Here is a 57,671-nt window from a genome sequence, read left to right as displayed (position 1 = left end):
ACTATCATCTGACTCGTGAGGGCGGCCACAGTCACCGCCGTATTCTTCATGCTGCGGATGCCACGGGTAAAGAAGTACAAACCACACTACAGCAACTGGCCAAGCAGCATCCCAATATTAATGTGCTGGAGCGCTATAACGCGGTAGATTTGATTACCACGCGCAAGCTAGGCCATTCTGGCAATCGCGTGCTCGGCGCTTATGTATGGAATCGTGCCCAAGAGCGCGTCGAAACGATTCAAGCACGCTTCGTGGCTTTATCCACCGGCGGTTCATCTAAAGTTTATCAATATACCTCAAATCCAGATGTATCATCGGGCGATGGCATTGCCATGGCTTGGCGCGCGGGCTGCCGTGTCGCCAATATGGAGTTTAACCAGTTCCACCCTACCTGTTTATATCATGCTGAGGCGCGTAACTTTCTACTGACTGAAGCATTGAGAGGTGAAGGAGCTTACCTACTGCGCCCTGACGGCAGCCGCTTTATGCCAGAGTATGACGAACGCGCGGAATTGGCACCACGCGATATCGTTGCACGCGCTATAGATCATCAGATGAAAAAACTCGGGGCAGACTGTGTCTATCTAGATATCTCCCACAAAGATAGTGATTTCATTAAGAAGCATTTTCCAACGATCTATCAACGTTGTTTAACCTTGGGCATCGACATTACCCAACAGCCGATTCCCGTAGTACCAGCGGCACACTATACCTGTGGCGGAGTGATGACCGATTTACACGGTCAGACCGATCTCAATGGGCTGTACGCGATAGGTGAAGTGGCTTACACCGGTTTGCACGGCGCCAATCGTTTAGCAAGTAATTCGTTACTGGAATGTTTAGTCTTCGCCAGAGCGGCGGCGGAAGATATTGAATCTCAACTAAGCAAAAAGTTGCCATGGGTAGCCATCCCGGCTTGGGATGAAAGCCAAGTGACTAACTCAGATGAAGAAGTGGTGATTGCCCACAACTGGCATGAACTTAGACTATTTATGTGGGACTATGTCGGTATCGTGCGATCCAATAAACGACTAGAGCGAGCGCTACGGCGTGTGACCATGTTACAGCAAGAAATTGATGAGTATTACAGTAACTTCCGCGTAAGTAACAACTTACTTGAGTTGCGTAATTTGGTGCAGGTGGCCGAATTGATTATTCGCTGCGCCATGTCGCGCCACGAAAGCCGCGGGTTGCATTACAACATCGACTATCCACAGCAACTCGCACATCCTAAGCCATCCATACTTCAACCTGATTGAGGCAATGAGCGCTGATTGATAATCAAGCGGCACAAGCTGCGGTAATCATCGTCGGCCAACATATCCGCAAAGCAAAATAGCGGAGTGTCACGGCCGTTGCGCTCTAAAAAGCACACAATCAGCCAAGGCGATATCCAACTGCGTTCTCCGAGTTGCCACACCTGTTCATCACCGGCCAAAACACGGCCGTACTCATCAAGTGTGAAGCTGAACTGCCAACGATGTACGTGCAAATACTGGCGCACCAACGCGAGTGCGCTAACGGTCAGCAAGAAATATTTCACGGCGGGATAAAACCGTAGATCGACATCAGGCCACAGCGCAAATGTCGCTAATATGACAACAGCCAGCGTCAAGAAACTTAAGCGCTGGCTGACCGAGCTTTTGAGATAGAAACTATGGTGCTGCACGTCCACGAACCCGCGTCACCATCGCGGCTAGTTCAGCATCGGCACACTGTTTATGCCCCATAAACCACGCAAATAATTCAGGATCTTCACATTCTAACAGACGCACAAAGGTCGCTTTATCTTCGTTAGAGAGCGATTGGTATTGGTTTTCAACAAACGGCTGAAATAGGACATCCAGCTCTAACATACCGCGACGGCAAGCCCATCTCACACGAGCAAAGTTCATCGGTTCGGTCATTTAGCCACTCCATTTATAAATGCTGGCTCAAGTTTACTCGCTGAGACAGGCAGTGTCGATTCGCCTAATGGCTCAAGCGGCAGAATCGTGACCGAGGAACAATGATTCAAAATCACTGCTCAACAGCATTTTGACCGCAGGATGTTGGATCATGCGTTCAGCAAAAATCAGGTGATATTCCTCTAACACATCGGCAGTGGTGCCAAGCAAAGTCATGCCTCGGCCCAAAATGCCGTCAGCATATACCGCAGGAGCAACGATAATGCCGCGCCCAGCAAATCCGAACTCGCGCATCATCGCCGCATCATCAAATTCACCGGCAATGGATACGGTAAGATCTAACTCGGCAAACCAACGATAGAGCTGCTGTCCTAAGGAAGATTTTTTACTTGGAATGAGTAACGGTGCCTCACTCAAACACGCGGGAAATGGCTGTTGCAACGGCCCTAAATGAAAGAAGGCGACTTCACTTTCGCCCAGCTTTTTGGAGAGAATTTCGGTGTACTTTAACGAGTCACCCGCACAATCAGATAAAATAACATCGAGTTTATGCTCACGTAAGCGTGCCATCAGATCTTCATGGGTCGCTTCATAACAGGCAATGTGCATATTGCTATCTGGCGCCATCACCGACATCAACACTTTGCCAGCCAACGCTTTCGACAACGCATCCGCCACTCCCACCTCAAATAATACGCGATCATCTTTGCGATAATTGAGCACATCAAGCATCTCGTAGGACAAAGCAAACATCTTATCGGCATAGCGAAAAATCAGTTCGCCTAATTCGGTGGGCTCGAGTTTACGGCCATTACGTTTGAATACCGCGCCGTTGAGACGATCTTCAAAAGCGCGGATCTGCCCTGTAATGGTTTGTGGTGTCAGGCACAGAGTTTCGGCGGCTTTGGTCACGGAACCTTTCTTATTCACCATCCAAAAATAATAAAGATGGTTATAATTCAAGTGCGACATGCCGCCTCCTCTATTAGTTCATACGTTGGCAGTTCAGCAAGGCAAATACGCCTTCCTGCAACTCATCAGCGTTGCCGATATTACCCGATTCAAAACCTTCGACAAGCGCCAGCACTAAATTATCGCGATCAGGCAAACGATCGAGACAATACTGACGGTTAGCTTCTTGATAACGTTTACCACCGCGAAATTTCAATGCTCTCGAGCTGTAGTCATCACTTTCCAACCGCGCGCCAACGGCTTGTGGTTTGTACATCAAAGCGCCGTCAACAATACCTTCAAGGTACGCCGTACAAGCTGGAGCTTGGTGATCCGCTTTACATAGTTCGACTTGTGAAGCCTGCGCGACGGGGACCATCGCGACTACCAGTGACATGCCTATCAACCATCGTTTCATACTCGCTCTCCTGCTGCTGGTAAGGATTTAGATAACCATAAATAACCCACAACTGCGGCAACCAATGACCCCATCAAAATACCTAAACGCGCTAGGTCGCCATAAATCACGCCACCATGTTCAAACGCTAATGAGGCGATAAACATCGACATGGTAAAACCGATACCACACATTACCGCCACAGGGGCGATATGGCGCCAACCAATACCTTCTGGCAGCTCAGCTAAACGCAACTTCACGGCAATAAAACTGAAAATCATCACGCCCAGCGGTTTACCTAGTAACAAACCTAATGCAATGCCTAGAGGCACTGGCGACAGGATGCTTTCCGCTGATACGCCAACGAGCGATACCCCCGCATTGGCAAAGGCAAAGATAGGTAAGATGAGGAAGTTACTCCATGGATGTAAGCTGTGTTCCAAGTGCTCTGATGGTGAGTCACCATTCTTACCTCGCAACGGAATCGCAAAGGCGATAATCACCCCCGCCAAGGTTGCGTGGACACCAGATTTCAATACAGCGACCCACAAAATCAGGCCAACAAAACCGTACGCACCTAACGAGGTCACCCCTTTACGATTTAAGGCAACCAACGCCACAACAGCTAGCGCAGCTACAACTAAACTCGTCAGCGACAGATCTGAGCTGTAGAACAACGCGATGATTACGATAACGCCTAAGTCATCAATGATGGCTAACGCTAACAAAAACACTTTCAACGCTACCGGTACCCGGCTACCCAACAGGGCCATGATACCCAGCGCAAAAGCGATGTCAGTCGCAGCTGGGATGGCCCAACCGCCAATGGTCACATCGTCGTTATAGTTGAAAGCAACGTAGATCAGCGCTGGCACTAACATGCCGCCTAACGCCGCAAAGGTGGGCAATGAGGCTTTAGACACGCTTGATAGCGCGCCTTCTAATAACTCACGCTTAACTTCTAAACCGATCAGCAGAAAAAACAGCGCCATCAATCCATCGTTGATCCACAACAACAGTGGTTTATCGATATTTAATGCACCGATTCTGATTTGTAATGGGGTATCAAGAAAGCCCTGATAAAGGCCAAATAACGGGGTATTGGCAAAAACCATAGCCAAGAACACGGCTACTAACAGTAAAATGCCCCCAGCCGACTCTTGGCTGAGAAAATTGCGAATCACTTTTTCCATTCTTATTTCGCTCCAAAAACTACTTATCAGGTAAGTATAGTCGCGAAACAGAAACAGTAAAAATCGAAAGAATTTGCAGGTTAACTCGGAATTTCCGAATCAACCTGTATAAAAGCGCGGAAATTTAGATAGCCACTGGGGCTTTAATATGTGGATGAGGATCATAACCGGAGAGTTCAAAATCCTCGAAACGATAATCAAAAATCGATTCAGGTTTGCGTAGAATCGTCATCGTTGGCAAGGCGCGAGGTTCACGAGTCAACTGCAGTGCGGTTTGTTCTAGATGATTTGAGTAAAGGTGGGTATCGCCCCCTGTCCATACAAATTCACCGAGTTCCAAGTCACATTGCTGCGCCACCATCATAGTCAACAAGGCATAACTAGCGATATTAAAAGGCAGGCCGAGGAAAATATCACAGCTACGTTGATACAACTGACATGATAGTTTGCCATCGGCAACATAGAACTGGAAAAACGCATGGCAAGGTGCCAACGCCATGTTGTTCAGCTCAGCAACATTCCACGCAGAAACAATCAATCGACGCGAATCCGGTTGTTGTTTGATCTGCTCAATTACTTGTGAAATCTGATCAATGTGCTGACCATCGGGCGTTGGCCAACTACGCCACTGCGCACCGTAGACTGGGCCTAAATCGCCGTTATCATCAGCCCACTCATCCCAAATAGACACATTATTTTCTTTAAGATACGCGATGTTGGTATCGCCCTGCAGAAACCACAGCAGTTCATGAATAATGGAACGCAGATGACATTTCTTAGTGGTTACCAGAGGAAAGCCTTGGCTCAAATCAAAACGCATTTGATAACCAAAAACTGAGCGAGTGCCCGTACCGGTACGGTCGGTCTTCTCCGTGCCGTTATCGAGTACGTGCTGCATTAAATCAAGATACTGTCGCATTTATTGCTTTCCTTTTACCGACGAAGTCGCGGCAACTTGTTTACTATGTCTAAAAATTAAATAAAGGCCGAATAATACCATAGGAATCGACAACAACTGCCCCATGGTTAAACCGCCCCAATAGAAGCCCATCTGCGCATCAGGTTGACGCACCGCTTCGGCCACACAGCGGAAAAGACCGTAGCCGAGGAGGAACATGCCGGATACGGCTCCGGGCTTTTGCGTGCGTTTACTAAACCAATATAACAGCAGGAAGAGTGCAACCCCTTCCAAAGCAAATTGATATAACTGCGACGGATGACGTGGCAGCGGGCCGCCACTAGGGAACACCATGCCCCAAGGCACATCAGTGACGCGGCCCCACAGTTCACCGTTAATGAAGTTACCGATACGCCCTGCACCTAAACCAATGGGTACCACTGGGGCTACAATATCGGACACCGCCCAAAAGCTGCGTTTCTGTTTAACAGCAATAAATAACATTGCCAAAATAACGCCCACTAGCCCGCCATGGAACGACATGCCGCCTTCGGTGATTTTGAATAGGTACAGCGGATCTGCCAGAAAATAATCGAAGTGATACACCAGCACATAGCCAATGCGGCCACCAACGATGACCCCTAAAAAACTGTAAAACAGTAAATCAGAGACCTGCTCTCGCGACCACACCCCATTACTGCGGTCAGCTTTACGGTTGAGCAACACCATCGCAGCGACAAAGCCGATAAGGTACATAAAACCGTACCATCGCAGCGCTGGCTCAAAGGAGTGTCCAAAGATCTCAAATGGACCGAATGACACCATGATTGGGTCAAAATTAGGAAACTGCAATGCCATAATTTATTGATATTCCGAGAATAAAGTAACTAATTTGTTAGCCTATGATGAGTTTTAGGCCAACCACTAATAACAGTGCAGCAAAGATTTTCTTTAACACTGCGGTTGGCCAAGTGCTGGCAGCTTTAGCCCCCAACGGAGCGACCAACATTGATGTGGCAATAATGCCAGCAAGGGCTGGTAGATAGATGTAACCGAATGAGCCTGTCGGCATCCCTTGCACATTCCAGCCGGCAATAACATACCCTAAACTGCCCCATAGCGCGATCAACACGCCATTGGCTGATGAAAATCCCACCGCCTTTTTCATCTCTAAGCCACACAGACAAAGAAACGGCACCATCAAGGTGCCACCACCGATCCCCATGAGCGCTGATAACACAGCAATCACCGCTGATGCCACAAAAAGCACCGGGAAAGGAGGTAACGAGCGCTGCTTAGCTGATGGTTTATACGGATACGCCATGTTGATTGACATAAGGATCACAAACACCGCGAACCCTTTTTTGAGGTCTTCACCAGCAATAAGTTCCGCGATAAAGCCTGAGCACAATGCGCCGACAACGGTTCCGGGCAACATGGGCAAGAACAAGCCCCAATCGATATTACCGCGCTGATGATGTGCTCTAGCAGACGCAAAAGAGGTCAAAATAATCGCCGCTAACGAGGTAGCAATTGCCACATGCGGGATGCTTTGTGGCGGCACGCCAGCCCAAGGAAGGATATAAAGTAACGCAGGTACTGCAATTAACCCGCCGCCGATGCCCAACAATCCAGCAGAAAAACCAACAACGGCACCTAAAACGGCGCACACAACAAATAACGATAATAATTCCATGGGTAGCGGGCCCTTATTGCGGGCATCCTCTCAAGGGGTAAGGTTAATTCAATACTGCGGCAAGATCTTTCCGAGCCAGATACTCACGCAAAAGATCTCTCACATCTTGTCCACTGCGCTTGGTTAAAGCAACGTCCAGCAGGGCTTTAAGTTCCGTTAAACTAACACGTCTTAGCAGATAATTGATACGCGCCAAACTGCCTTGGTTCATACTTAAATGGCGGTATCCCATTGCCGCGAGTAATAACGCGCCAGCAGGTTCACCCGCCATTTCGCCACAGACGCTAGTCGCTAATCCATAAGTCACACACTGCTCGTGTGCGGTCTTGAGCGACCGCAGCACCCCTGGATGATAACTATCAAATAACGAAGTCACCCGCGGATTATTGCGATCCACCGCTAGCAGATATTGGGTTAAGTCGTTGCTCCCAACAGAAATGAAATCGACGCGCTTGGCGACTTCTTCCAGTTGGAACAGAATGGCTGGCACTTCCAACATAATGCCAACTCTTGGACGACTGAGATTAGGATTCACATCAGCTTTCAACTCTTGATAGGCCTGCTCAAAATATTCCAACGCATGATCTATCTCTTCGAGGTTACTCACCATAGGCAACAGCACGCTGAGCTGTTCACCGTCACCGTTAGCCTGCAACATGGCGCGGATCTGCACTAGAAATAGCTCTGGATGGTCAAGCGACAAACGAATACCGCGCCAGCCTAAAAATGGATTTTCTTCTTTAATCGGGAAATAAGGCAACGGCTTATCACCACCGACATCAAGCGAACGCATGGTGACTGGTCTGCCATTGGCCGCATTAAACACTTGTTTGTATACCGCAATCTGCTCCGATTCACTCGGAAAACGTTGTTGTAACATAAACGGAATTTCAGTGCGGTATAGACCAATGCCATCCGAGCCTTCTGCAATTTCAGACTCAAGACCGCTAAGCAAACCCGCATTGAGATACAGCTTGATGCGTTGACCATCCAGCGTTTCTGCCGGCAGATGTAGTTCTTGCACATATTGACGTTGCAGCGCTTTTTCTGCGTTCATCAATAAACGGAATTCGCTGATCACTGACGGCGATGGTGACACCATTAAACTGCCGCGAGTCGCGTTAAGCACCAGCAACTTACGATTTAGATTGGCAGCCAGTACCTGTTGCACCCCTGTCAGCGCAGGGATGCCCATGGCGCGCGCTAAAATGGCAGCGTGGGAGTTTACCCCACCCAATTCCGTCACTATGCCCACCAGCTTGCCACGTGGGAACTCAGCTAGCAGGGTAGTATCAGCCTCTTTCGCCACCAAAATCACTGGCCGTTCGGAGTCCAGTTCAAGGCGCTCAGGCTCAACTAACTGCCGCAACACCTTGGTGCCCAACTCACGAATGTCGCTAGCACGCTGCTTAATATAAGCATCTTGCATCGACTGAAACTGCTCAATATAGCGCTTAGATACGCGACTCACTGCGGCTTCAGCCACCCAACCAGCGGCAACCTCACGCAGATACTCACCACCAAGGCTTTCATCTTCCAGCAGGGATTGCAATGCAGCAAAAATCCCAACAACTTCTTGATCTTGTTCTCGATCAAATCGCTGCGCTAAGTTGGCAAGATTATTTCGACAACGCTCAATAGCTTGGGTCAGGCGCTCCGTTTCCGCTTTAACATCACGGCAAAGAATGTCGGGCTGCTCCAGCGAAATATCACCACCCAGCACTAACGCATTAGCAATCGCAATACCATTTGACGCTGGTGTACCGCTAAACAACACCTGTTGACGTCGATGCTGCACTACCGCCTTTTGCTTGAGACCGCGTACCGCCATGGCTAGTTGCGCCGCTAGTGTCATCAAAAAGGCTTCTTCACCTTCACTGAATTGGCGAGCACTGGCTTGCTGCACCACAATAACGCCGAGCAGTTGCTTTTGATAAATGATAGGCACGGCCAAAAAGGCGCGATATTCCTCTTCGGCAGCTTCAGGAAATAGCTTGAAACGCGCATGCTGACGGGCATCAGCTAAGTTAATTGCCTCTTCACGTTCAGCAACTAAACCCACCAGCCCCTCAGACAACGGCATTCTGACATGACCGACAGACTCTGGCTTTAAACCATCAGTCGCCGACAATACCAATTCATGTTCATCAAGGATGTAGATAGAGCAGCACTCAGTCTGCATCGCTAGCTTAATTTGACCAACGAGCAACTCCAGTGCGGCATCCAAATCTTTGGCACCAGCAACCGCTTGGGTGATATCCCTGAGTAAATTTAACAACGGTTCCCCCTGAAATCCTCTCTCGCTTATCGAGATTGACGACTACGGCTGCGTCTTCTCGGCTCGCGTTGCTGCATAGCTAACGCTGTTACAGCAAATTCCTTCATGACCTTACGGTACACATCTCGTTTGAAAGACACGACTTGCCGAACAGGGTACCAATAACTGACCCAGCGCCAATCATCAAATTCAGGATGACCACATGCACTGAGATTTACCGCATTATCGTTTGACTTGAGTTGCAGTAAAAACCATTTTTGTTTCTGACCGATACAAACCGGTTTACTGTCTTGTCTAACAAGGCGCTTTGGCAACTTATAACGTAGCCAAGATCGTGTTGACGTTAGGATCTGTACATGTTCAGGTAACAAGCCCACCTCTTCGAACAACTCACGGTACATGGCTTGTTCTGCGGTTTCGCCTTCGTCAACGCCCCCTTGGGGAAATTGCCATGAGTGCTGACCATAACGGCGCGCCCACATGACCTGACCGATCTTATTACAGATAATAATGCCCACATTAGCGCGAAAACCATCGCTATCAATCACATGGACTCCAAAAAACGAGCAAGATTAATAGCTTGATTGTTTCACAAAGCTGGCGTTGCAGCAATTACCATCTACATCGCAAACACCAACAAAAACGTTGAATAATTTTTGTAAAACACAAAAGTTATTCACTTTTAGCCCCGAGTTTTGCGCATCTATCCACAAAAACTGTGGATATCTATGTTCGCAACTGGCGAACAGCGAGGAAAAAGTGCTGAAAACTGTGAAACACTCCGTGGCACACCTGCAAATAAAGAAACCTAATCAAATGAAAAATAAGACTTTTATACAGCAGTCATTCATAAACACTGAAAACAGAACAACGTCTGCACACAAAATGACCAGCAAAAACAAAATAGCACCGATGCGTTAGTCATCATCGCCAGACGCAGCAATAAGGATCGATTTTAACTATAACTATGAGACATTTTGATTACATTCGTGCCAGTTAATCACAGTCCACTGCGACAATTGCACAGACTGTGGGTTATCCCAAAAATCTGTTGATAACTTTGTTGGCAAAGAGGGGGAATCCGGAGAGTAAAAAGGTAAAAATATTTATGACGATATACAGCAAGACTATTTTTCTTTAAAATTCATAGAAGTACACTGTAGATAACAAGGTACTTTAATTACCGAACATCATAGGTCATTATTTGTTCACCACCTTTTATATCCACATTTTGCCAGTAAATAGCCATTTAAAATGATCATCACTACACCACCAGTAACTATCGATGAACTGATGCAGCGAGCTGAAGCGTTAGCAGGATTAACGCTCGCAGATGTAGCACAAGCATTGAGCATCGCCGTACCAGCAAACCTCAACCGTGATAAAGGCTGGATTGGTCAGTTACTGGAAACTGCTCTCGGTGCCGAGGCGGGTTCAAAACCAGAGCAAGATTTTTTGCATTTGGGCGTTGAGCTAAAAAGTATTCCGCTAAACGCCAACGGCCTGCCGCTAGAGACCACTTATGTGTGTGTCGCTCCGCTAAATAATGTGACCGGATTAAGTTGGCAGCAAAGTTTGGTATATCACAAGCTGCAACGCGTGCTGTGGATCCCCGTCGAAGGTGAGCGCAGCATTCCCATTGGCGAACGCCACATCGGCATGCCAATTTTGTGGCAGCCGAATGCAGAGCAACAACGGCAACTGCAACAGGACTGGGAAGAGATAATGGAGCTAATCAGTCTTGGAAAGGTTAGCCAGATCAGCGCTCGCCATGGCGAAGTGCTGCAACTGCGCCCCAAGGCGGCCAACAGCAAAGTGCTTACCGAGAGCATTGCCGAGGACGGCAATGTGCAGTTGACTAATCCACGCGGCTTCTATTTAAAGACCCAATTTACCGCAGAGATTTTGCGTCAATATTTTGGATAACCCTCTTAACAATTGACTTTGACTTGATGCAGATCACATATATCACTGGAAAGAATAGGGGTATATCTATAGACTAGCGCGTCTTGGGAGTTGGGTGTTATTTCGTTACAGGCAAGTATTTTTCGTGAGAGCTCAAGTACAGACTAAAAAGTTACTGTTTGCTATTCTGGCTTGGACCGGAGCAATGTCTGCATTTGTGTTTTTTAGGTACTCCCAAACGCTAGAAGTTCCCCAATGGGCGGTAAGTTCCGGTGATTTTGCGACTCTCGCCATCTATCTAGGGGTGATTTTCGGCAGCTTGCATTGGATGTCGAACTTAATTGCCGACTTCAGCGCCATCAACCGCCTGCCTTATATTTTCTCAGTAGTATTTAAAGGCTTGTTCCTATTATTAGGCGCCACTACCCTCGCCTACATGACCCAATATCTCAATATGTGGGCGCTAGAAAACCACCTAGCCACCTTACGGCAGATGCTAACAGTACACATCCTGTATAGCCCCTCATTTCAAGCGCTAATCGTTTACTTGGTTGTTGTCCGCGTTGGTTTGGCCTTCATTGAACAGATGGCGCTATTAGTTGGCCCACGCATTCTGTTAAATATCGGCATGGGCAAATACCACAAGCCGCGTTATGAACAGCGACTGTTTCTCTATCTAGATATGGTGGCATCAACCACTCATGCAGAATCATTAGGCGACTATCGTTTTAGCCGTTTGATTCAAGACTGTTTTAGTCTACTCACCGAAACAGTGAATAATAATGAGGCGGAAATCTATCGCTATATGGGCGATGCGGTGCTGATCCATTGGCCGTTGGATAAAGGCGTTAAGAATGACCGCTGCATGAATATCTATTTTGAATTCAGCCAGCAACTCAATTGGCAACGTCGTTATTTTGAAGAGCACTACGGTTTTGTGCCCAAGTTTAAAGCGGCGGCACACTGTGGTCAGGTCGTTGCTGCAGTAGTTGGCGTGCAAAAACAAGAAATCAGCTTTTTCAGTGATGTTATTAACACCCTCGCCCGCCTGCAAGATCAATGTAATCCACTCGGACAACGCATGCTGTTATCTGGCGCGCTAGTGTCGCGATTAGATAACAGTGATAGCGAATACCAATTGTTAAACCTCGGCCCGGTGAAACTCAAAGGTAAACAACACTCAATTGCAGTGTATGGCGTCAAACCTAAGTAGATATGCTTGGGCTGTTAGCCGTTATTGTTCAAGTAAATACGGTTTATTCAATTCAGCAAGATACAGCGTTTAGCAAGAGTTAAACTCTCCCTTTAGCCGCTGTAATACCGCGTTCACTATAGCCCAACCGTCACGATACATATAAAGCATTAGGTGGACTAGCGCTGGAATTGACTGACGCCTAACCATCACCACTGAAAGGTTGGTAAAAGCAAAGCCGCCATTTTTGGCGGCTTTGCTCATGGTAGCTCATGTTACTCAAGCGGCTGTTGCAGTAACTTTTGGATCTCAAGGCCAAGTGTTCTAAAGGTCATGATACGGCTGGTAGTTTGACGCCAAACAATACCGATTTCTCGGTAAGGTGCATCGCCTGGCGGGGTCATTACCGTTAAATCGGTGTCTTTCAAAATACCGGCATCAATCGCCATTTGCGGCAAAAAGGTGGTACCGAGTTTGCTATTTACCATCTGCACTAAGGTGTGCAAGCTGGTCGCCGCGAACGGATTAACCTTAGCGCTGTCTCCCAACTGGCAAGCACTGATAGCGTGCCCAGTAATACAGTGCTCAGATTGTAGCAAAAAGATACTTTCATCAGGCAAGGTTTGATAGTCTATCGGTTGATGAATATCTACGGCTAAATCCTTATGGATCACCATCTTGAACGGATCAACACCGACTTTCATACTATGAAAACCCGACACATCAGCGGGCAAGGCTAACAGCAGCAGATCAAGTTCACCCTTTCCTAACGATGCCAACAAACGATCAGTAGTATCTTCTTTCAGTAGCAGACTCAGCGTTGGATAGCTTTTTTGGCACTGGCGTACTACGCGGCTTAATAAGAATGGCGCGATGGTTGGGATGCACCCCAGACGGATTTCTCCGGTCATCGGCTCACCTTGGTTTTTCACCAATTCCACCAGATCGTCAACGTCGGTCAATATTTTCAACGCACGTTGTACTACTTCTTCACCAGTGGCGGTAAACATAAACGATTTGTGATCGCGTTCTATCAATTGATAACCAAGCTGCTCTTCCAAGTTTTGAATACCACTTGAAAGCGTTGATTGGCTGACATGACACAGCTTAGCGGCGCGATTAAAGTTTTGTTCCTGATGTAAATTCACCAGGTAATACAGATTTTTTAGGCTGGGCAAATGTTTCATGGTTCTAGACACCAATTGTCTACCTCAATTTGTCATACAATACCACAATACAAAAATCGCGCTGAGAACGCTAGAGGCATTATCAAAAATATCTGTCAAAATGTCATAGCTAAACGAGCACAACGATAACAGAGTCATGCAGAGACAACAAAATATGAGGGTGGCAACGAAAATTGACGAGGGCGCAAGCTGCGCCACTCGCTAAAGAGAGGATTACGCTTTGGCTTCGAGAAATGCTTTTAACTGCGCCAGATCGCCTTCAACTAGGCTCAGAATATCATTAAGCCATTGTGCGTGATGCGCTGGCCACTGCGGGTCTTCACCGTGTTGCAGTGATTGCGCCAATAAATGCACTCGTTTTAAGCCGACAGAGCCAGCAGCCCCTTTAAATTTATGCGCCTCAGAACAAAGCACATCTTTATTACCTTGCTGATAGGCATTTTTCAAATTTGCCAAGTATTCAGGTAACAGTTGCTCAAATAACACTACACTACGCAACAGGGTGCCCGCACCAATTGCACTACAGTATTGTTCCAGAGTATTAAGATCGAGTACTGAATCCAATTCGCCATTCGCCATTAAGGCACTCCTTGCAACATCAAAATTATGAACATAATACCTGCTTCGAACACAGGCGCAACTCGAACGTTAACATCTTATCGGCTGAACCGATAAATGCTTAACCGTTACCTGATCAGTGACCCCTGTCCACCTAAGCGCGCTAAGTTATCGACCACGGCTGTTAGGCCGGTCCAGCGGCCACAACACCACTGCGGTGCGAGCAAAATCGGCGGTTTGGCATAAGCCGTCACCCGATGATACACCACAGATGTGGGCGTGCGACGGATTAGATTCGTCGCCGTGGCGGCATATTCCTCTATGGTCAATGGTTGTAATCGCCCAGCGCGCCATGCTTTAGCCATCACGCTGCCTTCAACAATATGCAGCGGGTGTAACTTCAAACCATCAACGCCAACGTCCAGCACTCGCTCCAACGTCTGCTGATGCGCTAACGCAGTTTCACTCGGCAAGCCTAAGATCAGGTGAGTACATACTTTTAACCCAAGGTTACGTGCTCGAGTCACGGCATCTTGATAAGCGGCAAAATCGTGACCACGATTAATGCGTCGCAGTGTTTGGTCGTGGGCTGACTGCAACCCCAGCTCCAACCAAACTTCAAAGCCTTGTTGTTGATATTGCGCCAGCAGTTGCAGCACCGAATCCGGCACACAATCAGGGCGAGTGCCGACACACAACCCCACCAAGTCAGCACTTTTCAGGGCTTCATCATAACGACGCTTCAGTAATGAGTATTCTTCATAGGTGCTGGTATACGCCTGAAAGTAAGCCAGAAATTTCTCAGCTTTCTCGCGTAAACGCTGCTTACCACCGTGCAATTGCTCGGCAATGGTTAACGAGGCATCGGTATTCGCTGCATAACTAAATGAGGCCACATTACAAAAGGTACATCCACCAACGCCTAAAGTGCCATCACGATTGGGGCAGGTAAATTTGGCATCTAATGTGAGTTTCTGCACTCGCTGACCAAATTGTTGTTGGCAATAACGGCCAAAGGTATAGACAAACTTATCAAGTCCCATCAGGATACTCGTACTGCAATCTTCGCTCGCATATTACTGGCAAGCGTTGAATATTGGCTTGTGCTAAATCAATGTTCCGTTTATTCGCCTACTTCCCCCTTCTACGGTTAACGACCGCCATGTTTAAAGTGAATATTTAATCACAATGTTCGCGTAAAAATACAATTACTCTATGCTTAAAAAAACAGCAAACAGAAGTTATAAATTATCTTTTAAACAATGTTAAATAATGGTTCGCGTTATTTTAATAATTTTATAATTTTCTTTTTATTCATAATGTTATACATCAACTTTTTCAGTTTACGTTAACGGAATGTTTTTCTGTTTTATGCAAAAAACATCGCGAATTGTCTTGAATATATGCAATCTTTTGGTTTGACCTTTGCAAACTCTCGGGATAATTTGATTGGTTCGGGTGCATATCTATAGACAGCCATCTATTCAGATTCAAGTTGTCGACGTTTTTGGGGGGTTTGTATGAGTTTGTATCATCCCAGTTTCGAGCGGGAAAACTGTGGATTTGGTCTGATCGCACAGATGGACGGTGAAGCAAGTCACCGTATTGTGCGGACAGCAATTCACGGATTAGACCGGATGAAACATCGCGGTGGGATTGCTTCAGACGGTCGCACGGGAGATGGCTGTGGTTTGCTAATGCAAATGCCACGCAGCTTTTTTGAGTCGATTGCAGAAGAAGAAGGCTGGCATTTAAGCCGTCAATTTGCCGTAGGCATGTTGTTCCTTAGCCAAAATCAAGAGCGCGCAGCAGCCGCCAAACAGCTAATGGAACAGGAGTTAGAAAAAGAGATCCTGAGCGTTGCCGGTTGGCGTAAAGTGCCAGTTAATCCAGATGTACTGGGTGAAATTGGTAAAGAGAGCTTGCCGGATATCTGGCAAGTATTGGTGAACGCACCAGTCGGCTGGCGCGAACGCGATGTGGAACGCCGCTTATATATGGCGCGACGCCGCCTTGAGCAGCAACTGGTTAACGATCCTGATTTCTATGTTGCCAGCCTGTCAGGTCAAGTCATTGTGTATAAAGGCTTGATGATGCCAGCAGATCTGCCATCGTTTTATAGCGATTTGGCTGATATGCGCTTACAAAGCGCCATCTGCTTATTCCACCAGCGCTTTTCAACCAATACCTCACCGAAATGGCCGCTGGCTCAGCCATTTCGTTTCCTCGCCCACAACGGCGAGATCAACACCATTACCGGTAACCGCCAATGGGCACGCGCTCGTGCGTATAAATTCACTTCACCGCTGCTGCCGGACTTACAACAAGCGGCACCATTCGTGAATGAAACTGGTTCAGATTCGTCATCGCTCGATAACATGTTAGAGATGCTGCTCGCTGGCGGTATGGACTTGTATCGTGCGATGCGCTTGCTTATTCCACCTGCATGGCAAAGTAACCCAGAGATGGACGAAGAGTTAAAAGCCTTCTACGACTTTAACTCTATGCACATGGAGCCTTGGGACGGCCCTGCGGGTATTGTGATGACTAACGGCCGTTACGCCGCCTGTGCGGTAGACCGTAACGGTTTGCGGCCATCGCGCTATGTCGTCACTAAAGACCGTATTATCACGCTGGCGTCAGAAGTCGGTATTTGGGATTACCAGCCAGACGAAGTGGTCGAAAAAGGCCGGGTCGGCCCCGGTGAACTCTTGGTGCTCGATACCTTGAGTGGCCGTCTGTTCCAATCGTTTGAAATCGATAACGATTTAAAACGTCGTCACCCATATAAAGAATGGATGGCAAAAAACAGCCGCACATTGACGCCAGCAGAACAACTGCCGGTAGAACAATTAGGTGTTAGCGAGTTTCCAGCAGACAAGTTGCTGCAATACCAAAAATATTTTGGTTACACCCGCGAAGAGCTTGATCAAGTGATCTGGGCCATGGCGGCCAATGGTGAAGAAGCCATTGGCTCGATGGGCGACGATACGCCGATGGCCGTGCTGTCACGCAAACATCGCACGTTGTATGACTACTTCAGACAGAAGTTTGCCCAAGTGACCAACCCGCCAATCGATCCATTACGTGAAAAACACGTGATGTCGTTGGCAACTTGTATCGGTAAAGAACAGAACATGTTCAACGAAACGACCGGTCACGCCTATCGGGTAATGTTTAATTCACCCGTGCTGCTGTACAGCGATTTTAATCAGTTGTTGCAGCTCGACAGCACCAACTACAAGGCTAGCATTGTTGACCTGAGTTACGCGGCAGAAGAAGGTTTAGAAGCTGCGGTGAAACGTATTACCGCCGAAGCTGAACGTTACGCCAGCACGGGCACCACACTCGTGGTGTTGTCTGACCGTAACATCGCCAAAGACAAACTGGTGATACCGATGGCGATGGCCGTCGGTTCGGTGCAGCAGATGCTGGTCAACCAGCATTTGCGTTGTGACACTAACATCATTGTCGAAACTGGTTCGGTGCGCGACCCGCACCACTTTGCGGTATTGCTGGGCTTTGGCGCCACCGCCATTTATCCGTATTTGGTGTACGAAACTATCTCTGGCATGGCTCCCAACTATGGTCAAGCCGATATGGTGGGCTTAATGCTCAACTATCGCCAAGGTATTGAAAAAGGTCTGCGCAAGATCATGTCCAAGATGGGCATTTCAACCGTTGCCTCTTATCGTTGCAGCCAGTTGTTTGAAGCGATCGGTCTGGCCGATGACGTGATTAAACAATGTTTCAACGGCGTGGTCAGTCGCGTGCAAGGCGTAAGTTACGCAGGGATTGAAGCCGATCAGCAAAAATTGGCTAAAGCCGCGTTCCGCTCACATATTCCAATGACCCAAGGTGGCCTGCTGAAATATGTTGAAGGCGGCGAATATCATGCCTTCAACCCAGATGTAGTGAACACCTTGCAAGCGTCGCTGGCCTCTGGCAACTACGAGGATTACCAGAAGTTTGCCGAGCACGTGGATAAACGTCCGGTAGCTACCTTCCGTGATTTGATGGCGATTAAGAGTGACTTACCGGCTATCAACGTCGATGACGTCGAAGCTGACACTACGCTGTTCCCACGTTTTGACACTGCGGCCATGAGTATTGGCGCACTGAGCCCTGAAGCCCACGAGGCGCTGGCAATTGCGATGAACCGCTTAGGTGGCCGCTCTAACTCAGGTGAAGGTGGTGAAGATGCGCGTCGCTTTAACACTGAGCGCAACTCAGCGATTAAACAGATCGCCTCGGGTCGCTTCGGTGTGACCGCCCACTACTTGGTTAACGCCGACGTGTTACAGATTAAAGTGGCACAAGGCGCTAAACCGGGTGAAGGTGGTCAGCTGCCGGGCCATAAAGTGAGCGTGGAAATCGCGTCACTGCGTTATTCACGCCCGGGTGTTACCTTGATTTCACCGCCGCCACATCACGATATCTATTCGATTGAAGATTTGGCGCAGTTGATTTTCGACCTGAAACAGATCAATCCGAAAGCGATGGTTTCAGTCAAACTGGTATCAGAGCCAGGCATTGGCACCATTGCCACCGGTGTGGCAAAAGCCTATGCCGATATGATTACTGTTGCTGGTAACGACGGCGGCACCGGTGCCAGCCCATTAACCTCAGTGAAATATGCGGGTAGCCCTTGGGAGCTTGGTTTGGCTGAAGTGCATCAAGCACTGGTTGCCAACGGCCTACGCCATAAAATCCGTCTGCAAGTGGATGGCGGGTTAAAAACTGGTACTGACGTGATTAAAGCAGCACTGCTTGGTGCTGAAAGCTTTGGCTTCGGTACTGTGCCAATGATCGCCCTAGGTTGTCGTTATCTGCGTATCTGCCACCTGAACAACTGTGCAACGGGCGTAGCAACCCAAAACGAAACGCTGCGTAACAAGCACTATCACGGCTTACCAGAACGGGTTATGACCTACTTCCAATTCGTCGCGCGCGATGTGCGTGAATGGATGGCGAAGCTGGGTGTTAGCCGCTTTGAAGACTTAGTCGGCCACAGTGAATGGTTAGAACTGCTGGAAGGCCAAACCGATAAACAACAAGGTTTGGATCTCTCCCCTATTCTGTACCGTCCAGAGGTGAAACCGAGTACCGCATTGACATGGAAAGAAACCAACGTCACGGCGGACAAGGGCGAGTTGAACCAAGAGTTAGTGGCTAAATGCAGCGAAGCGGTCGACAAGGGTGAAGGTTTTAATGTGTGCTTTAACATTAACAACACCGACCGTTCTGTCGGCGCCACACTGTCAGGTTACATCGCCAGCAAATGGGGCGTTCAAGGCAATCCAGAAGCGATTAAACTGCACTTCAACGGTAGTGCGGGTCAAAGCTTCGGTGTGTGGAACAACGCAGGCTTAGAGATGACCCTGTGCGGCGATGCTAACGATTATGTCGGTAAAGGCATGTCTGGCGGTAAACTCACCATCCATCCGCCACACGGTAGCCCATTTAAAACGGAACGTAGCTCTATCATTGGTAACACCTGCTTATACGGTGCAACTGGCGGCAAACTGTTCGCCGCAGGCCGTGCGGGTGAACGCTTTGGTGTGCGTAACTCTGGCGCACTGGCGGTGGTAGAAGGCCTCGGCGATAACGGCTGCGAATATATGACCAGCGGTATCGTGGTGGTGCTGGGCACTACTGGGGTGAACTTCGGTGCAGGTATGACAGGCGGCTTTGCCTACGTGTTTGATCAATTTGGTAAATTTGGTCGTCGCGTCAATCAGGAGATGGTGGAAGTGTTGAAAGTGGATGCACCTATCCATCAACAGCATCTACGCAGCCTGATTGAGGAACACGTTGCCGAAACCGGCAGTGAGCACGCCAAGGCCATTTTGCATGACTTTGAAAACTGGCTGGATTGTTTTGTACTGGTTAAGCCGAAGAATATTGCGGCAGCGGATCTGCTCAAAGTGCAGACTCAAGCTCCAGAGTTAGCGGTAAAAGCGGGGTAAGTTTGCCATGAGTAACAATTTTCAATTTATCGAGGTTGATCGCGTCGATCCAGATAAGCAGGCGATTGAGAAACGCAAAAGCCTGTTTATTGAGATCTATCAACCGTTCTCGCAGCCACAAGTCAACGAACAAGCCGACCGTTGCCTTGATTGCGGTAACCCTTATTGCGAATGGCGCTGCCCACTACATAACTACATCCCTAACTGGCTTAATCTGGCCAAACAGGGACGCATTATGGAAGCGGCCGACCTCGTACACGAAACCAACACGCTACCAGAGGTGTGCGGCCGTGTGTGTCCGCAGGATCGCTTGTGCGAAGGCGCTTGTACGCTGAATGACGAATTTGGTGCAGTAACCATTGGTAATGTTGAAAAATACATTACCGATACTGCCATTGCCCAAGGCTGGCGCCCTAACCTTGCCAATGTCACGCCACGCAAAGAGAAAGTCGCCATTATCGGTGCAGGCCCTGCGGGGCTGGGCTGTGCCGACATCCTTGCCCGCAACGGTGTTACCCCCGTGGTGTTTGACCGCAACCAACAGATTGGCGGTCTGCTCACTTACGGCATTCCATCATTCAAGCTGGATAAAGCGGTGATGCAAACTCGCCGTACCGTGATGGAAGGCATGGGCGTGCAGTTCCGTTTAGGTACTGAGATTGGCAAAGATATCGCCTTCGAAACACTGTTAGCGGAGTACGATGCCGTATTCCTCGGCATGGGCACTTACACCGCCATGAAAGCCAACCTTGACGGTGAAGATGCTGATGGCGTCATTCAAGCCTTACCGTACTTGATTGGTAACACTCAATCACTGCTCGGTGAGCAAGATACCGGCACCCCCTATATCAACCTAAAAGGTAAACGTGTAGTGGTACTAGGTGGTGGTGATACCGCAATGGACTGTGTGCGTACAGCCGTGCGCCAAGGTGCAGAATCGGTCACTTGTGCATATCGCCGCGATGAAGAAAACATGCCAGGCTCTCGCCGCGAAGTGAAAAACGCGCGCGAAGAAGGCGTAGAGTTTCTATTTAACCGTCAACCTACCGCCATTAAGACCGAAAACGGCAAAGTGGTCGCCATTGAGTGTGTGGAAACCCGTATGGGTGCCGCCGACGCCAGTGGCCGTCGCCGCGCCGAAGCCATTGCGGGTAGTGAGCAGTTGTTAGCCGCAGATGCAATTATCATCGCCTTTGGTTTCCAACCTAGCCCAGCAAGCTGGTTTGCCGATTTTGATATCAAACTCGACCAATGGAACCGCGTAGTGGCGCCGAAAGCCAGTGACAATCCATTCCAAACCAGTAACCCGAAAGTGTTTGCCGGTGGCGATATGGTGCGAGGCTCTGATCTAGTGGTGACCGCGATCGCCGAAGGGCGTGACGCCGCACTGGGCATTCTGAACTATCTTGACGATTAGACGGCGGTTAACGCCTATCAAAATCAGTCACATTGACAGCGCACCTTGATCCTCAAGGTGCGCTTTTTTGTGCAGCCGCAGTTTGTTAGAGATTGCTGGAACTGTGCTATAGTTGGCGCCCAAAAGCATCACCCATTTATTGAAAAGGTTTATTGATGAAAATTGGCATTATTGGCGCAATGGAGCCGGAAGTTGTACAACTGATTGCCGCGGTCACCGACGCCACAACCACCACTATCGGCGGCATTGAATTTACAGAAGGCCGATTGGCCGATAAACAAGTGGTGATTACCCGCTCTGGTATCGGCAAAGTTGCCGCCGCAATGGCGACCACCATGGTGATTGAACACTTCCACGTAAATGCCGTCATCAACACTGGCTCTGCAGGTGGCTTTGTCGATAGCTTAAACATTGGTGATATCGTCATCTCTAGCGAAGTACGTTACCACGACGTCGACGTCACAGCCTTTGGTTACGAAATGGGCCAAATGGCACAACAACCCGCCGCCTTTGTTGCTGATGAAGCATTAAAACAAGCCGCACGTAATGCGATTTCTGGCTTAGGTGAAGTAAACACCATTGAAGGCTTGATCTGCACCGGCGACAGCTTTATCTGCGATCCAGCACGCACCGCCGTGATGCGCCAACATTTCCCAACCATGGCCGCCTGTGAGATGGAAGGCGCTGCTATTGCCCAAGTTTGTCACCAATTTGCCGTGCCATTTGTGGTTATCCGCTCATTGTCTGACAACGCTAACAATGATTCACCAGTAGACTTTGATAGCTACATTATCAAAGCTGGCGCTCACTCAGCGCAAATGGTGATGGGCATGCTAACCCACCTGTAACGCCACCATGATGCTGCAACAGTTAGTTTCTCAGGACGGTCCATTACTGCTGCAATTTGGCATTATTGCACTCGCCCTGTCGTTCGCTTTATTGGTCCCACTGCCACAGCGGTTTAATCCGCTGTATTGGTTTGCCGAGTTGGGCGGACGCATGGCGCAAAAGGTGTGTCGCCCCAATCGCAGCTCGCGCCAGCAGTTGGTAGCGGGCGTTATGGCGATATTGTTATTGGTGATGCCCTTCTGGCTGATTGTCCTGTTTCTGTTGGAGTTAGCCGCCTACCCTAGTTTTTTTGAACTGGCCATTCTGTATTGCTGCATGCGTGATTTACATGCTCGGCGCGACTTAACCCAAGTGAGTCGCGCCTTGTTAGTGGCCGACAAGCCACAAGCACGCCAACTGCTGAGCCAATGGACCAGCCGCGATACCGAAATTCTCTCTGAAGCTGGCATTGCTAAAACCGCCATTGAACTCGCCGTCACCTCGGCCGCTTATGGCAGCATCGCCGTGGTGTTATTTTATTGGATAGGTGGCGTGCCGCTGGTGTTGTTGGCATTGATGCTCAAGACGCTTGAGCAACGTTGGTCGCCAGCAAACCCGCGCTATCAACACTTTAGCCGCGGCGTCATGTGGCTCAACCATTGGCTGTTCTGGTTACCAGTGCAAGCCTGTCGCTTATCACTTGCCATCCAAGGTGGTCCAGCGGCATTAAAGCAGTGGTTACGTCTGCCCTCATTTGCCATGGCACAACGCGGCTATCTACAGATTTGCCAGTTAGCTGCCACGGTATTAGCGATTGAGCTAGGTGGCGCGCGTAAATATCAAGGCGAGCGCATGGCTGTAGCCAAAGTCGGCGTACCACGACTGCCGCACAACAGCGATATCCAGCGTGCGCTAAGCTTAGCCAATACCAGCCGTTGGTTTTGGTTAGGATTCAGCTTAATCATTCCGGCACTGTGGGTGCTGTTGCGTTTACGCTAAATAAACTCAATTGTTATATCAATTTATACGGATAGGTGACCTGTGTTAGAAAGTACCCATATTTCGCTGACCACGCCAGCGCTGCTGTTTCCCGCTATTTCGCTGTTATTGCTCGCCTATACCAACCGTTTTTTTTCACTGGCGGCGCTGATCCGCAGTTTGAGCGATGCCGAAAAGCCGGTATCCCATCTACAGTTGAAAAACCTGCGCCGTCGTATTGTCATCATTCGCCGCATGCAGGAAGCGGGCGTCACCAGCTTTGCACTCTGTGTATTATGTATGATATTGATCTATCTCGGCTTTAACCAAAGTGGTTCCGTGGTGTTTGGTGCCAGTCTGCTATTACTGCTGTATTCATTGGTGTTGTCGGTGGTGGAAATTCGTATCTCCGTTGATGCATTGAATATCCATCTCAAAGGATTGGACGGTTTGTAATCAAGCCGCCACGCTCGGGGGATTAACATGCGAGTGACGCCCAATAAAGCAGCAGCTTAGGGTTGATTCATCTGGCCGCTAAAGGCATTATCTCGGGGTGTTCTTTCACTATGCCGAAGCAGACGACGATGTTCGATCGGGACTAATAAGAGATATTCACTTTGCGCTTTTTGCTGTTTTCACTGATGCTGCTGTTTTCATCTCTCTCATTTGCCGCCGATAACGGTCAAATGCCACCAGAGCAGCAGCTTGCCATCAACTACATCAAAGCGCTGACAGAACACGACTACGACACCTTAGAAAACTTCTATAGCCGCGAATCGGTGTTTACCGATGCCACCGCAGGCCGCACTTATGTCGGCGGCCGCCATATCATCGAGTTCTTCGAACGCGCCCACCGTGGTGTGTTGGAATACGATTTCAATATCGAACACATGTTCAACACTGGCTCATTAGTAGTGATGATTGGTAACTATCATTTTAAAGGGCCGGGAGAGCAATTTGGTAAGCCGGGGAAAGTGATTGATATTGCGATTCCAGGCGTGACCACTCTCAATGTGGATGTGGCTAGACACCGCGTTAATCAGCACCTCGACTACATCGACTATCAAACCATGGCCGACCAACTCGCTGCACAATAATTGGCCTTAGTGGAAACTTCACTGCCCTCGGCTTGTCGAATACCTCAGTAGTGGCGCCTACAGCGTTATTGCATCGATAAGAGGTACCAATGAGACACAGCTATTTAGCGTTGCTGGCCAGCGGTATGTGGTTGATGACCAACGCGCACGCCGCTGATGCTCCCAGCATAACGGCGGATATTCCCATGGTGTTGTCCTACGCCGTACAACCCGTCCAACAGTTCAATCAGCAGCTACAGCAAGCGACTCAAGCCCAAGCGAGCTGGACGGCCAGCCCAGAAACAATTAGCCAGCATTATGTAGGCAAAGGCTTTGAGTTAATCAATGCACAACAGCGTAATGGCCGCGTGATTACCTATAATTTGCGACCTCAGACGGATAGCCACCCACAGATGCTGCTGATTTTGTCTATTGATAAATATCAACGCGGCTGGAAAGTCAGTAAAGCGGGACTGAGTTGGCGCTGCCATGATGAACATTTTTACAGCACCAACACCTGCGAGTTAGCTACGCATCAGCCCTAAATATCTGCGTTGAAGCTGGTTTAACAGAAGCGCACTTTCAGGCAAAGAAAAAGGAAGCACATGGCTTCCTTTTTTAATCACCAAACGTGTGGTTAGCTCAAGGTCACTTTGGCAAACTTGCGTTTACCGACTTGGAAAATTGCAGTAGTGCCAGCAGCAAAAAGTTGCTTACTGTCTTCGATTTTGTCGCCGTCAATCTTCACCGCGCCTTGTTTAACCATGCGCATGGCATCAGAAGTTGAGCCAACCAACCCCGCTTCTTTCAGCAGATTGGCTAACGCCATGCCTTCAGCGCCTGCGGCCAAGGTGACTTCCGGAATATCATCCGGCATTGCGCCTTTTTGGAAACGGTTGATAAAGTTTTGCTCAGCGCCATCGGCTGCTGCTGCATCATGGAAGCGTGCAATGATCTCTTTCGCCAGCAGAATCTTGATGTCACGCGGATTCGCGCCATCAGCCACTTGTTGTTTAAAGTCAGTAATTTCCGCCAGCGGACGGAACGACAGCAACTCAAAGTAGCGCCACATCAATTCGTCAGAGATCGACATCAGTTTACCGAACATCTCATCTGGCGCTTCGCTCACACCAATATAGTTGCCCGCTGATTTAGACATCTTCTTCACGCCATCTAGACCTTCCAGCAACGGCATCATGATCACCGTTTGTGGTTTTTGGCCTTCGGCTTTTTGCAGTTCACGGCCCATCAACAGGTTGAATTTTTGGTCAGTACCGCCCAACTCAACATCGGCATGCAGGGCAACGGAATCCCAACCTTGCAGCAATGGATACATAAATTCATGAATCGCGATAGATTGACCCGCAGCGTAACGTTTTTTGAAATCATCACGCTCCATCATACGCGCCACGGTTTGATGCGACGCCAGACGGATCATGCCCGCTGCACCCAGTTCTTCTAACCAAGACGAGTTGAATTCAATGCGCGTTTTGGCTGGGTCGAGGATTTTATACACTTGCTGTTTGTAAGTCTCAGCATTGGCATTGACTTGCTCGCGAGTCAGTGGCGGACGCGTCGCGTTTTTACCGCTTGGGTCGCCTACCATGCCGGTGAAGTCACCAATCAGAAAGATCACTTCGTGGCCGAGTTCTTGAAACAAACGCAATTTGTTCAAAATTACGGTGTGGCCTAAATGGATATCAGGCGCAGTCGGATCAGCGCCAAGCTTGATCTTCAGCGGACGACCTTCTTTCAGCTTTTCCAGCAAATCGGATTCCAGCAGAATTTCTTCTGTACCACGTTTAATTTCTGCTAATACTTGTGCTAAATCAGTCATCTTGCCTAGAACTCCCCCAAGGCACAAAAATAAGGAGGCTTATGGTACTTGTTAGCCAGCATAATTGAAAGCGTGTAAACTAACGGCTTATTATCTAGTCACTGTTTTTTCGTGGTATTCAGGCTCAATGGCAAAATTCATTACATTATTTAAACTACTGCCGAAAAAGCACCAAGTCATTCTTGCGGTGCTGGTAATGATCACCCTCTTGCTCATGTTTATTCCGCCGGAAAGCGCTCAAGCCTCCAAACAGACACCATCGAATACGTCAAAGACTCGCTATGACGTGCCACTAGCGTTTCGCACGCCAGATGCGCCAACAGTGCAAAACATTGAGGAAAGTGGTGAAGTGGAAGCCTCAGAGCAAGCCGCTGAAGCGATTACCGCCGACCTTGCAGACAAAACCAGCGAAGCCTTAGAGCCACAAGTCGATAAACAAGCTCCGAATGTCGCAGAGTTGGAACATTTCGAAGTTAAGCGTGGCGATACCCTCGCCGCCGTGTTCCAGCGTGCGTCATTAACGGCGCGTGAAGTGTATGACATCACCCAACTGCCGTTAGCGAAAGAACACCTCATTAAGATTATGCCCGGTGAAGAGATAACGATTGCCAAAGACGCTGACGGTGCGCTCAAACTGCTGCAATATCGTATTGATGCCATCTCCACCTTAACCGTCAATCGCGATGCCACTGGCTACCATGAAACCGTCGCAGCCAAGCAAGTTGAAAACCGCCAAACCTTCGTCAATGCCACCATTAAAAGTAACTTTTGGAACGCTGGGGTTGATGCTGGATTAAATCCAGCGCAGATCATGCAGCTGGCGGCTATTTTTGGCTGGGACGTCGACTTTGCCCTCGACATTCGCAACGGCGATAGTTTCTCGCTGATTTATCAGCAAGAGTATGCCGATGGTGAATATCTCCGTAGCGGCAATATTCTCGCCGCTGAGTTTATCAACCAAGGCAAGCGCTTTACTGCAATACGTTACGCCGATGGCAAATATTATTCCGAAGATGGCCGCAGTATGCGCAAAGCCTTCTTAAGCTCGCCGGTCGACTTCAAATACGTGAGTTCTAATTTCAACCCGAAACGTTTACATCCAGTGACCGGATTAGTTAGACCACACCGTGGCGTTGATTATGTTGCCGCCATTGGCACACCAATTAAAGCGGCGGGCGCCGGTAAAGTGGTTGAAGCCAGTTACAACCAGTTCAATGGTAATTATGTGTTTATTCGCCATAATGCGACTTACACCACCAAATATCTGCACCTCAACAAGCGTAAAGTAAAAGTTGGTGACACGGTGAAACAGGGGCAGATCATTGGTACCTTAGGGAAAACCGGACGCGTGACCGGTGCTCACCTACACTACGAATTTATTGTCAATGGCGTGCACCGCAACCCTCGAACGGTTGAACTGCCAAAAGCCGACCCGATTGCTAGCCAAGAACGCACCGCGTTTATGGCGCTCAGCAAGAAGTTGATGGCATCGCTCAATCAACAAAAACAAGTTCAAGTCGCAATGCAACAGTGAAGGGATTATGGATATCACAACAGGTTATTATATCGGTTTAATGTCCGGTACCAGTATGGACGGCGTGGATGCAGCGCTGGTTAAATTTGACCAAGGGCAGCCCACGCTCGTTGCCCATCACACCGAAGATTACCCCGACCATTTATACAAAGGGCTGCAACGTTTATGTCAGCCCGGTAACGATGAAATCAATCGTTTAGGTCGTCTTGACCGTACCGTGGGCAAAATCTTCGCCAAAGCAGTCAACACCCTGTTGGCGCAAGCCAATATCGACAAAGCTGAAGTTATCGCCATTGGCAGCCACGGGCAGACCGTACGCCACATGCCCAATTTGGAAATTGGTTTTACCCTGCAAATTGGCGACCCGAACACCATCGCCGCTGAAACTGGCATCGATGTTATCGCCGATTTTCGCCGCAAAGATATCGCACTTGGCGGCCAAGGCGCGCCATTAGTACCCGCGTTTCACCAACAAGTGTTTGCTAAAGCAGACGCTAATCGCGTCATCCTCAATATTGGCGGTATCGGCAACGTCACTTGGTTGCCGGGCGATGCCAAGCAAGTACTCGGTTACGATACTGGCCCGGGGAATACCTTGGTTGATGCGTGGATTCAGCAGGTTAAACAAGAGCCATTTGATAAAGATGGCGCATGGGCCGCTGCAGGGATCAGCTCGATTCCACTACTGACGCAGCTGCTGTCACATCCCTACTTTTCACAACCGGCGCCCAAAAGCACAGGGCGAGAACTATTCAACCAAGCATGGTTAGAGCAACAGCTATCTGAGTTCTCGCAACTGAGCGAAGAGGATATTCAATCCACCTTGTTGGATCTCACCTGCCACAGCATCGCCGGGGAAATCACCCGCTTGTGCGACACTGGCGAAGTGTATGTCTGCGGTGGTGGCGCACTCAATGGCGAACTGATGCGCCGGTTAACTGAACTGCTGCCCAGCCATCATATAGAAACGACCGATGCGCTAGGTGTGCCACCTAAATGGGTTGAGGGTATCGCCTTTGCTTGGCTGGCTATGCGCTTTAAAGCCAATCTGCATGCGAACTTGCCAGCGGTAACTGGCGCCTCACGCAGTGCGGTATTGGGTGCGCTATTCCCAGCGGATTAACCGCTTTATCGGCGCATTGACTGGTGATAGTATGCGCCGCTTAATCATCGTCCGAACCTGTAGGAACACCATGAAAAACAGTAACACCAATTTTGCCAACTACACCCCAGAGCAACGCTATCAATTTCTGGTTGAACAAGCGAAAGAGCACAAAGAGCTGTGGGTGATTCAGGATGATGATGGCTGTGTCATGCTCACCACCGATGATGAAGATTGCATTCCAGTGTGGCCCACCGAAGCGGCGGCTATTGCGTGGATCAAAGATGAATGGCAAGAGTGCCGCCCTTTGTCGATTCCATTAGCCGACTGGCTGGAACGTTGGGTACCGGGCATGGAAGACGATGAGCTATTTGTCGCAGTATTTCCGATGGAAGACGATTTAGGCGTTGTGGTGCCACCTTACGAGTTGGAAAGCCAATTAAAGCCAAAAACTAAGCACTAATACAGAGCGAGATATTGCCGTGCCGATAAAGCTCACTATGCCAAAACGCCTGCTACTCTTGTGTGGGGTTTACTGCGTGTTGGCAGCAACTGCGTTGATTAACAGCGTGGCGGTGGTGCCCGCATTATTGCTGCTGATGATCGTGTTATCGGTGTTTGCGAAACAGCAAGCCACAGCTTGGATCCTGCGCGGTTTGGCGGTATTCACCTTGCTCAGCGTATCAATGGCCCCTTATCTGCTACAACAAAATCCGCAATTAGCCGACGCGTGGCAGACATGGTGGACTGGCAGTGCGCTGGCAGTAGTGCCGCAATGGGGAATTTTTGCGGTTGCATTAGTACTGAGCATGCTGCACCTCTGGTTACTGTTCACCGCTAAGGTCGGTCGATGGTTCCAGCGGAAAAACAATTTCAATATTATGAGCTAGAGGCTGTTAACCTTTGCTGGTTATTGTTTTACTTAACAGAGCATGATTTAGGCAAAGCAGGTGGGGTGCCGTTATTCTCCAGTAAGCGCCTAACGCCGAATAAATTGAACAAACACTAAAGCTCAGCAGCTCTAGGGCATAAAAAATGCCGCTAAATTTAGCGGCATTTTTGTGTCAGCTAAACTGACCTGTTATACAGAGAAACTTGCCCCACAACCACAAGTGGTTTTCGCATTTGGGTTCTTCACAAAGAAGCGTGAACCTTCCAAACCTGAGGTGTAATCCACTTCACCGCCCACTAAATATTGTAGGCTCATTGGATCAACCACCAACAGCACACCTTGCTTCTCAATAGTGAAGTCACCTTCATTCACTTTTTCATCGAAGGTAAAACCGTATTGGAAACCTGAACATCCGCCACCTGTGACATAAACACGCAGTTTAAGTTCGTTATTTTGCTCTTCGTCTAGCAAAGCCTTTACTTTGGCTGCTGCCGCATCTGTAAATGAAATCGGCATTGCTGCGTCTGCTTGCTCAGTCATTATTACCCCTTGACGTCTTCTTGCTGCGGCGGATTATCTATTACCTGACTATCTTGTTCAAGTATTATGCTGGCGTCTTTCTCACCGTTGAGTAATTCTGATGCACTGAAGCTCTGCTCCGTTTCACCGCCGTTACTCCAACGACTTTTTGGCACGACCACTTTGACCGCAATCTGTTGTAACTCAAATGCCTCAGGCAGTGAGATATCGGTCTCAATCACCTGAAAATAGCGAAAACTGAATTCGAGTTTAGCGCCATTGTTGATCGAAGCCAACGGGATCTCAACGTCTTTGCCGTCTTTAATCCCTTTCAGTGTCAGCGCCGCATAACCCGCCAGTTGCTGCTTACGTTTCTTCAGTTGCGTTAAAATCAACTTGGCTCGAAACTGCTGTGGCAATGGCTTCGGCTGTAACTCTAGGCTGTTGATCGCCACCCCATCGACGTTGTTTTCTGGCGCCATCACGCTGCGATAAAAGGCTAGCTCACGTTCCAATTCCTGCTGGCGCTGGTGTTGTTTGGTAAACAGGTCCTGCATCTCTTTATTGGTGTTTTGTGCTAGCGCCAATTCAAGGTTGCGGCTCGCCAGTGCGTTCGCCTGGGTTTCCAACTCATGCTGATACTTTGCCAGTTGTTTACGCGCATTTCCGCCACCGGTCGGCGAGCTATCTGAGTATAAGTAGTAAGTTAGCGCACCGGCACAAAATGCGACCAGTACCAGCGCTAATAAATAGTTGGATGAGGGCCGTAGCTGGCGCTCTCGCAATTGGGTTCGAAACCACCAGCGGCGAAGTGAAGCCATGAAAATACTACCTTGTCTAAAAATCGAAGTAACTTGCCATCATATCGCAACAAGGCACCATGAAAAAAGCGCTACCGTATACGTCTAATGTTTGAGCAGCGCTTTCATAAAACGGCCTGCCTATTCCGCTTTGGTCGGCACGCTGGTACTGGTAGTCGTTGCGGCGGTGTTATTGTTATTCTCAGGCTCTTCGGTAGCAGGTGTTGGCGTAGCGGCAACTGGCGGTGCATTGGTGGATAACGACTGCTGCAACAAAGCGGAATATAACGGGCTGCCCCCTAGCGCTTGCGCGATAAAGGTCGCGCCAAGACAGGTCATCAGCAGCGGCATAATCAACTGATAGTTATCGGTCATCTCTACCACCAAGATGATGCCAGTCACTGGCGCGCGCACCGTGGCGGCAAACAATGCCCCCATGCCCGCAACCGCGTAGACACCTGGCTCCGCCACCAACGACGGAAATAATCCAGCAGCAACCGTGCCATAGGCCAAGCCCAATAACGTGCCCAACGCTAGCATAGGCGCAAACACCCCTCCGGGTGCACCTGAGGAGAAACACCCTAAGGTTGCCACCAAACGCACCATAAAAATTAACACCATGATGCCCCACGCCATTGGCTCACGCACAAATTCAGTGATCAACGCGACCCCACCACCGGAAATCGATGGCAGAAATAGCTGGAATAACGCAAATAAACCACCCAACGCTGCGCCCGTGCTAGCAACACGCAGGATGTTGTTACGATGATAACGTTTGAAGAAAGCGGTGCAGCGCAGGACCCACACATTAAAGTAGGTACCGATGACGCCAAAAATAATCCCCAGCAACAGGAACAACCACAAAGAGCCGAGCGGCGGCACCTGAAAGGTCGGAATATCCATCACAGCATCTTGGCCGTGGAAATAGCGCAGCACGATGGTCGCCATCAAGGACGCAAGGGTGACACATTTAAACGAGGTGAAGTTATAGCGAAACTGCGGCCGCATCTCTTCGATGATAAACAGAATCCCGGCCAACGGCGCATTGAATGCCGCCGCTAAACCCGCAGCGGCGCCCGAGGCGGTCAAGACGTGCGGAGCATAGGGATATTTGCCGATTAATGACGCACACATGCGCCCCACGGCGCCGCCGATCTGTACCGATGGTCCTTCACGTCCCAGTACCATACCGGAACTCAACGTCAGCACACCGGCGACAAATTTCACCGGCAATACGCGCCACCAGCGAATATCATGCAAACCATCCAGTGCGCCTTCAACATGCGGAATACCACTGCCACTGGTTTCTGGCGCCAACTTAGCCGTTAACACAAAGCCAAGTGCAGCAACGAATGCCCCCGCCAAAATCACCAATAATGCAGTGATCCCCACCGGCAGTTGCCAACTATCAAAAAAATGTAACCTTTGGTTGGTCATCAAATGAATGGCGGCTTCAAACATCGACACAATAAGCCCTGCCAGTGCGCCGACGAGCGCCGACAGCGACAACAAAACAACATAATCGGGTTGGGAAGTGAAAAAGCCAGGCGTCAGTCGATGTTTGAGCAATCCCTTCAATGGGAGATGCAAATTAGCAAATCTGGGCATACTTCTGAGTACTTAAAAGTTGTCGGCTGAGAGAGAAATGGCGTGCTGCAATAGCTTATTGATCCAGCGAGATAATGCTATGACAAACATCAACAATTCACCAATCATTATTTGATAATTTACCGATTTCTCAATAGTTTTATCCGCCATACATCACATGGCGCTACCTTCATATTAGCAAAAGCTGCAATAACCATAGCCCGTTCACCACAAATACATTAGCGATTGGTTCACAAATTTAAAAAGCCGAGCGTTTTATTGAACTGCCGCATCTGCTATAGTCTGCTCTCAGCCAAATATCATAAAATTCTGTGCAGCTTTGGCGTGGCCTGCACACCCTACATTGGAAACTAGGCTGATGAACCAATTCCAGGGATCCCATATCCTCTCTGTGAACCAGTTAAATCTGGACTCGATTCAAACCATCTTTGATGTTGCTCAGAAAATGACTCCCTATGCACTGCGTGAGAAGCGTACTCGTGTATTAGACGGCGCTATTCTCGGCAACCTGTTTTTTGAACCTAGCACGCGTACTCGCGTCAGCTTCAGCTGTGCGTTTGACCTACTGGGCGGCCGCGTATCTGAAACAGTAGGCATGGCTAACTCGTCATTGTCTAAGGGTGAATCGCTGTATGACACCGCTCGCGTATTGTCGAGCTATTCTGATGTGATTGCCATGCGTCACCCGCAATCGCACTCTGTTGCTGAGTTTGCCCAAGGTTCACGCGTTCCCGTGATTAACGGCGGTGACGGTGCCAACGAACACCCAACCCAAGCCTTGCTCGATCTGTTCACCATCCAAAAAGAGTTGAACAGTAATGGCATGACCATCAACGGCATGCACATTGCCATGGTCGGCGACCTGAAATACGGCCGTACCGTGCACTCATTGTCACGCCTGCTGTGCATGTATAAAAACATCACCTTCACGCTGATTTCGCCAAAAGAGCTGGCGATGCCAGACTATGTGATCACCGACATTGAAAACGCTGGCCACCGCGTCACAATTACCGACCAATTGGAAGGTAATCTGCATCAGGCAGATATTTTGTATCTGACCCGTATTCAGGAAGAGCGTTTTCCCTCACAAGACGAAGCAGATAAATATCGCGGTAAGTTTCGACTCAACAGCGCTATCTACACTAAAAACTGTAAATCCAACACAGTGATCATGCATCCACTGCCGCGCGATTCTCGTTCGCAGGCAAATGAGCTGGATAATGATTTGAACAACAACCCAAGCTTGGCCATTTTCCGTCAAGCAGATAATGGTTTGTTGATCCGTATGGCACTGTTTGCACTAACGCTCGGCGTGGCAGACCAACTGGAACAATATGAATGTCCAGTAAACTGGTTCTCTAGCAAAGCCGAACGCTAATTGAACGATTAAAAAGGATGCAATATGACCCGTTCTGAAGACCTGTTCGCTCAGGCCAAAAAGACCATTCCTGGTGGCGTTAACTCACCAGTTCGCGCGTTTAATGGTGTTGGCGGAACACCAAGATTTATCGACAAGGCTGATGGCGCTTACATTTATGACGCCGATGGTAAAGCCTATGTTGATTACGTTGGTTCTTGGGGACCAATGATTTTAGGTCATAACAATCCCGTGATCCGCGAAGCGGTATTAAAAGCCGTTGCTAATGGCCTGTCATTTGGTGCGCCTACCGAACTTGAAGTCATCATGGCGGAAAAAGTGCGTGATATGGTGCCATCAATCGAACAAGTGCGCATGGTCAGCTCAGGTACTGAAGCCACCATGAGTGCTATCCGTTTGGCACGTGGTTACACCAACCGCGACAAGATTATGAAGTTTGAAGGCTGCTACCACGGCCACGCTGACTGCCTGCTGGTAAAAGCTGGCTCTGGCGCATTGACCATGGGGCAACCAAGTTCTCCAGGTATTCCTGCTGACTTTGCCAAACACACGCTCACCGCGACATACAATGATCTGGCGTCAGTGCGCGCCCTGTTTGAACAAAACCCAACAGACATTGCTTGTATCATCGTCGAGCCGGTTGCTGGCAACATGAACTGCATTCCGCCAGTGGAAGGTTTCTTACAAGGTCTGCGTAGCTTGTGTGATGAATTTGGCGCACTGCTGATCATCGACGAAGTAATGACCGGTTTCCGCGTTGCTCGTGGTGGTGCACAAGGTCACTACGGCGTAAAACCTGACCTCACCGCGCTGGGTAAAGTGATTGGTGGCGGTATGCCAGTCGGCGCTTTCGGTGGTCGCAAAGAGGTGATGGAATACATCGCTCCAACTGGCCCGGTTTACCAAGCGGGAACGCTGTCTGGTAACCCAATTGCGATGAGCGCGGGTTTGGCACAACTGAACGAACTGTGCAAAGACGGTGTGTATGAAGCACTGGCAGACAAAACCAAGCAAGTGGCCGAAGGCTTAAAAGCCACGGCGGCCAAACATGGTATCAACATGGCGGTGAACTATGTTGGCGGTATGTTTGGTATCTTCTTCACCGATGCAGAAAAAGTGACCCACTTTGAACAAGTCACTAAATGTGATTTGGCACTGTTCAAAGCCTTCTACCACGGTATGTTGGACGAAGGTGTGTACTTGGCACCAAGCGCGTTTGAAGCAGGTTTCTTGTCGCTGTCACATGGCGACAAAGAGATTAAAGCCACACTGGACGCCGCTGATCGCGTTTTTGCCCGCATCAAAGGCTAATCACGCAACGTGTCTAAAAGGCCCGTCATGGGCCTTTTTTATTGCCTAAAGAACACTATACAGATTAATAAGTTACCAATAACGCCACCACAAATTAAGCCTAATTTAAGACTTAAGTAATATTGCGCCTGCGTGCTACGGCGTGTTCAAATCCGTGCGCTTCGTCACATATGTGCTGCGGTTATTCACAGCGACAACAACTCGCTCACCCACGGCATAGTGACCAACCAGCCCCCCAGGCATTCCGCAAATACGGATGGAACCACCATGCTCAACACGTTTCTACTACTGCTCGCAGTTTTGGCGCTGCTCAGTATTATCTTTGAGGAAGTCACTCATATTAATAAGGCCAAAACCACGCTGTTTCTTGGTTGTATCTCTTGGATAACGCTGTTTATCGCGGCCCCTACGGCGACTGATGCCAGCGCCGTCGATCAACAACTCGAAGAGAACTTGCTAGAAATCGCCACTTTATGGCTGTTTTTAATGTCAACCATGACCTTTGTTGCCTACCTCAACGCCAAAGGCATGATCCAAATTGTGGTCGGCAAGCTGTTTCCACAAAGTATCAATGTACGTCTGTTGATGATTCAGGTAGCCATATTTTCGCTGTTGCTGTCCGCCATCTGCGATAACGTCACCGCCACGTTAGTTTCACTGGGTTTATTGACCACCTTTAAACTGGAAAGCAATATTCGTCGTCGCATGGCGGTGTTGATTATCTTTGCTGTGAACTCGGGCGGCGTCTCGTTGATTACGGGTGATGTGACCACCTTGATGATCTTCTTAGATGGTCACGTCAAGATGGGTGACCTGTTGATGCTCGTCATCCCTGCTGCCGCCAGTGTGGTATTGCTGTCGGTGCTGTTTTCTTTCAAAGCAAGTGGCCGCGTCTATGCCAACACCACCACCCAAACGGTGGAAACCGTCGATGTGATTATTGCGCTGATTTTTGTCAGCACCATTGTGATGACCATGGTGCTCAACATCTTTTTTGCCATCCCTCCCGTGCTGACCTTCTTGACCGGCTTATCAGTGATGTTTTTGGTCGGTAAAACAGTACACACCGATACCGAAGAGATCCGCATCCTCGAATATATTCGCCAAGTCGAGTTTGATACTTTGCTGTTCTTCTTAGGTATTTTGCTGTTAGTTGGCATGCTTAAACAGATTGGCGTACTGGAGCAACTGGCAGCGGTATATGCTTCCCATAATCCAGATATTGCTAACTATGTTACCGGTATGGGGTCAGCGCTGCTCGATAACGTGCCCCTTACGGCGGCGTTATTAAAGGCGTCACCGGAGTTGAGTCTGGCTGGCTGGTTAGGGCTGACTTACGCGGTAGGTGTCGGCGGCTCGCTGCTGGTGATTGGTTCAGCGTCAGGCATCATCGCCATGAGCAAGATTGAGGAACTGACCTTTGTGTCATATCTCAAATATGTGCCAGCATTACTGCTGTGCTACAGCGGTGGTTACCTGTTAACGCTATTCATCGGTCATTGGATCTCATAAAGACCACTGAGCATTACATGAAAAAGCGCCAGATAAACTGGCGCTTTTTTGTTGGCGAACTAACGATTAAATCGCGGGCACACGAAAATCTTGCCCTTGGATCTCGAGTATCACATCGTTGGCGCGGATCTCTTTAATGGTCAGCTTCTGCTTGATCTTATCGCCCTCCTGCAACTCTTGACCGTCCACGTTAAGCCAACGCTTGCTCGGATCGGTCGCATACATGTGCGCCGTAATGTTGAATTCTGGCACTTGCAGTTGCAAGCCTGCTGGCAGTTCACCATAAGATGGATAACGCGCTGGCGCCGCTGGCTTAGCACTGGGATTATCTGGCAAAGGATCGTCTGATTGCGTCAAAGCATTACGTCGCTCAACCTCACTTAACGCCGCTTGAAAACGGCTGACCAACTCATCGTTGACTTCCGTTTCGTTAACCGCAGCTGCATTATTGTTAGCCGCGCTATCGTCTGCCTCCGTGTTACCCGCTTGCAAGCGGCGTAACATCGCTAAGCCTTTATCGTTTGCACCAGCACCTAAGATGATCGGTTCTGGCTCAGAAGCAGTGACGACGTCATCGGTAGCTTCATTGGGCACATCCTCCACCACACGCGCAGTCACTTCTGGCTCAACATAACTCGGTTTTGGCGCTGGCAAGGCTTTCGCCATCGGCAAGCTGACCTTACCCGCTAACGCGACCTCAGGTTGCGGCGGTGTGACGGGCTCGGCAACGACTATCGGCGTAATATTCGCAGCGGGCTGTGGCGCAGCAACGGGAGCGACTAAACGCCATACCACGGCTAACACTAACAATGTTAGTAGCACCAGCAACACCACATAAATCCAGCGTTTATCGTGTGGCTGCGGATGAGTTATTGGCAAGCGCGGAGCAAGCACCGGATCAATCTGTTCGCCTTGCTGCTCTTGCTTAGAGCGCGAAACCGCATCTAATAAAATCGACATTAACTGCGGTCTCCAGCCACTAACTGCGGCCCTTGGTGGCTGTTATATAAAGCGAGTACGGCAATGGTATCTGCCGCGGCACGTCCATCTACTGGCAATTGATGCGCAGTTTGAAATTGTTGTAACGATTGCGCTAACTCGCTATCAAAATAGCTCATGGCACGAGGTGAACGCTGCTGCGCTTTTGCCAAGCTATTTTCCAGCCATTGCACTTGTTCAAGATTGGCACTTGGCGTGACTTGCGCCGGAGTGTCTGCCGTTTTCTTCGCCAGCACCTCATAGGTGCCGATGTAGTGCTGTTCGAACCAGCTTTGTGACACCCAGAACTGCTGTTCATTCAGTTGCAGTAAGAGTTGTTGCTGCTGTTTTTTCACCAGCACGCCGTAAAACAGTTGCTCGGCAGATTTGAGATAAACCACGGCGGGATAGTTGAGTGCAATCAGTTGCGGCAATGTGCCTTGCTGTTGCGCGCACACCATGCCCAGCTGCTGCGCCGACTGGCACGCCGACACGCCCACAAACGGCGCCTCGCCCCATAAGGCAAATAAGCCCGCATATGCGGTATCAATATCTTGGCTCTTGGCAATGGCACTGGTCAGTAGTTGGCTAGCGACGTTGGTTTGCGGTGGTACCGCAGGTTGCACCGTGGCGTTCACCACGGTCTCAGCGGGTGCAGCAGCGAGATGGTCAGCCCCAGTCCACCACCAAACGCCAGTAGCGATGGCGGCGACTAACACTCCCGCAGCACTGCCCCACAGCCACGGCGCTTTACCTTTGCCTACAGGCTCGCCTAGCACCTCGGTGGCAGCGGCAGCAACCATCTGCTTATTAATCGGTGTGCGGTTCTGTCCGTAAGCAGCCATTAATGCCCGTTCACACAACAAGTTGATCACCCGCGGAATACCGCCACTGTAGCGATGTAACGCCTTAATCGCTCCTTGGTTGAATAAAGGCTCACTACGCCCAGCGACACGCAAACGGTGCTGCACGTACAGGCTGATTTCTTGTTCTGTCAGCGGCAACAAATGGTAGCGCGCCGTAATACGCTGCGCTAACTGGCGTAACTCTTGACGTTTCAACAGATGTTGTAGCTCAGGCTGTCCAATCAAAATCACCTGCAACAACTTTTTGGTATCGGTTTCGAGGTTGGTTAACAGGCGTAATTGCTCCAACACTTCAGCCCGCAGATGTTGTGCCTCGTCGATGATCATCACCGTGTTGCGGCCAGCCTGATGATTATTCAACAAGAACTGGCTAATCAGGTCTGTTAGCTGTTTTAGTGTCGGGTTCTCGCCATATTTAATGCCGAGTTCATCGCACAAGGTCGCCAGCAGCTCCAATTCCGTCAGTGACGGATTGAGAATAAATGCAGTATCAGTGTTTTCCGGCAGTTGCCTGAGCAAACAACGTGAAACCGTAGTTTTGCCGGTACCCACTTCGCCAGTGAGTAACACAAATCCGCCCGTTTCCCCTAAGCCATAGGTTAAATGCGCTAACGCTTCGCGGTGACGATCACTTAAAAAGAGATAGCTAGGGTTAGGAGCAATAGAAAATGGGTTATCTGAGAGTCCAAAAAACGCCTTATACATGGGGCTGGGCAGTCCTTATGTCCTGAATTGCCGACCAGTTTAAGACATGGCTAAAGATTGTCAAAACTCTGGCTCAGTAAATGTGCCGCGCTTAAAAAAGTGCTTGGTTGTACACGGTAATGTTATGCTGGCAACGTCAAACGTTTTAAGGAGTTATCGTGCAATTTTATCTTGTTGGCGGCGCCGTTAGAGACCAGTTATTAGGACTTGCAATTAAAGACCGCGACCATCTAGTCGTGGGGGCAACGGTGGAGCAGATGCTTGCCAAAGGTTATCGCCAAGTGGGCAAGGATTTTCCGGTATTTCTGCACCCTAAGACGCAAGAGGAATATGCCCTCGCCCGCACAGAACGTAAAACGGGCCGTGGCTATGGTGGTTTTACCGTTGATGCCAGCCCAGAAGTCACTTTGGAAGAAGATTTACTACGGCGCGACCTGACCATCAACGCCATCGCCCAAGATGAACACGGACAACTGTTTGATCCCTATGGCGGTCAACAAGACTTACAACAGCGAGTATTGCGCCACGTATCGCCAGCCTTTGTCGAAGATCCACTGCGCGTGTTGCGGGTTGCCCGTTTTGCCGCACGTTATGCCAACCTTGGCTTTACCGTCGCACCAGAAACCATGGCATTAATGCGTGAACTGGCCGAAAGTGGTGAGTTAGAAGCATTAAGCGCCGAGCGTTTGTGGCAAGAGTTAGAACGCGCACTTAATACCCCATCGCCGTGGGTGTTTATAGAAGTGCTACGCGATTGCGGCGCATTAGCCCACGTCATGCCAGAAATCGACGCACTGTTTGGTGTGCCACAGCCGGCGCAATGGCATCCTGAAATCGACACGGGTATACATACCTTAATGTCACTAAAATGCGCCACACAGCTGAGCGACGATGCCCAAGTCCGTTTTGCCACACTTTTACATGATTTAGGCAAAGCACTAACACCAGAGGAACTGCTGCCGAAACACCATGGTCACGGTCAAGCGGGACAGGCGCCGATAAGGGAGCTGTGTCAGCGCTTACGCGTACCTAATGAGTATCGCGACCTAGCGCTGCTCGCCAGTGATCTGCACCAAGATATCCATAACCTGCCGCAACTCAAACCAAGCACTGTTTTACGCAAACTAGACCAAATCGATGCTTGGCGTAAACCACACCGGGTAACGCAACTGATTAGCGTATGCCAAGCTGATGCCCAAGGACGTACTGGTTTAGAAAACCAACCCTATCCGCAAGGGCCATTATTGCAGCAAATATTCGACCAAACATCAGCAGTGGATATAAAACCTATATTGGCGGCGGGATATAAAGGTGCAGAGATAAAAGAGCAGGTTGCTAAAATTAGAACTACAATAATCAAATTGCTGTTAACAGAGTTCAATCAGAATGTTTAAAAACGGCGGAATTAGGGAAATATTCCAGAAAAATCCGTAAATTGGCGGTAAAGGTTGCAATTATTGCCTCATTCGATATCGTAGATAATACTTTATTTTCATAGCCCCATAGCCAAATGAATTTTGGCTATGAGATAATACACAGGATCGATCTTCCGGGGTCGAACCACTAAAACCAAAACTCTGTTAAAAGGGATTTCTCCATGAACAAAAAAGTACTTATGATTGCTGGCGTTGCTCTGACTGCTATGCTCGGTGGTTGTGCTAACACTGACGCTATCAACGAAAGTGTTGCAAACTTGGGTTCAAAAGTTGACCAGCTGTCTGCTGAAGTTAGCTCTCTGAAATCTGAGCAAACCAAACTGGCTGCTGACGTAAGAGATGCAAAATCTGCAGCTGCTGATGCTCAAGCAGAAGCAAAACGCGCTAACGATCGTTTGGACAACGTTGCTTCTCGTTACAAAAAGTAATAGAGACACCGTCTACAACGCGAATCGGCAACACATCTGTGTTGCCGATTTTGTTTTTAGTGCCTGAAAAATAGCGATGGAAGGCTGAACAGAAGGAAAGACTAGCGACACCCTGCCGCCGTGGCGAACACCGCCTATTCATTTCATTACACAGCCCAAAACAGCAGTCTCATCCCCACACTGAAATGGGAAAACCATGGCATGTTAGCCTCATCAACGTGACGTAACGACAACGCTGCGGTTAACTAAAACACCACGGTTCGCCAATCTAGCACTTATCTTCAGCGCAGCAATCGCCACGCCCTTAGACGAACAACAGGAATCCCACCAAAAACAGTCCTAGTGCCAAACGGTAAATCACGAATGGCAACATGCCCATCTTGCTGATGATTTTCAAAAAGTAGTGAATACACGCATAGGCCGAAACAAATGACAACACAGTGCCCAAAATCAGCGCATGGGTATCAATCGCCGCCGGGTTTTCCAGCAAGTCTTTCGTCACCAAAATAGCGGCACCTAAACTTACCGGCACCGACATCAAAAACGAAAATCTTGCGGCCGCCTCACGGGTTAACCCTAACATGAGTCCAGCGGTCATGGTGGCACCTGAACGCGATGTTCCGGGGATCAACGCCAGCGCTTGCGCCACACCAATAAACAGCGCCTTTTTCCATCCGGCTTGATACTCAGACAGTTGGCGTTTACCGGCATAATCAGCCCACCACAGCAGTAAACCAAATACGATAGTGGTCGTGGCAATCACCGCAGAGCTGCGTAAGTTAGTCGAGATAAAGTCTTTAAAGGCAAAACCACAGATAACGGCAGGAATGGTGGCTAAAATAATCCACCATGCTAATTTACTTTCCGCCGAAGACTCACGCTTGACAATGCTAACGCTCCAAGCGCCCGCCATGGTCCACAGCTCACGACGAAAATAGATAACTACCGCCAGCAGCGAACCAGTATTTACCGCCACGTCAAACGATAGCCCTTGATCGGGCCAACCAAGCAATTGGGCAGGCAAAATCAGATGCGCCGAACTCGAAATAGGCAAAAACTCAGTCAGTCCCTGAATCAACGCCAAAATTACTACTTGAAACGTTTCCATTTTTATCCTCAAAAACAGGCGTCACAGTTGCCAGTCAAAAGTAATAGGCCACAAACGTTGTTGTGACTTATCGTATTGTTGCCACAGGGTTTGATAACTCATGGCGGTGGTTGGATGCTGTAATTGGGGTGCAAGTTCCGCTAACGGCCACAAAACAAAGGCATTGGTGAGAATTTCAGCGCGAGGCAACACAACTGGCGAACTAATGACCTGATTATCGTAGAGTAATAGGTCAAGATCTAAAGTGCGTGGGGCAAATTTTTGTGCGTTCGCGGCGCGGCCATTGCGGCGCTCGATCAGCTTAAATTGGTGAACCAGTTCGTCAACCGCGAGGTCGCTATCTGCAGCGACAACCATGTTGAGGAAATTGTCGCCGTTAAATCCTACCGCTTCACTTTCATATACCGAAGATAACGCTAGCGGGCCTAATAACTGTGTTAGCTCTTTGATTGCAAGGCGAATATAGCGGTGTGGCTCTATATTACTGCCAATACTGATATAGATTTTTGCCATGCGCTGAATTACCTGCTGCGCTCAATTTCAACACCGACGTTATCGGCCATTTCCACCGCACCGGGTTTCATTACCCGCACTCGCACCCAACTGGTGTTAAATTCTGACAACAAACACTGGGCAATTTTCTCTGCCACGGTTTCGATCAGCTCAATCGGCTTTGCGGTAATTAATGCCACAATGCGTTTGCTGACCGTGTCGTAGCATAGTGCCTTACTATAATCGTCATGTTCAGCCGCAGCTCGGTTGTCCCACGCAATGTCCAAGTCGATTTGCAATTGCTGATGCAGTTGCTTTTCCCATTCGTAAATCCCGATGACTGTATCGACGCGCAGCCCTCTAATTAACACTTTATCCATTAAATTCCCGCTTAACCTTGGAGGTCTGATAAGCAAAATACAACATTACCGCTATAATCGCGCGCTCAGGACGAGTTTTCCCACTATTAGGCTTTCGAGTCAGCATAACTTTGAGTAGGATAAGACTTTGAGATTAAAGCCTTATAGCCCAAGTCGTGATAGCCTATTCGCGCCGCGAAAAATCGCATCGTGTATTCGCGTAGTGGGCGCGATAATACCCTAAGACGATAAGGACACCAAATTGAGCTCAGCACTGTTAATCATCATCATGATCATTGTCGCCTATTTGCTGGGTTCGATATCAAGTGCCATCTTGGTGTGTCGTCTAAAAGGCCTGCCAGATCCCCGCAGCAAAGGCTCAAAAAACCCCGGAGCTACTAACGTCTTACGCATCGGTGGTGTATGGGCCGCAGCCTTGGTATTTTTCTTCGATATGTTAAAAGGCGTATTACCCGCATATGGCGCTTATGTGCTGGGCATTCATGGCTTTTGGCTGGGGATTATTGCCATCTGCGCCTGTATCGGCCACATGTACCCTATCTTCTTTCAGTTTAAAGGTGGCAAAGGCGTAGCAACGGCACTGGGAGCCATGGCCCCCATCAGTTATATGGCCGTCAGCTTGATGGGAACCTGGTTAGTGGTGGTATTGTTCAGCCGCTATTCTTCACTGGCGGCAATTGTGACCTCACTGGTCGCGCCCTTCTACACCTTATGGTTTGATGACCGCTTTATTCTGCCAGTGAGCATGTTATCGGCGCTGATCATTTTGCGCCATAAAGACAATATTTTGCGCTTGCTAAAAGGCGAAGAACCTAAGATGTTCCGCAATAAAAAACGGTGACACTCGGTCACCGTTTTTTCATCGCTAGCCAAATTTATACTGGCGCTAAGGTATCTAGCGGCCAACGCGGTTGTCCTTTCACCGCCAAGTCTTCTCGCTCACCCGCTTTTAAACGTTGCAAGCCAGCATAGGCAATCATCGCGCCATTGTCGGTACAAAATTCACCACGCGGATAGTACACACGGCCACCACGTTTTTGCATCATCTCACCGAGCTGAGCCTGCAAACGTTGGTTGGCACTCACGCCGCCCGCAATCACCAAACGTTTATAGCCAGTTTGCTCCAGGGCGCGGCGACACTTAATCATCAAGGTATCTACCACAGCCTCTTCAAACGCGCGAGCAATATCAGCACGCGTTTGCTCATCGTCAGGCTGCGCAGCAATCGTGTTAGCGGCAAAGGTTTTTAGCCCAGAGAAGCTGAAGTCCAAACCTGGGCGGTCGGTCATCGGCCGTGGAAACTTATAATTAACCTCACGCCCATTCGCTGCCAATTTAGACAAACGTGGGCCACCGGGATAATCCAAACCCATCAGTTTAGCGGTTTTATCGAACGCCTCACCGGCGGCATCATCAATCGACTCACCCAGCACTTCATATTGGCCAATGCCTTTGACATCCACCAACATTGAGTGACCACCAGAAACCAACAGCGCAATGAACGGAAACTCCGGCGCATCGGCTTCTAACATTGGCGCCAACAGGTGCCCTTCCATATGATGCACACCTACCGCGGGTTTATCCCACGCAAACGCCAGTGAACGGCCCACACAAGCGCCCACCAACAGCGCACCAATCAGCCCCGGGCCTTTGGTGTAAGCGATGCCATCTAACTGTTCAATAGTGGTATCGGCCTTCGCCAACGCTTCGCGGATCAACGGTACAATCTTGCGCACGTGATCACGTGACGCCAACTCTGGCACCACGCCACCGTAATCGGCATGTAATTTTACCTGACTATATAAAGCATGGGACAACAACCCTTGCTGCTCGTCATAAACCGCAATGCCTGTTTCGTCACAGGATGATTCGATGCCGAGTACTCGCATTCTGACTACCAACTACATAAAAAAGTGGGCGCTAATTCTACAGCCAATAGCCTATTGGATTCAATTGTTGCTGCATCAGCAGATTATCAAGCAGTGCTTTACAAACAGGGGCAACTCGGTTTAGAATTTCGCACCATTTTAAAACCCTTGACTCAATCTTGGGTCAATACAAACTTAACACCTAAGGGGTGATGGCGTATGCCAATTATTAAAGTACGTGAAAATGAACCATTCGACGTTGCTCTGCGTCGTTTCAAGCGCTCTTGCGAAAAAGCTGGCATCTTAGCTGATGTTCGCGCCCGTGAGTTTTACGAAAAGCCAACTACTGCTCGTAAACGTGCAAAAGCTGCTGCTGTAAAACGTCTGGCTAAAAAGCTGTCTCGCGAAAACGCACGTCGCGTACGTTTATACTAATCCTATTATGACTCTGACAGAACAGCTAAAAGACGCAATGAAGCAGGCCATGATCGCCAAAGATAAGGTGAGATTGGGGACTATTCGTATGGCGTTGGCAGCAATCAAACAGATTGAAGTGGATACCCGCGAAACTCTGGATGATACTCAAGTTCTGGCTGTGCTCACCAAAATGGTGAAGCAGCGTCGTGATGCTATAGAGCAATATACAGCAGCAGGACGTGAGGAGCTGGCGCAGGCAGAAGCTGCGGAAGTAGAAGTGATTGAATCATTTCTACCCCAACCGCTGACGGAAGCAGAAATCGCAACGTTGATTGACGAAGCGGTCGCCGCAACTGGCGCTTCATCCATGGCGGATATGGGCAAAGTAATGGGAGCGTTAAAACCTAAAGTGCAAGGTAAAGCGGATATGGGTGCGGTAAGCGCACTGATAAAAGCCAAACTGCAATAATGGTGTTTTAACGTATGAACAAGCCGTGCAACAGCGCGGCTTGTTTGTTTACATCGGTTCAACTTTAACCGGTAGATAAATGGCTATACCTCGTGATTTTATCAATGAGCTAGTTGCTCGCACAGACATCGTTGACTTGATAGAACGCAAGGTTCCCTTGAAAAAGGCGGGCAAAAATTATGCTGCCTGCTGTCCGTTCCACAGTGAAAAATCCCCATCATTTACCGTCAGCCGCGATAAACAGTTTTACCACTGTTTCGGATGTGGCGCTCATGGCAACGCTATCGACTTTGTCATGGAATATGATCGGTTGGACTTTCCTGATGCTATTGAAGAACTTGCCGGCCAATTGGGACTCGAAGTCCCGCGCGAGCGTGGCAACGGCCCCCGCCGGGACGAAGGGTTAAGTCGCGATCTCTATCAACTCATGGAAGCTGCGGCCAACTATTTTCAGGCGCAACTCAAGCATCATCCACAGCAACAGCAAGTAAACGACTACGTGGCAAAGCGTGGTCTCTCGGCAGAGATTGTCGAGCAATTTGGCATCGGCTATGCGCCAGACGGTTGGGACAACATTCTCAATACGTTAGGCAAAAGCAACGATGCCCAAGAGAAACTGCTCGCTGCGGGCATGTTGATTGCCAACGACCAAGGCCGTCGTTACGACCGCTTCCGTGATCGATTGATGTTTCCCATCCGCGACCGTCGTGGCCGTGTGGTGGCATTTGGTGGCCGCGTGCTTGGAGATGGCACACCAAAATATTTGAATTCTCCAGAAACGCCCATATTTCATAAAGGCAACGAACTTTATGGCTTATACGAACTGCGGCAAAAACACCGCGACCCACAACGGGTAATGATCGTTGAAGGCTATATGGACGTAGTAGCGTTAGCACAGTTTGGCATTGATTACGCCGTGGCGTCTCTTGGTACGTCCACCACCAGTGAACAGTTTCAAATGTTGCTACGCAGCGCCAAAGAAGTGGTGTGTTGTTATGACGGCGACAACGCCGGTAAAGAAGCGGCATGGCGTGCGATGGAAACCGCCCTGCCGCTGATGAAACCAGGCGACACCGTACGCTTTATGTTTTTAGCGCAAGGTGAAGACCCAGATTCGATGGTGCGTAAAGTCGGCAAAGCCGAATTTGAGCAATTAATTGACCGCGCCATCACCATTGAAGAACTACTCTTTAATGGGCTCACCGAGCAACATGGCGCCGACAAAGCCAGCTTGGCTAAACATGCCAGCAGCTTGATTGAAAAAATTCAGGATGAAGTGCTGCAAAATATGATGCTGGAACAACTCGCCAGCCGTTTGCGCATGGATAATGCCGAGCAGATGAAACGCATGTTGGGGCTTAAATCACGCCAACAAAAGCGCCTATCATCGCCGTCATTAAAAGGACGCGGTACGCCGCTGAGATTAGCGATAGCCCTCGTGGTACAACAACCAAGCTTGGGTTATCAACTGCCGCCGCAGCCGGCATTAAAACACCTGAAAATGCCGGGTGTAGAGCTGTTAATGGAATTACTGGATTTAACCCGTGCTAGCACGATGACCAGCGCACAACTACTTGAACATTATCGGGATACCGAACAGTTTTCGACCCTGAAAAAAGTCGCTCAATGGGAGCATCAAGTGGCGGATGAGCATCTACAGCAAGGGTTCAAGGAAACCTTGGTATGGCTCACTAATCAATATATTGAGCAGCGTTACCAAGCACTAAGCATGAAACAAGATCTGACCCGAGAAGAAAAGGTCCAGCTACAAAAGCTGATAAGCGCCATGAAAGCGCAACATTAAGTTTTTCGAGCGTCAGAGCACAATTTCACGCTGGCACAGATTGGTGCAAAAGTATATAATTGATGGTTTGCGCGGCAGCCTTAACTGCCGTAAACCGTTGTAACAGTTACCTAGTTTTGGATGATATCTATGGATCATACTCCGCAGTCGCAACTCAAGCTGTTGCTTGCAAAAGGTAAAGAGCAGGGCTACTTAACATACGCCGAGGTCAATGACCATCTGCCTGCTGACATGGTCGATTCTGACCAGATCGAAGATATTATCCAGATGATAAATGACATGGGTATTCGTGTGTTTGAAGAAGCACCGGACGCCGATGACATTATGATGTCAGAAGACAACACCGACGATGATGCAGCAGAAGAAGCTGCAGCAGCATTGGCATCGGTAGAAAACGAACTGGGCCGCACCACTGACCCAGTCCGCATGTACATGCGCGAAATGGGTACAGTTGAACTGCTTACCCGTGAAGGTGAAATCCTGATCGCGAAGCGTATTGAAGAAGGTATCAACGAAGTACAAAGCTCTGTGGCTGAATACCCACAAGCCATTTCAATGATTCTGGAACAATACGACCAGTACGAAGCGGACCAAATTCGTTTGTCTGACATTATCTCTGGATTTGTCAATCCCGATGAAGATGACGTTGGGCCAAGCGCTACCCATATCGGTTCTGAATTGTCAGATGAAGATCTCGACGACGAAGACGACATGGATGATGACGACGAAGATGAAGACGAAGATGGCGACAGTGAGGATGAAGGCAACAAAGGCCCAGATCCTGAAGAAGCGCGTGAACGCTTCACTCAACTGCGCACAGCTTTTGAAAACACACTGAAAGTTATCGAAGAAAAAGGTCGTAACCACCCAATGTCGGTGGGAGCACTGTTTGAAATCGGCGAAATCTTTAAAGAGTTCCGTCTGGTACCAAAACAGTTCGATCGTCTTGTGAAAAACATGCGCAACATGATGGATAAAGTGCGTGTACAAGAACGCCTGATCATGAAGCTGTGTGTTGAACACTCAAAAATGCCTAAGAAAAACTTCGTTAAGCTGTTTAGCGGTAACGAAGCTAACCCACAATGGTTCTTAGACGAAATTGCTGCTGGCAAACCTTACTCTGACGCCCTGAAAAATGTGGAAGAAGATGTACTGCGCTGCCACACCAAACTGCAAGCCGTAGAAGCAGAAACTGGCCTTAACATCATGGCCATCAAAGATATCAGCCGTCGCATGTCAATCGGTGAAGCCAAGGCTCGTCGTGCGAAGAAAGAGATGGTTGAAGCGAACTTACGTCTGGTTATTTCTATCGCTAAGAAATACACCAACCGTGGTCTGCAATTCTTGGACTTGATCCAAGAAGGTAACATCGGCTTGATGAAAGCAGTAGATAAGTTTGAATACCGTCGTGGTTATAAATTCTCGACTTACGCTACTTGGTGGATCCGTCAGGCAATCACCCGTTCAATCGCTGACCAAGCACGTACCATTCGTATTCCGGTACACATGATTGAAACCATCAACAAGCTGAACCGTATTTCACGGCAGATGCTGCAAGAGATGGGACGTGAGCCGTCACCAGAAGAGCTGGCAGAGCGCATGATGATGCCTGAGGACAAAATCCGTAAGGTGCTCAAAATCGCTAAAGAGCCAATCTCTATGGAAACCCCAATTGGTGATGATGAAGATTCACATCTGGGTGACTTTATCGAGGACACTACCCTCGAACTGCCACTGGACAGCGCGACCAGTGAGAGCTTAAAACAAGCAACTCATGAAGTGCTAGCAGGCTTGACCGCACGTGAAGCAAAAGTGCTGCGTATGCGTTTCGGTATCGACATGAACACCGACCACACTTTGGAAGAAGTGGGTAAACAGTTCGACGTTACTCGTGAACGTATTCGTCAGATCGAAGCCAAAGCACTGCGTAAACTGCGTCACCCAAGCCGTTCAGAGATTTTGAAATCGTTCCTCGATGAATAATCGCTAGCTAATCACTAAAAACCCCGCAACGCGGGGTTTTTTATTGCCCAAACTCGACAAGTGTTTACCGCTTAACCAATTGAAAGCGTTACAGTTCAATTCAGCAAAAAGCGGGGTGACAACCCTTTCGAAACTTCGTATACTCTGACGCGCTTAATATTTTGTATTAGCACGGCCCCTTAGCTCAGTTGGTTAGAGCACACGACTCATAATCGTTAGGTCCACGGTTCAAGTCCGTGAGGGGCCACCATCAAATTCAACAAAAAAGCCTGTTTTTACAGGCTTTTTTGTTTTCTATCGTTCACTCATTTATATTCAAAAATTCACTGGGTGATTACTGTGTTACCCATGTGCTACTGAAGCAACTTACGCAGTATTCGCGGCATACGCCAATATCCGGTATCAATACGCGCCACCGAATTGCTTTCTTAGTGGCGACATTACGGCATAGCGGTTCGGCGGAATTCAAACGATGTGAATCGCTCAACGTGCACCAACACGGGCTGAGCTGCTAGCGACTGGCTTTTGTTACCGAATCACGCTCCACCAAATGTGGCATGAACAGATAGGTTTGTCCGGTTGGCTGGCAATTGGCATTACTGAGTTTGATCGCCAGATTCACCGCATAAGCGGCCATCTCTTCAATGGGGTAATGCATCGTTGTCAGCCTTGGGCGGCACGCTCTGGCAACGGGCAAATCATCAAATCCGACCACGGAGACATCTTCTGGCACGCGAATGCCTGCGGCAAATAATGCGTGAATCGCGCCAATGGCCATTAAATCGTTATAGGCCAGCAACGCTGTAAAAGTTTCACCACGTGCCAACAGCTCTTTGACCGCCTGTTCGCCACCTTCCATATTGGCGGTGCTTTTGGCAACGCGTTCAGGCGGCAATGACAACCCTTGTTCCATCAAGGCTTGGCGGCTGCCTTGCAGGCGCTCTGCTGGGTCGCGGTTTTGATAAATACTGGTGACGGCGGCAAATTGTTGATGCCCCTGCGCTAACAAATATTCGGTGACCCATTGCCCGCCGCGAATGTTATCCAGCCATACGCAACGATTGGCGATTTGTGGAATATAGCGATTGACCAACACCAGCCCGGGGATCTCCTCAGCGAGGCGGATTAGGGTGGCCTCGTCGGAGTATTCGCTGTGCAAAATAATGGCGCGGCAGTTGTGCTGCCGTAGTGACTGGATGGCATCCAGCTCTGATTGTGTCTCGTACAGCGAGTTCGCCATCAGCAGTTTATAGCCGTTCTCGCTGACAGCGTTTTCGACACCGCTGGCTAAAGTGCCAAAGAATGACATCGACAAACGTGGAGTCACAACGCCAATGGCCTTGGTGGTCTTACTCACGAGGGCCTGTGCGTTGGCGTTTGGCTGGTATCCCAGTTCGGCAATCACTTTTTTGACTTTGGCGCGGCAAGCATCGCCTACCTGACCGCCGTTGTGAATGACTCGCGAGACCGTAGCGGTTGAAACCCCAGCGATTCGGGCGACATCTTTGATTGTTACCATAACGTTTCTCTTGTCAGCGGTCTGCTCTAACAACAAATTTACCTTTTGGGGCAACATGATACCTGCGTAAACACCACAAGGATAGGAGCCCAAACAACACCGTTCCACCAGCCAAAATCAGGCGCATAGCGGTGATGCAACTCTCGGTTTGATGGCCCCCTTGTGCGGCATCAAAACCAATGAAATTCAGCGCGGCACCAGAGGCTAATATTGCCAGAATGCTCGCCATGGATGTGGCGCTATTGTATATGGATGCAAACATGCCTGCGGTAGGATGCTGCTGTCGTTGGGTTTCTGTATCACTCAAATCAGCATTTAAGATCGGTACTAGAGTCGTCATTGCGGTCCAGACGCTGGTACACAGTAACGAGTCCAGCGCAATCCACGCACCGATGCCGGGAACAAACAGAAACCACTTAGCAATGCCGCCGATAAGTGACAGAACCAGTATCCAGTGCAACGCCCCTAACGAGCCAAAGCGGCGGCGTAAATAACTGACTAACGGCACACTAGCAAAACCGGCGATGGCATAGGCGCTGGACAGTATTCCTTTCAAATAAGCGCCATCGGCGATGTCTCCTTGGCTGACAAAATACACCAGAAGGTAATAATCCATACTGGCGGCAAACACACTTCCACCCAGCTGCAATAGGCAGATAGCCATCAGTAGTCGAAGCCGTTGGTGGTGCACTAAGTGCTGCAAACTTGCCACAAACCGAGGTTTAGCATGGGTGATATGACTGATGCAGGTCTTGGCTTTACAGAAGCATGCAGGTAACAGCCCCATGCCACCAATCAGCAGCAACGCAACGCCCCATCCCACCCACTTGATCCCCAGCACAACCGAGCCAAAAATGGCTAGGCTGGCGAGCGGAAACAACCATTGATATAACACCGAGGCCAGTTTGATGAAGTAGGTATTTACTTCCATAATCGCAGCGCGCTGCGAGTCATCATGAGTAATTTCGTAGCTCAGACTCGTGGTAGGAACGGAGACCAACACCGCCGCGAGAGAAAACAGCAGGTAAAAAAAGCCGAAGTAGCTGAGTTGCCACAACATGGGCCAATGTGCTGGCACCATCCAGATACAGCCAAATAGCAATGTGCTGAATAAGCAGCCGACGATTATCAGCGGCCTCCGTTTACCAGCAAGTGGTGGCCAATAGTCGCTGATATAACCGACCCAAGGCGTGATCACTGTGCCGGCAACCACAGGTAATGCTAACGCTAAACTCAATAGAAATGGGTCAACGCCCAGCTGCATCTGATAAAACGGGATAGCCAACACTGGCACACTATGGCTGGCAAACAACATGGCAAAAAATCCGGCGCCAAGTGCCAGCTTTTGCTGAGTTAAGCCGTTGAAAGCACGATCAACCAACCATTATCTCCCAATAAAAACATCGACACAGCGTGAGACTCCCCGCGATGTCGATGTTGTCAGCTAAGTCGTTGAGCATGGTCGCAGTCAGCGTGCTTAATTAGCGAAGCCTGCAGACTGTACCTCGTTCATCGCGCGTTCGCATTGAAAGATCAAACACTAACACTCAACAGCGTTTGAGTTACATCTGCACCAGTGCGATCTCTGCAATTTCAATACCTCGAGTTTGCATTGTTTGATGCGGTCCCAACGGTGGCAACAGCAGTTGCAGCCCCGCTATCGCATCAGCGCTAAAGGAGGTTTGTGTAGCAAATGGTCCGACGGTGACCGGCATAAACGTAGGGAAAGCTTGCCCCAGTAGCGTCGCCATTGGCTTGAGCTTATCCAGCGGCAACACCAAGGTTTGCCATTGATTCGCCACTGGGAAATCTGTGCCCCACGCTAACCCATCATCGGCGATTACCCCCAACTGCAAGCGGTCATCTTTACCGAGCGAACGTATCCTCATCGCCAGCGCGTTATAACCGCCAAGCTGGCGACCACTCAGTTGGTTATCGTTGGCAAGATCCGTGCGCAATAACGTACCGCCACGTTGTATCGCTTGCTGATCGACCGCCAGTTTTAGCGTGGCGCCTTCAGCGGTCGCCGCCGTGGCTGGCCAAGAGACGGTATCTTTCGGAGTGTAATAGCCCCCTTGGTCGGTCGCTGGCGCCAACAATGTCACCGGCGTGCCTTTCGGCGTAAGTAAGGTGTGCCAATAACCGCCATCCACATAATCCCAGTCGGCTGGTGTACCTTGTTTGGCCCCCGGCCAAGTTAACTGCTGCTGACCATCACTGACACTGATGGCGTATTCCAGAATGCCAGGCTGTTGCCATTGAGCGGCGTTCGGTAAGTCCACTTGGTAAGTGTCGCCACTCACCGCTGACATTGGCAGTGCAGTAAAATCTTTATGGCCCTGATAACGCAGGTACATCGTCACCTGATACTGCGGCAGTTGGCCCGCAACCTGTACGCTAAAATTCAGCGTATCGCCAAGATTGCGTTGACGTTGTGGCTGGTGCACCAACGCTGTGCTAGGCGTTGGCACAACTGGCAAGTAATAGTTGGCTTGGGTTGACGGCACACTATTGAGTAACTTGGTCGTTCTGCCAAGCAGATATACGCCCGGTTGCACCGTTATTTGGCCCTGCTGCGCCACCGCGGCGTAACTATTACCGGCGTTGAGCGCTTTCACCGCAAATGATGCGCCCAAATCCGCCAGCGAGAGCGTCATTGGCCGTTGGTGCAGGTACAAACGGCCGACTTCTCGCCGCAAACTCGGTGACTGATGCGGGTCCTGTAACGGCAACAAATCTGGGTAGACTTCTAGTCGCCATACGCCATCTTGCTGTTTATCGAGGAAGTAAGCGCCATTGCCTTGGTAACTCACCAGTGGCGAGCTACCCACCCCGGCAATATGCTGCAACGTTGTGGTTTGCTGCGGCGCTTGTTGGGTATTGTTGGAATAGTAGTAACGCTGACCGTCATCATACAAACTGAGATCGGCTTGATAATCCAACGCGGTGTGATCAAAGCGATTGCTGGCAGGATACTCCGCCGCTTTATATCCTCGCGGCAGTTGACGAAACTCCTCGGCGGCAATCATCAAACTAATGGCTTTGGCGGGCGTGTACAGCAGGTTCAGATAATGGGTATTGTACTCAGAATTGCTCTGCGCAAGCGCGGCAGAATCATAGGCAAACTGGGTCGCCCACTGAAAGCCCGCCTCGCGAAAACTACGCGCCATTGCTGGATACATAACACTTTGGGTCACGTCAGCCGCGTCAAACTCATACACCATTTTGGCTTTTTGCTGGCATGCCGCGATCGACTTAAACGGATCGGTATAATGTGCGACTGATGGCAACATATTACTGTGAAGCGCCGAGTTTTTTACCAAACCGGTGGGATACCACTGGTAAGCAACCCCGTCGAGCGAACTGTTACACAACGCACTGGCAAACGCTTGGTTTGGCCCCTGTTCACTAATGTTGTAGAACAGCGGCTTAGTGACTCCCAAACTGCGTACGGTGGTTAACAGTCGCTCCACATAGGCGGCACTTTGCTGCGGTGACTGAGCATGTTTCGGCTCATTAAACAGCTCAAATGCAATTACATTGTCATCCGTTACCAAGGTTTTGCCGGTATACGGATTTTTATGCGTTAGCAGTTGCCGCAGGTAGTTCTCAGTCGCGGCAATGGCGTTGGGATCTTGATTCATCTGCACTTTGCTGTAGCCGACGGTGAACCCCGGCTCCGTTGGGTCTGGCGCTGGATAACCCGATCCCCACCAAGCAATTGGCGTGATGATGGTTTTGATACCACGCAGCGCCAACTGCTGCTGTAGATAATCAAACAAACGCAGTTGTTCGTTATCGAGCAAGTTGCCCTGCTTATCGGTGATCAACCGCTCCCATACATGCAAACGATAGGCATCAAGCCCCAAACGGGCGATATGATCCACATCCATATCAATCACCGCTTGAGGATCGAGGCCTAATTGCTTGACCGAGCGATAACCATAAGCAAATGGCATAGCATAGTTGACGCCAAATAACGCAACTTCTGAGCCATCTTGCCATTGCATGACGCCATCTTTCACCGTGACCGATGTTTGCTGAGCCCAACTTGGCCCAGCCAACAGCGGCAGCAAAGCGGTGGTCATAGCCACCAGCAGATGTTTCATTTTCACCGGCCCCTCCTTACCACCAAACGGTGTAGAAACAGATCAGGATCAGCGAGATAACCGCAGCGCTAACCCGATAACTCGCATGGGTAGTAAAGTCGATATCGTTTAACGGAATGCTGTGCTGATGATCTTTGCCCTTGCCTTCCAGCAACGAAATAACCACAGCTAGCGCCAAACAACTGAGGAATACATAGCCGACGCGATCCATAAATGGCACATCTGGCAGCCAGAATTTCGCCGCCGCCGATAACGCTGCGGAACAGATCGCTGCCGCCAACGCACCATTGGCAGTGGTCTTTTTCCAGAACATCCCCAGCACAAACAGCACCACAATCCCCGGCGTGAAGAAGCCAGTAAATTCCTGAATAAACTGGAATGCTTGCTCAGATTTACCCAGCAGCGGCTGAGCAGTCACCAAGGCCACCAACAACGCCACCACGCTGGCGATACGTCCGACTTTGACATAATGATGCTGCGTTTGATGGCGACGCATCTGCGCGTACAAGTCCATGGTGAATATGGTTGAAATACTGTTAGTCATCGACGCCAAGCTCGACAGAATGGCCGCCACCAGTGCCGCAAAGATGAGCCCTTTCAAGCCAACTGGCATCAAGCCCATCAACTGTGGATACGCCTGATCAGGTCGGTCGAGTGGCGGTAACAGCACCACGGCGGCAATCCCCGGTAACACCACCAATACAGGCATCAACAGTTTAAGGAAGGCAGCAAAAGCAATACCTTTACGTGCTTCTTTCAAGTCTTTGGCGGCCAGCGCCCGTTGAATGATGTACTGGTTAAAGCCCCAGTAAGACAAGTTCATCACCCATAAACCACCCACCAGCACCGAAATCCCCGGCAAACTGGCGTAATTCGGGCTATCTGGCGTGAGGATCATGTCGAATTTCTCTGGCAGCTTAGCCATCAAAATATCAAAACCGGCGACAATCCCTTTGCCATCGCTGACCATCTGCAACGAGATATAAGAGAGGAATAAACCACCCGCCACCAACAACAGCACTTGAATGATGTCGGTCAGTGCCACCACCTTCAAACCGCCATAGAGCGAATACGCCAGCGACAGTGCCGCCAACAGCACTAAACTGGCGGTAATGTTGAGCCCAGTAAGGGTGTTGATCGCCAACGCGCCGAGCCACAATACGGCCGTCAAGTTAACAAACACATAGACCGCCAGCCAAAACAGCGCCATGGTCAGACGTACGCGGTTGTCGTAACGATGCAGCAGAAACTGCGGCATGGTGTAGATTTTACGTTTGAGGAAAATCGGCAGGAACCATGCACCGACGATGATCAACGTCAGCGCGCCCATCCACTCATAAGACGCAATCGCCAGGCCGATGGCATAACCGGAACCTGACATACCAATCACTTGCTCGGCGGAAATATTCGATGCCACCAGCGAAGCACCAATTGCCCACCACGGCAGACTATTGCCCGCTAAAAAATAATCATTGGTATTTTTATCGTGCCCGGGTTTATCGCGAGATACCCACCAAGCCAGACCGAGTAAGATGACCACATAGGCAGCGAGGATGACAAAATCTAATGGAGCTAACAACATACCGCTTTCTCCTTGCTGTTGTTAAGGTTGGGTCACAATCTCGGCTCCTGCCGAAGGCTGACAAACAAACACATCAGCCACTAAGCCGCTGTGCTGTGGATAGTTAGCGGCGATCTGCGTTTTAACTTCATCCACCAAGTCGTGCGGTACTAACGCCACCACGCAACCGCCAAAGCCGCCGCCCGTCATACGCACTCCGCCGCGATTGCCGATAACTCCATGCACCAGCGACACCAGATAATCGATAGGTGGCACGGTGATTTCAAAATCATCACGCATCGATGCATGAGACTGCGCCATTAGCTGGCTGAGCGTGGAAATGTCATCATTCGCCAGCGCCTGCGCCGCTGCCAGTGTGCGGGCATTTTCGGTCACCACATGGCGCACGCGACGCGCTGTAACATCGTCTAGTTCAGTAAAAATATTGGCAATTGCATCGATGTCTAAATCGCGCAGCGCCTTCACCCCATAATGCGCAGCCCCCGCTTCACACTGTTCACGGCGTGTATTGTATTCGCTGCCGACCAAACCGCGTTTAACATTGGAGTTGATGATCACCACCGCCAGTTCTTGCGGCATGGCAACGGCGTCACAGGCTAATGAG

Annotated in this window: 52 protein-coding genes and 1 tRNA gene (2 of these 53 running past the window's edge); 25 read left to right on the top strand and 28 right to left on the bottom strand. The window is 49.5% G+C overall.

The genetic code is table 11. From position 1 onward, the window contains the following. Nucleotides 1–1,259, top strand: partial view of an L-aspartate oxidase gene (nadB, locus tag L9G74_RS02170; RefSeq protein WP_238894633.1) — the 3' portion only. It extends 352 nt beyond the left edge of the window; the window shows 1,259 of its 1,611 coding nt (coding positions 353–1,611); its start codon lies off the left edge, out of view; it ends in the stop codon at nt 1,257–1,259. On the opposite strand, the gene L9G74_RS02165 is transcribed toward nadB, so the two are convergent. The 10 genes from L9G74_RS02165 to rppH form a co-directional block, all read right to left on the bottom strand. Next, nucleotides 1,247–1,669 (bottom strand): protein YgfX, encoded by a 423-nt coding sequence (locus L9G74_RS02165; RefSeq protein ID WP_238894632.1) that lies wholly within the window; start codon nt 1,667–1,669, stop codon nt 1,247–1,249. The two genes, nadB and L9G74_RS02165, sit on opposite strands and share 13 nt — an antisense overlap. Next, nucleotides 1,656–1,907, bottom strand: a complete 252-nt coding sequence (locus L9G74_RS02160) for an FAD assembly factor SdhE (protein WP_438944530.1) — start codon at nt 1,905–1,907, stop codon at nt 1,656–1,658. The genes L9G74_RS02165 and L9G74_RS02160 overlap by 14 nt, the downstream gene beginning before the upstream one ends. 72 nt (nt 1,908–1,979) lie before the next feature. Continuing rightward, nucleotides 1,980–2,879, bottom strand: a complete 900-nt coding sequence (gene nhaR, locus L9G74_RS02155; RefSeq protein ID WP_238894631.1) for a transcriptional activator NhaR — start codon at nt 2,877–2,879, stop codon at nt 1,980–1,982. A gap of 13 nt (nt 2,880–2,892) precedes the next feature. After that, on the bottom strand, nt 2,893–3,276 hold the full coding sequence (locus L9G74_RS02150) for a hypothetical protein (protein ID WP_238894630.1): 384 nt from the start codon (nt 3,274–3,276) through the stop codon (nt 2,893–2,895). Further along, nucleotides 3,273–4,448: a Na+/H+ antiporter NhaA gene (gene nhaA / locus L9G74_RS02145; protein WP_238894629.1), complete on the bottom strand. Its 1,176-nt coding sequence runs from the start codon at nt 4,446–4,448 to the stop codon at nt 3,273–3,275. Before nhaA ends, L9G74_RS02150 begins: the two co-directional genes overlap by 4 nt. Before the next feature lie 124 nt (nt 4,449–4,572). Next, nucleotides 4,573–5,367 (bottom strand): thymidylate synthase, encoded by a 795-nt coding sequence (thyA, locus tag L9G74_RS02140; protein ID WP_238894628.1) that lies wholly within the window; start codon nt 5,365–5,367, stop codon nt 4,573–4,575. After that, entirely contained in the window at nt 5,368–6,204 is an 837-nt protein-coding gene (gene lgt / locus L9G74_RS02135; protein WP_238894627.1) for a prolipoprotein diacylglyceryl transferase, read from the bottom strand. A gap of 37 nt (nt 6,205–6,241) precedes the next feature. Next, complete coding sequence (locus L9G74_RS02130) at nt 6,242–7,042, bottom strand: sulfite exporter TauE/SafE family protein (RefSeq protein WP_238894626.1); 801 nt, start codon at nt 7,040–7,042, stop codon at nt 6,242–6,244. Nucleotides 7,043–7,085: 43 nt separating this feature from the next. After that, a complete protein-coding gene (ptsP, locus tag L9G74_RS02125; protein WP_238894625.1) occupies nt 7,086–9,320 on the bottom strand; it encodes a phosphoenolpyruvate--protein phosphotransferase in 2,235 nt (744 codons plus the stop codon). Nucleotides 9,321–9,346: 26 nt separating this feature from the next. Then, nucleotides 9,347–9,868 carry an RNA pyrophosphohydrolase gene (gene rppH, locus L9G74_RS02120; RefSeq protein ID WP_238894624.1) on the bottom strand — a complete coding sequence of 174 codons (522 nt, stop codon included), beginning with the start codon at nt 9,866–9,868 and terminating at the stop codon, nt 9,347–9,349. A 706-nt stretch (nt 9,869–10,574) separates the two neighbouring features. Here rppH and mutH point away from each other — a divergent pair. Next, nucleotides 10,575–11,246: a DNA mismatch repair endonuclease MutH gene (gene mutH / locus L9G74_RS02115; protein ID WP_238894623.1), complete on the top strand. Its 672-nt coding sequence runs from the start codon at nt 10,575–10,577 to the stop codon at nt 11,244–11,246. Between the two features lie 184 nt (nt 11,247–11,430). Next, nucleotides 11,431–12,438 (top strand): adenylate/guanylate cyclase domain-containing protein, encoded by a 1,008-nt coding sequence (locus L9G74_RS02110; RefSeq protein WP_275297203.1) that lies wholly within the window; start codon nt 11,431–11,433, stop codon nt 12,436–12,438. A 254-nt stretch (nt 12,439–12,692) separates the two neighbouring features. On the opposite strand, the gene oxyR is transcribed toward L9G74_RS02110, so the two are convergent. The 3 genes from oxyR to mnmL form a co-directional block, all read right to left on the bottom strand. Continuing rightward, a complete protein-coding gene (gene oxyR, locus L9G74_RS02105; RefSeq protein WP_238894621.1) occupies nt 12,693–13,604 on the bottom strand; it encodes a hydrogen peroxide-inducible genes transcriptional activator OxyR in 912 nt (303 codons plus the stop codon). Nucleotides 13,605–13,817: 213 nt separating this feature from the next. Further along, nucleotides 13,818–14,183 carry an Hpt domain-containing protein gene (locus L9G74_RS02100; protein ID WP_238894620.1) on the bottom strand — a complete coding sequence of 122 codons (366 nt, stop codon included), beginning with the start codon at nt 14,181–14,183 and terminating at the stop codon, nt 13,818–13,820. 107 nt (nt 14,184–14,290) lie between these two features. Beyond that, nucleotides 14,291–15,205, bottom strand: coding sequence for a tRNA modification radical SAM protein MnmL/YtqA (gene mnmL, locus L9G74_RS02095; protein ID WP_238894619.1), 915 nt, complete (start codon nt 15,203–15,205; stop codon nt 14,291–14,293). 477 nt (nt 15,206–15,682) lie between these two features. Between mnmL and gltB the strand changes: the two genes are divergently transcribed. The 7 genes from gltB to L9G74_RS02060 all read left to right on the top strand — a co-directional run bounded on the left by gltB (nt 15,683) and on the right by L9G74_RS02060 (nt 24,975). Further along, nucleotides 15,683–20,131 (top strand): glutamate synthase large subunit, encoded by a 4,449-nt coding sequence (gene gltB / locus L9G74_RS02090; RefSeq protein ID WP_238894618.1) that lies wholly within the window; start codon nt 15,683–15,685, stop codon nt 20,129–20,131. Nucleotides 20,132–20,138: 7 nt separating this feature from the next. Beyond that, a complete protein-coding gene (locus tag L9G74_RS02085; RefSeq protein WP_238894617.1) occupies nt 20,139–21,548 on the top strand; it encodes an FAD-dependent oxidoreductase in 1,410 nt (469 codons plus the stop codon). Between the two features lie 155 nt (nt 21,549–21,703). Then, nucleotides 21,704–22,396 (top strand): 5'-methylthioadenosine/adenosylhomocysteine nucleosidase, encoded by a 693-nt coding sequence (locus L9G74_RS02080; RefSeq protein ID WP_238894616.1) that lies wholly within the window; start codon nt 21,704–21,706, stop codon nt 22,394–22,396. 7 nt (nt 22,397–22,403) lie between these two features. After that, a complete protein-coding gene (locus L9G74_RS02075; RefSeq protein ID WP_238894615.1) occupies nt 22,404–23,375 on the top strand; it encodes a cobalamin biosynthesis protein CobD/CbiB in 972 nt (323 codons plus the stop codon). A gap of 42 nt (nt 23,376–23,417) precedes the next feature. Continuing rightward, complete coding sequence (locus L9G74_RS02070) at nt 23,418–23,810, top strand: DUF2721 domain-containing protein (protein ID WP_238894614.1); 393 nt, start codon at nt 23,418–23,420, stop codon at nt 23,808–23,810. Nucleotides 23,811–23,971: 161 nt separating this feature from the next. Further along, a complete protein-coding gene (locus L9G74_RS02065) occupies nt 23,972–24,451 on the top strand; it encodes a nuclear transport factor 2 family protein (RefSeq protein ID WP_438944529.1) in 480 nt (159 codons plus the stop codon). 89 nt (nt 24,452–24,540) lie between these two features. Next, a complete protein-coding gene (locus L9G74_RS02060; protein WP_238894613.1) occupies nt 24,541–24,975 on the top strand; it encodes a hypothetical protein in 435 nt (144 codons plus the stop codon). 92 nt (nt 24,976–25,067) lie between these two features. Here the strand turns inward: L9G74_RS02060 and tyrS are convergent, their stop codons facing one another. Continuing rightward, nucleotides 25,068–26,267, bottom strand: coding sequence for a tyrosine--tRNA ligase (tyrS, locus tag L9G74_RS02055; RefSeq protein ID WP_238894612.1), 1,200 nt, complete (start codon nt 26,265–26,267; stop codon nt 25,068–25,070). 127 nt (nt 26,268–26,394) lie between these two features. Between tyrS and L9G74_RS02050 the strand changes: the two genes are divergently transcribed. The 4 genes from L9G74_RS02050 (at nt 26,395) to L9G74_RS02035 (ending at nt 29,793) form a co-directional block, all read left to right on the top strand. After that, on the top strand, nt 26,395–27,801 hold the full coding sequence (locus L9G74_RS02050; RefSeq protein ID WP_238894611.1) for a peptidoglycan DD-metalloendopeptidase family protein: 1,407 nt from the start codon (nt 26,395–26,397) through the stop codon (nt 27,799–27,801). 13 nt (nt 27,802–27,814) lie between these two features. Further along, the gene (locus tag L9G74_RS02045) at nt 27,815–28,924 is read left to right on the top strand and encodes an anhydro-N-acetylmuramic acid kinase (protein WP_238894715.1); all 1,110 of its coding nucleotides are present in this window, start codon (nt 27,815–27,817) and stop codon (nt 28,922–28,924) included. Nucleotides 28,925–28,994: 70 nt separating this feature from the next. Then, nucleotides 28,995–29,366: a DUF2750 domain-containing protein gene (locus L9G74_RS02040; RefSeq protein WP_238894610.1), complete on the top strand. Its 372-nt coding sequence runs from the start codon at nt 28,995–28,997 to the stop codon at nt 29,364–29,366. Between the two features lie 76 nt (nt 29,367–29,442). After that, nucleotides 29,443–29,793, top strand: a complete 351-nt coding sequence (locus L9G74_RS02035) for a hypothetical protein (RefSeq protein ID WP_238894609.1) — start codon at nt 29,443–29,445, stop codon at nt 29,791–29,793. A 191-nt stretch (nt 29,794–29,984) separates the two neighbouring features. Here L9G74_RS02035 and erpA read toward each other — a convergent pair whose 3' ends face one another. The 3 genes from erpA to clcA form a co-directional block, all read right to left on the bottom strand. Next, nucleotides 29,985–30,335, bottom strand: coding sequence for an iron-sulfur cluster insertion protein ErpA (gene erpA / locus L9G74_RS02030; protein WP_238894608.1), 351 nt, complete (start codon nt 30,333–30,335; stop codon nt 29,985–29,987). A 2-nt stretch (nt 30,336–30,337) separates the two neighbouring features. Then, nucleotides 30,338–31,135: a DUF6776 family protein gene (locus L9G74_RS02025; protein WP_238894607.1), complete on the bottom strand. Its 798-nt coding sequence runs from the start codon at nt 31,133–31,135 to the stop codon at nt 30,338–30,340. Nucleotides 31,136–31,255: 120 nt separating this feature from the next. Further along, nucleotides 31,256–32,692: a H(+)/Cl(-) exchange transporter ClcA gene (gene clcA / locus L9G74_RS02020; RefSeq protein WP_238894606.1), complete on the bottom strand. Its 1,437-nt coding sequence runs from the start codon at nt 32,690–32,692 to the stop codon at nt 31,256–31,258. Between the two features lie 388 nt (nt 32,693–33,080). On the opposite strand from clcA, the gene L9G74_RS02015 reads away from it, so the two are divergent. The 3 genes from L9G74_RS02015 (at nt 33,081) to nhaD (ending at nt 36,923) form a co-directional block, all read left to right on the top strand. Further along, complete coding sequence (locus L9G74_RS02015) at nt 33,081–34,100, top strand: aspartate carbamoyltransferase (RefSeq protein WP_238894605.1); 1,020 nt, start codon at nt 33,081–33,083, stop codon at nt 34,098–34,100. Nucleotides 34,101–34,124: 24 nt separating this feature from the next. Next, nucleotides 34,125–35,411, top strand: a complete 1,287-nt coding sequence (gene hemL / locus L9G74_RS02010; RefSeq protein ID WP_238894604.1) for a glutamate-1-semialdehyde 2,1-aminomutase — start codon at nt 34,125–34,127, stop codon at nt 35,409–35,411. A gap of 267 nt (nt 35,412–35,678) precedes the next feature. Continuing rightward, a complete protein-coding gene (nhaD, locus tag L9G74_RS02005; protein ID WP_238894603.1) occupies nt 35,679–36,923 on the top strand; it encodes a sodium:proton antiporter NhaD in 1,245 nt (414 codons plus the stop codon). A gap of 66 nt (nt 36,924–36,989) precedes the next feature. On the opposite strand, the gene L9G74_RS02000 is transcribed toward nhaD, so the two are convergent. Both L9G74_RS02000 and L9G74_RS01995 read right to left on the bottom strand, forming a co-directional pair. After that, nucleotides 36,990–37,883, bottom strand: coding sequence for a general secretion pathway protein GspB (locus L9G74_RS02000; RefSeq protein WP_238894602.1), 894 nt, complete (start codon nt 37,881–37,883; stop codon nt 36,990–36,992). Continuing rightward, a complete protein-coding gene (locus L9G74_RS01995; RefSeq protein ID WP_238894601.1) occupies nt 37,883–39,472 on the bottom strand; it encodes an ExeA family protein in 1,590 nt (529 codons plus the stop codon). Before L9G74_RS01995 ends, L9G74_RS02000 begins: the two co-directional genes overlap by 1 nt. A gap of 158 nt (nt 39,473–39,630) precedes the next feature. Between L9G74_RS01995 and L9G74_RS01990 the strand changes: the two genes are divergently transcribed. Next, complete coding sequence (locus L9G74_RS01990) at nt 39,631–40,866, top strand: multifunctional CCA addition/repair protein (protein ID WP_238894600.1); 1,236 nt, start codon at nt 39,631–39,633, stop codon at nt 40,864–40,866. A 203-nt stretch (nt 40,867–41,069) separates the two neighbouring features. After that, complete coding sequence (locus L9G74_RS01985; protein ID WP_238894599.1) at nt 41,070–41,336, top strand: Lpp/OprI family alanine-zipper lipoprotein; 267 nt, start codon at nt 41,070–41,072, stop codon at nt 41,334–41,336. A gap of 304 nt (nt 41,337–41,640) precedes the next feature. Here L9G74_RS01985 and L9G74_RS01980 read toward each other — a convergent pair whose 3' ends face one another. The 3 genes from L9G74_RS01980 to folB are packed head-to-tail and all read right to left on the bottom strand — an operon-like array spanning nt 41,641 to nt 43,316. Continuing rightward, on the bottom strand, nt 41,641–42,444 hold the full coding sequence (locus L9G74_RS01980; RefSeq protein ID WP_238894598.1) for an undecaprenyl-diphosphate phosphatase: 804 nt from the start codon (nt 42,442–42,444) through the stop codon (nt 41,641–41,643). Nucleotides 42,445–42,465: 21 nt separating this feature from the next. After that, nucleotides 42,466–42,957, bottom strand: a complete 492-nt coding sequence (gene folK, locus L9G74_RS01975) for a 2-amino-4-hydroxy-6-hydroxymethyldihydropteridine diphosphokinase (protein WP_238894597.1) — start codon at nt 42,955–42,957, stop codon at nt 42,466–42,468. A gap of 8 nt (nt 42,958–42,965) precedes the next feature. Further along, nucleotides 42,966–43,316, bottom strand: coding sequence for a dihydroneopterin aldolase (gene folB / locus L9G74_RS01970; protein WP_238894596.1), 351 nt, complete (start codon nt 43,314–43,316; stop codon nt 42,966–42,968). 241 nt (nt 43,317–43,557) lie between these two features. Between folB and plsY the strand changes: the two genes are divergently transcribed. After that, nucleotides 43,558–44,157 carry a glycerol-3-phosphate 1-O-acyltransferase PlsY gene (plsY, locus tag L9G74_RS01965; RefSeq protein ID WP_275297201.1) on the top strand — a complete coding sequence of 200 codons (600 nt, stop codon included), beginning with the start codon at nt 43,558–43,560 and terminating at the stop codon, nt 44,155–44,157. A gap of 34 nt (nt 44,158–44,191) precedes the next feature. Here the strand turns inward: plsY and tsaD are convergent, their stop codons facing one another. After that, nucleotides 44,192–45,205 (bottom strand): tRNA (adenosine(37)-N6)-threonylcarbamoyltransferase complex transferase subunit TsaD, encoded by a 1,014-nt coding sequence (tsaD, locus tag L9G74_RS01960; RefSeq protein ID WP_238894595.1) that lies wholly within the window; start codon nt 45,203–45,205, stop codon nt 44,192–44,194. A 198-nt stretch (nt 45,206–45,403) separates the two neighbouring features. Here tsaD and rpsU point away from each other — a divergent pair, with 198 nt between their 5' ends. From rpsU to L9G74_RS01935, 5 genes are all read left to right on the top strand, one after another. Then, entirely contained in the window at nt 45,404–45,619 is a 216-nt protein-coding gene (gene rpsU, locus L9G74_RS01955; RefSeq protein WP_006080725.1) for a 30S ribosomal protein S21, read from the top strand. Nucleotides 45,620–45,626: 7 nt separating this feature from the next. After that, the gene (locus L9G74_RS01950; RefSeq protein ID WP_238894594.1) at nt 45,627–46,070 is read left to right on the top strand and encodes a GatB/YqeY domain-containing protein; all 444 of its coding nucleotides are present in this window, start codon (nt 45,627–45,629) and stop codon (nt 46,068–46,070) included. Nucleotides 46,071–46,149: 79 nt separating this feature from the next. Then, the gene (gene dnaG, locus L9G74_RS01945; RefSeq protein WP_238894593.1) at nt 46,150–47,874 is read left to right on the top strand and encodes a DNA primase; all 1,725 of its coding nucleotides are present in this window, start codon (nt 46,150–46,152) and stop codon (nt 47,872–47,874) included. A gap of 129 nt (nt 47,875–48,003) precedes the next feature. Beyond that, nucleotides 48,004–49,857 (top strand): RNA polymerase sigma factor RpoD, encoded by a 1,854-nt coding sequence (rpoD, locus tag L9G74_RS01940; protein ID WP_238894592.1) that lies wholly within the window; start codon nt 48,004–48,006, stop codon nt 49,855–49,857. Between the two features lie 173 nt (nt 49,858–50,030). Further along, a tRNA-Ile gene (locus L9G74_RS01935) sits at nt 50,031–50,107 on the top strand. Between the two features lie 261 nt (nt 50,108–50,368). Here the strand turns inward: L9G74_RS01935 and L9G74_RS01930 are convergent. From L9G74_RS01930 to galK, 5 genes are all read right to left on the bottom strand, one after another. After that, nucleotides 50,369–51,376, bottom strand: coding sequence for a LacI family DNA-binding transcriptional regulator (locus L9G74_RS01930; RefSeq protein ID WP_238894591.1), 1,008 nt, complete (start codon nt 51,374–51,376; stop codon nt 50,369–50,371). Nucleotides 51,377–51,389: 13 nt separating this feature from the next. Then, complete coding sequence (locus L9G74_RS01925) at nt 51,390–52,757, bottom strand: MFS transporter (protein ID WP_238894590.1); 1,368 nt, start codon at nt 52,755–52,757, stop codon at nt 51,390–51,392. A 181-nt stretch (nt 52,758–52,938) separates the two neighbouring features. Beyond that, nucleotides 52,939–55,491: a hypothetical protein gene (locus tag L9G74_RS01920; protein ID WP_238894589.1), complete on the bottom strand. Its 2,553-nt coding sequence runs from the start codon at nt 55,489–55,491 to the stop codon at nt 52,939–52,941. A 10-nt stretch (nt 55,492–55,501) separates the two neighbouring features. Beyond that, a complete protein-coding gene (locus L9G74_RS01915) occupies nt 55,502–57,067 on the bottom strand; it encodes a sodium/sugar symporter (RefSeq protein ID WP_238894588.1) in 1,566 nt (521 codons plus the stop codon). A gap of 21 nt (nt 57,068–57,088) precedes the next feature. Then, nucleotides 57,089–57,671 carry the 3' portion of a galactokinase gene (gene galK, locus L9G74_RS01910; RefSeq protein WP_238894587.1) on the bottom strand. Its footprint extends 578 nt past the window's final position, so the window shows 583 of its 1,161 coding nt (coding positions 579–1,161); the start codon falls outside the window, past its right edge; it ends in the stop codon at nt 57,089–57,091.

Source organism: Shewanella electrica (genome assembly GCF_022321485.1).
Taxonomy (GTDB): Bacteria; Pseudomonadota; Gammaproteobacteria; order Enterobacterales; family Shewanellaceae; genus Shewanella; species Shewanella electrica.
Note: the sequence above shows the minus strand (reverse complement) of the source record. Positions and strands in the feature narration are given on the sequence as shown.

What these genes read in the sequence shown, in the direction of transcription:
- L9G74_RS02000 (WP_238894602.1), bottom strand. Translation starts at nt 37,883, where the DNA reads ATGTCGATTTTATTAGATGCGGTTTCGCGCTCTAAGCAAGAGCAGCAA.
- hemL (WP_238894604.1), top strand. Translation starts at nt 34,125, where the DNA reads ATGACCCGTTCTGAAGACCTGTTCGCTCAGGCCAAAAAGACCATTCCT.
- L9G74_RS02150 (WP_238894630.1), bottom strand. Translation starts at nt 3,276, where the DNA reads ATGAAACGATGGTTGATAGGCATGTCACTGGTAGTCGCGATGGTCCCC.
- L9G74_RS02100 (WP_238894620.1), bottom strand. Translation starts at nt 14,183, where the DNA reads ATGGCGAATGGCGAATTGGATTCAGTACTCGATCTTAATACTCTGGAA.
- L9G74_RS01985 (WP_238894599.1), top strand. Translation starts at nt 41,070, where the DNA reads ATGAACAAAAAAGTACTTATGATTGCTGGCGTTGCTCTGACTGCTATG.
- lgt (WP_238894627.1), bottom strand. Translation starts at nt 6,204, where the DNA reads ATGGCATTGCAGTTTCCTAATTTTGACCCAATCATGGTGTCATTCGGT.
- oxyR (WP_238894621.1), bottom strand. Translation starts at nt 13,604, where the DNA reads ATGAAACATTTGCCCAGCCTAAAAAATCTGTATTACCTGGTGAATTTA.
- L9G74_RS01930 (WP_238894591.1), bottom strand. Translation starts at nt 51,376, where the DNA reads ATGGTAACAATCAAAGATGTCGCCCGAATCGCTGGGGTTTCAACCGCT.
- nhaA (WP_238894629.1), bottom strand. Translation starts at nt 4,448, where the DNA reads ATGGAAAAAGTGATTCGCAATTTTCTCAGCCAAGAGTCGGCTGGGGGC.
- tsaD (WP_238894595.1), bottom strand. Translation starts at nt 45,205, where the DNA reads ATGCGAGTACTCGGCATCGAATCATCCTGTGACGAAACAGGCATTGCG.
- L9G74_RS02060 (WP_238894613.1), top strand. Translation starts at nt 24,541, where the DNA reads ATGAGACACAGCTATTTAGCGTTGCTGGCCAGCGGTATGTGGTTGATG.
- nhaR (WP_238894631.1), bottom strand. Translation starts at nt 2,879, where the DNA reads ATGTCGCACTTGAATTATAACCATCTTTATTATTTTTGGATGGTGAAT.
- mutH (WP_238894623.1), top strand. Translation starts at nt 10,575, where the DNA reads ATGATCATCACTACACCACCAGTAACTATCGATGAACTGATGCAGCGA.
- erpA (WP_238894608.1), bottom strand. Translation starts at nt 30,335, where the DNA reads ATGACTGAGCAAGCAGACGCAGCAATGCCGATTTCATTTACAGATGCG.
- dnaG (WP_238894593.1), top strand. Translation starts at nt 46,150, where the DNA reads ATGGCTATACCTCGTGATTTTATCAATGAGCTAGTTGCTCGCACAGAC.
- rpoD (WP_238894592.1), top strand. Translation starts at nt 48,004, where the DNA reads ATGGATCATACTCCGCAGTCGCAACTCAAGCTGTTGCTTGCAAAAGGT.
- mnmL (WP_238894619.1), bottom strand. Translation starts at nt 15,205, where the DNA reads ATGGGACTTGATAAGTTTGTCTATACCTTTGGCCGTTATTGCCAACAA.
- tyrS (WP_238894612.1), bottom strand. Translation starts at nt 26,267, where the DNA reads ATGACTGATTTAGCACAAGTATTAGCAGAAATTAAACGTGGTACAGAA.
- folK (WP_238894597.1), bottom strand. Translation starts at nt 42,957, where the DNA reads ATGGCAAAAATCTATATCAGTATTGGCAGTAATATAGAGCCACACCGC.
- L9G74_RS01980 (WP_238894598.1), bottom strand. Translation starts at nt 42,444, where the DNA reads ATGGAAACGTTTCAAGTAGTAATTTTGGCGTTGATTCAGGGACTGACT.
- L9G74_RS02025 (WP_238894607.1), bottom strand. Translation starts at nt 31,135, where the DNA reads ATGGCTTCACTTCGCCGCTGGTGGTTTCGAACCCAATTGCGAGAGCGC.
- L9G74_RS02080 (WP_238894616.1), top strand. Translation starts at nt 21,704, where the DNA reads ATGAAAATTGGCATTATTGGCGCAATGGAGCCGGAAGTTGTACAACTG.
- folB (WP_238894596.1), bottom strand. Translation starts at nt 43,316, where the DNA reads ATGGATAAAGTGTTAATTAGAGGGCTGCGCGTCGATACAGTCATCGGG.
- L9G74_RS02040 (WP_238894610.1), top strand. Translation starts at nt 28,995, where the DNA reads ATGAAAAACAGTAACACCAATTTTGCCAACTACACCCCAGAGCAACGC.
- L9G74_RS02050 (WP_238894611.1), top strand. Translation starts at nt 26,395, where the DNA reads ATGGCAAAATTCATTACATTATTTAAACTACTGCCGAAAAAGCACCAA.
- L9G74_RS02075 (WP_238894615.1), top strand. Translation starts at nt 22,404, where the DNA reads ATGATGCTGCAACAGTTAGTTTCTCAGGACGGTCCATTACTGCTGCAA.
- L9G74_RS02160 (WP_438944530.1), bottom strand. Translation starts at nt 1,907, where the DNA reads ATGACCGAACCGATGAACTTTGCTCGTGTGAGATGGGCTTGCCGTCGC.
- nhaD (WP_238894603.1), top strand. Translation starts at nt 35,679, where the DNA reads ATGCTCAACACGTTTCTACTACTGCTCGCAGTTTTGGCGCTGCTCAGT.
- L9G74_RS01950 (WP_238894594.1), top strand. Translation starts at nt 45,627, where the DNA reads ATGACTCTGACAGAACAGCTAAAAGACGCAATGAAGCAGGCCATGATC.
- L9G74_RS01915 (WP_238894588.1), bottom strand. Translation starts at nt 57,067, where the DNA reads ATGTTGTTAGCTCCATTAGATTTTGTCATCCTCGCTGCCTATGTGGTC.
- L9G74_RS01995 (WP_238894601.1), bottom strand. Translation starts at nt 39,472, where the DNA reads ATGTATAAGGCGTTTTTTGGACTCTCAGATAACCCATTTTCTATTGCT.
- thyA (WP_238894628.1), bottom strand. Translation starts at nt 5,367, where the DNA reads ATGCGACAGTATCTTGATTTAATGCAGCACGTACTCGATAACGGCACG.
- L9G74_RS02110 (WP_275297203.1), top strand. Translation starts at nt 11,431, where the DNA reads ATGTCTGCATTTGTGTTTTTTAGGTACTCCCAAACGCTAGAAGTTCCC.
- rpsU (WP_006080725.1), top strand. Translation starts at nt 45,404, where the DNA reads ATGCCAATTATTAAAGTACGTGAAAATGAACCATTCGACGTTGCTCTG.
- L9G74_RS02130 (WP_238894626.1), bottom strand. Translation starts at nt 7,042, where the DNA reads ATGGAATTATTATCGTTATTTGTTGTGTGCGCCGTTTTAGGTGCCGTT.
- gltB (WP_238894618.1), top strand. Translation starts at nt 15,683, where the DNA reads ATGAGTTTGTATCATCCCAGTTTCGAGCGGGAAAACTGTGGATTTGGT.
- L9G74_RS02085 (WP_238894617.1), top strand. Translation starts at nt 20,139, where the DNA reads ATGAGTAACAATTTTCAATTTATCGAGGTTGATCGCGTCGATCCAGAT.
- L9G74_RS02015 (WP_238894605.1), top strand. Translation starts at nt 33,081, where the DNA reads ATGAACCAATTCCAGGGATCCCATATCCTCTCTGTGAACCAGTTAAAT.